At 41.9% G+C, this 57,671-nt stretch carries 50 protein-coding genes and 1 pseudogene (2 of these 51 running past the window's edge); 2 read left to right on the top strand and 49 right to left on the bottom strand.

The annotated features are described in order from the left end of the window. The 34 genes from GKZ87_02345 to GKZ87_02180 all read right to left on the bottom strand — a co-directional run. Positions 1–1,490, bottom strand: the 5' portion of a protein-coding gene (locus tag GKZ87_02345) for a GHKL domain-containing protein (protein ID QSI27861.1). 7 nt of this gene lie to the left of the window's left edge; the window shows 1,490 of its 1,497 coding nt (coding positions 1–1,490); its start codon is at positions 1,488–1,490; its stop codon lies beyond the left edge, outside the window. 376 nt (positions 1,491–1,866) lie between these two features. Then, positions 1,867–2,568 (bottom strand): response regulator, encoded by a 702-nt coding sequence (locus GKZ87_02340; protein ID QSI24420.1) that lies wholly within the window; start codon positions 2,566–2,568, stop codon positions 1,867–1,869. A gap of 167 nt (positions 2,569–2,735) precedes the next feature. Beyond that, the gene (locus GKZ87_02335; GenBank protein QSI24419.1) at positions 2,736–3,833 is read right to left on the bottom strand and encodes a CDP-glycerol--glycerophosphate glycerophosphotransferase; all 1,098 of its coding nucleotides are present in this window, start codon (positions 3,831–3,833) and stop codon (positions 2,736–2,738) included. After that, positions 3,823–5,016 carry a CDP-glycerol glycerophosphotransferase family protein gene (locus tag GKZ87_02330; GenBank protein QSI27860.1) on the bottom strand — a complete coding sequence of 398 codons (1,194 nt, stop codon included), beginning with the start codon at positions 5,014–5,016 and terminating at the stop codon, positions 3,823–3,825. The genes GKZ87_02335 and GKZ87_02330 overlap by 11 nt, the downstream gene beginning before the upstream one ends. 41 nt (positions 5,017–5,057) lie before the next feature. Then, entirely contained in the window at positions 5,058–7,325 is a 2,268-nt protein-coding gene (locus GKZ87_02325; GenBank protein ID QSI24418.1) for a glycosyltransferase, read from the bottom strand. Positions 7,326–7,343: 18 nt separating this feature from the next. Next, on the bottom strand, positions 7,344–7,742 hold the full coding sequence (gene tagD / locus GKZ87_02320; protein ID QSI27859.1) for a glycerol-3-phosphate cytidylyltransferase: 399 nt from the start codon (positions 7,740–7,742) through the stop codon (positions 7,344–7,346). A 25-nt stretch (positions 7,743–7,767) separates the two neighbouring features. Further along, positions 7,768–8,604: an ATP-binding cassette domain-containing protein gene (locus tag GKZ87_02315; protein QSI24417.1), complete on the bottom strand. Its 837-nt coding sequence runs from the start codon at positions 8,602–8,604 to the stop codon at positions 7,768–7,770. 11 nt (positions 8,605–8,615) lie between these two features. Then, complete coding sequence (locus GKZ87_02310) at positions 8,616–9,422, bottom strand: ABC transporter permease (GenBank protein QSI24416.1); 807 nt, start codon at positions 9,420–9,422, stop codon at positions 8,616–8,618. Positions 9,423–9,745: 323 nt separating this feature from the next. Next, positions 9,746–10,555 carry a PIG-L family deacetylase gene (locus GKZ87_02305; GenBank protein QSI24415.1) on the bottom strand — a complete coding sequence of 270 codons (810 nt, stop codon included), beginning with the start codon at positions 10,553–10,555 and terminating at the stop codon, positions 9,746–9,748. 94 nt (positions 10,556–10,649) lie between these two features. Continuing rightward, positions 10,650–11,678 carry an NAD(P)H-dependent glycerol-3-phosphate dehydrogenase gene (locus tag GKZ87_02300; protein QSI24414.1) on the bottom strand — a complete coding sequence of 343 codons (1,029 nt, stop codon included), beginning with the start codon at positions 11,676–11,678 and terminating at the stop codon, positions 10,650–10,652. A 77-nt stretch (positions 11,679–11,755) separates the two neighbouring features. Then, positions 11,756–13,615, bottom strand: coding sequence for a 1,4-alpha-glucan branching protein GlgB (gene glgB, locus GKZ87_02295; GenBank protein ID QSI24413.1), 1,860 nt, complete (start codon positions 13,613–13,615; stop codon positions 11,756–11,758). Between the two features lie 401 nt (positions 13,616–14,016). Next, entirely contained in the window at positions 14,017–15,711 is a 1,695-nt protein-coding gene (locus GKZ87_02290) for a phospho-sugar mutase (GenBank protein ID QSI24412.1), read from the bottom strand. A 461-nt stretch (positions 15,712–16,172) separates the two neighbouring features. Continuing rightward, positions 16,173–16,931: a glucosamine-6-phosphate deaminase gene (gene nagB / locus GKZ87_02285; GenBank protein QSI24411.1), complete on the bottom strand. Its 759-nt coding sequence runs from the start codon at positions 16,929–16,931 to the stop codon at positions 16,173–16,175. Between the two features lie 650 nt (positions 16,932–17,581). After that, entirely contained in the window at positions 17,582–17,848 is a 267-nt protein-coding gene (locus GKZ87_02280; GenBank protein QSI24410.1) for a phosphocarrier protein HPr, read from the bottom strand. A gap of 115 nt (positions 17,849–17,963) precedes the next feature. Next, a complete protein-coding gene (locus GKZ87_02275; protein QSI24409.1) occupies positions 17,964–18,425 on the bottom strand; it encodes a DUF523 domain-containing protein in 462 nt (153 codons plus the stop codon). Between the two features lie 642 nt (positions 18,426–19,067). Beyond that, the gene (locus tag GKZ87_02270; protein ID QSI24408.1) at positions 19,068–19,478 is read right to left on the bottom strand and encodes a gamma-glutamylcyclotransferase; all 411 of its coding nucleotides are present in this window, start codon (positions 19,476–19,478) and stop codon (positions 19,068–19,070) included. A gap of 1 nt (position 19,479) precedes the next feature. Next, positions 19,480–20,121 (bottom strand): pyroglutamyl-peptidase I, encoded by a 642-nt coding sequence (gene pcp, locus GKZ87_02265; protein QSI24407.1) that lies wholly within the window; start codon positions 20,119–20,121, stop codon positions 19,480–19,482. 15 nt (positions 20,122–20,136) lie between these two features. Continuing rightward, complete coding sequence (locus GKZ87_02260; protein QSI24406.1) at positions 20,137–21,072, bottom strand: DUF979 family protein; 936 nt, start codon at positions 21,070–21,072, stop codon at positions 20,137–20,139. Next, positions 21,065–21,742: a DUF969 family protein gene (locus GKZ87_02255; protein QSI24405.1), complete on the bottom strand. Its 678-nt coding sequence runs from the start codon at positions 21,740–21,742 to the stop codon at positions 21,065–21,067. The genes GKZ87_02260 and GKZ87_02255 overlap by 8 nt, the downstream gene beginning before the upstream one ends. 148 nt (positions 21,743–21,890) lie before the next feature. Then, complete coding sequence (gene yaaA / locus GKZ87_02250; GenBank protein QSI24404.1) at positions 21,891–22,637, bottom strand: peroxide stress protein YaaA; 747 nt, start codon at positions 22,635–22,637, stop codon at positions 21,891–21,893. Positions 22,638–23,152: 515 nt separating this feature from the next. Next, entirely contained in the window at positions 23,153–24,340 is a 1,188-nt protein-coding gene (locus GKZ87_02245; protein ID QSI24403.1) for an AI-2E family transporter, read from the bottom strand. 15 nt (positions 24,341–24,355) lie between these two features. Next, positions 24,356–26,332 (bottom strand): excinuclease ABC subunit UvrB, encoded by a 1,977-nt coding sequence (gene uvrB, locus GKZ87_02240; protein ID QSI24402.1) that lies wholly within the window; start codon positions 26,330–26,332, stop codon positions 24,356–24,358. After that, entirely contained in the window at positions 26,322–27,803 is a 1,482-nt protein-coding gene (locus GKZ87_02235; protein ID QSI24401.1) for a PDZ domain-containing protein, read from the bottom strand. Before GKZ87_02235 ends, uvrB begins: the two co-directional genes overlap by 11 nt. 361 nt (positions 27,804–28,164) lie before the next feature. Beyond that, positions 28,165–29,067: an FtsX-like permease family protein gene (locus tag GKZ87_02230; protein ID QSI24400.1), complete on the bottom strand. Its 903-nt coding sequence runs from the start codon at positions 29,065–29,067 to the stop codon at positions 28,165–28,167. Then, positions 29,060–29,749, bottom strand: coding sequence for a cell division ATP-binding protein FtsE (ftsE, locus tag GKZ87_02225; protein QSI24399.1), 690 nt, complete (start codon positions 29,747–29,749; stop codon positions 29,060–29,062). Before ftsE (GKZ87_02225) ends, GKZ87_02230 begins: the two co-directional genes overlap by 8 nt. A gap of 65 nt (positions 29,750–29,814) precedes the next feature. After that, positions 29,815–31,215 (bottom strand): peptidoglycan DD-metalloendopeptidase family protein, encoded by a 1,401-nt coding sequence (locus GKZ87_02220; GenBank protein ID QSI24398.1) that lies wholly within the window; start codon positions 31,213–31,215, stop codon positions 29,815–29,817. Continuing rightward, entirely contained in the window at positions 31,212–32,108 is an 897-nt protein-coding gene (locus tag GKZ87_02215) for an FtsX-like permease family protein (GenBank protein QSI24397.1), read from the bottom strand. The genes GKZ87_02220 and GKZ87_02215 overlap by 4 nt, the downstream gene beginning before the upstream one ends. Further along, positions 32,101–32,790, bottom strand: a complete 690-nt coding sequence (gene ftsE, locus GKZ87_02210) for a cell division ATP-binding protein FtsE (protein QSI24396.1) — start codon at positions 32,788–32,790, stop codon at positions 32,101–32,103. The genes GKZ87_02215 and ftsE (GKZ87_02210) overlap by 8 nt, the downstream gene beginning before the upstream one ends. 247 nt (positions 32,791–33,037) lie before the next feature. Beyond that, the gene (locus tag GKZ87_02205; GenBank protein ID QSI24395.1) at positions 33,038–33,904 is read right to left on the bottom strand and encodes a DUF2179 domain-containing protein; all 867 of its coding nucleotides are present in this window, start codon (positions 33,902–33,904) and stop codon (positions 33,038–33,040) included. Between the two features lie 161 nt (positions 33,905–34,065). Beyond that, entirely contained in the window at positions 34,066–34,977 is a 912-nt protein-coding gene (locus GKZ87_02200; GenBank protein QSI24394.1) for a haloacid dehalogenase-like hydrolase, read from the bottom strand. Beyond that, complete coding sequence (locus tag GKZ87_02195) at positions 34,974–35,291, bottom strand: PTS lactose/cellobiose transporter subunit IIA (protein QSI24393.1); 318 nt, start codon at positions 35,289–35,291, stop codon at positions 34,974–34,976. The genes GKZ87_02200 and GKZ87_02195 overlap by 4 nt, the downstream gene beginning before the upstream one ends. Further along, positions 35,284–36,582, bottom strand: coding sequence for a PTS sugar transporter subunit IIC (locus tag GKZ87_02190; GenBank protein QSI24392.1), 1,299 nt, complete (start codon positions 36,580–36,582; stop codon positions 35,284–35,286). The genes GKZ87_02195 and GKZ87_02190 overlap by 8 nt, the downstream gene beginning before the upstream one ends. Continuing rightward, positions 36,575–36,883, bottom strand: coding sequence for a PTS sugar transporter subunit IIB (locus tag GKZ87_02185; GenBank protein QSI24391.1), 309 nt, complete (start codon positions 36,881–36,883; stop codon positions 36,575–36,577). The genes GKZ87_02190 and GKZ87_02185 overlap by 8 nt, the downstream gene beginning before the upstream one ends. A 12-nt stretch (positions 36,884–36,895) precedes the next feature. Next, positions 36,896–37,513 carry a membrane protein gene (locus GKZ87_02180; GenBank protein QSI24390.1) on the bottom strand — a complete coding sequence of 206 codons (618 nt, stop codon included), beginning with the start codon at positions 37,511–37,513 and terminating at the stop codon, positions 36,896–36,898. A 216-nt stretch (positions 37,514–37,729) separates the two neighbouring features. Here GKZ87_02180 and GKZ87_02175 point away from each other — a divergent pair, with 216 nt between their 5' ends. Beyond that, a complete protein-coding gene (locus tag GKZ87_02175; GenBank protein QSI24389.1) occupies positions 37,730–39,634 on the top strand; it encodes a PRD domain-containing protein in 1,905 nt (634 codons plus the stop codon). A 310-nt stretch (positions 39,635–39,944) separates the two neighbouring features. On the opposite strand, the gene prfB is transcribed toward GKZ87_02175, so the two are convergent. Together prfB and secA are read right to left on the bottom strand one after the other, a co-directional pair. After that, a protein-coding gene (gene prfB, locus GKZ87_02170) for a peptide chain release factor 2 (protein ID QSI24388.1) occupies positions 39,945–41,043 on the bottom strand; the annotation gives its coding sequence in 2 pieces (ribosomal slippage) (positions 39,945–40,970 and positions 40,972–41,043; 1,098 coding nt in all). Between the two features lies 1 nt (position 41,044). Further along, a complete protein-coding gene (gene secA, locus GKZ87_02165; protein QSI24387.1) occupies positions 41,045–43,393 on the bottom strand; it encodes a preprotein translocase subunit SecA in 2,349 nt (782 codons plus the stop codon). A 517-nt stretch (positions 43,394–43,910) separates the two neighbouring features. On the opposite strand from secA, the pseudogene GKZ87_02160 reads away from it, so the two are divergent. Beyond that, a pseudogene (locus GKZ87_02160) lies at positions 43,911–45,642 on the top strand (IS1634 family transposase). A 263-nt stretch (positions 45,643–45,905) separates the two neighbouring features. Here the strand turns inward: GKZ87_02160 and GKZ87_02155 are convergent. The 13 genes from GKZ87_02155 to GKZ87_02095 form a co-directional block, all read right to left on the bottom strand. Next, the gene (locus GKZ87_02155) at positions 45,906–46,706 is read right to left on the bottom strand and encodes a collagen-like protein (protein QSI24386.1); all 801 of its coding nucleotides are present in this window, start codon (positions 46,704–46,706) and stop codon (positions 45,906–45,908) included. A 165-nt stretch (positions 46,707–46,871) separates the two neighbouring features. Next, entirely contained in the window at positions 46,872–47,069 is a 198-nt protein-coding gene (locus GKZ87_02150) for a cold shock domain-containing protein (protein ID QSI24385.1), read from the bottom strand. Positions 47,070–47,421: 352 nt separating this feature from the next. Next, positions 47,422–47,619, bottom strand: a complete 198-nt coding sequence (locus tag GKZ87_02145) for a cold-shock protein (protein QSI24384.1) — start codon at positions 47,617–47,619, stop codon at positions 47,422–47,424. A 27-nt stretch (positions 47,620–47,646) separates the two neighbouring features. Then, on the bottom strand, positions 47,647–48,315 hold the full coding sequence (locus GKZ87_02140) for a ComF family protein (protein QSI24383.1): 669 nt from the start codon (positions 48,313–48,315) through the stop codon (positions 47,647–47,649). Position 48,316: 1 nt separating this feature from the next. Continuing rightward, positions 48,317–49,465, bottom strand: a complete 1,149-nt coding sequence (locus GKZ87_02135; protein ID QSI24382.1) for a DEAD/DEAH box helicase — start codon at positions 49,463–49,465, stop codon at positions 48,317–48,319. A gap of 84 nt (positions 49,466–49,549) precedes the next feature. Beyond that, positions 49,550–50,560, bottom strand: coding sequence for a UDP-glucose 4-epimerase GalE (gene galE, locus GKZ87_02130; protein ID QSI24381.1), 1,011 nt, complete (start codon positions 50,558–50,560; stop codon positions 49,550–49,552). 297 nt (positions 50,561–50,857) lie between these two features. Then, positions 50,858–51,856, bottom strand: coding sequence for an SIS domain-containing protein (locus GKZ87_02125; protein ID QSI24380.1), 999 nt, complete (start codon positions 51,854–51,856; stop codon positions 50,858–50,860). A 35-nt stretch (positions 51,857–51,891) separates the two neighbouring features. Further along, the gene (locus GKZ87_02120; GenBank protein ID QSI27858.1) at positions 51,892–52,725 is read right to left on the bottom strand and encodes a PTS mannose transporter subunit IID; all 834 of its coding nucleotides are present in this window, start codon (positions 52,723–52,725) and stop codon (positions 51,892–51,894) included. Then, positions 52,712–53,485 carry a PTS sugar transporter gene (locus GKZ87_02115; GenBank protein ID QSI24379.1) on the bottom strand — a complete coding sequence of 258 codons (774 nt, stop codon included), beginning with the start codon at positions 53,483–53,485 and terminating at the stop codon, positions 52,712–52,714. Before GKZ87_02115 ends, GKZ87_02120 begins: the two co-directional genes overlap by 14 nt. A gap of 92 nt (positions 53,486–53,577) precedes the next feature. Further along, a complete protein-coding gene (locus tag GKZ87_02110; GenBank protein QSI24378.1) occupies positions 53,578–54,054 on the bottom strand; it encodes a PTS mannose/fructose/sorbose transporter subunit IIB in 477 nt (158 codons plus the stop codon). Between the two features lie 16 nt (positions 54,055–54,070). After that, a complete protein-coding gene (locus tag GKZ87_02105) occupies positions 54,071–54,490 on the bottom strand; it encodes a PTS fructose transporter subunit IIA (protein QSI24377.1) in 420 nt (139 codons plus the stop codon). Positions 54,491–54,503: 13 nt separating this feature from the next. Then, positions 54,504–55,325 (bottom strand): TIM barrel protein, encoded by an 822-nt coding sequence (locus GKZ87_02100; GenBank protein QSI27857.1) that lies wholly within the window; start codon positions 55,323–55,325, stop codon positions 54,504–54,506. Next, positions 55,315–57,671: the 3' portion of a PRD domain-containing protein gene (locus tag GKZ87_02095; protein ID QSI24376.1), read on the bottom strand. 400 nt of this gene lie beyond the right edge of the window; only the last 2,357 of its 2,757 coding nucleotides appear in the window; its start codon lies off the right edge, out of view; its stop codon occupies positions 55,315–55,317. Before GKZ87_02095 ends, GKZ87_02100 begins: the two co-directional genes overlap by 11 nt.

Genomic DNA, 57,671 nt, shown 5'->3' with positions numbered 1-57,671 from the left:
GTCGAGGATAACGGAAGTTGCACTTCTATACAAAAGTATGCATCCTTTTCCTCAATCCGTAAGCTTCCATGATGCAGCTGCATGATTTTCTCCGTGCTTTTCAAGCCAATTCGATTGCTTTCAACCTTTTCCTCATTTTTACGTATACGATTTTTTATGCAAAGATGGTATGTAGCATTGTCGTGATATCCCTGTATTTCAATCGTACTGCTGCGATCTGCATATTTATGGAGATTAGAGAATAAATTATCCATTGCTCTTTGAAGCATTTCCATATTATATGCAGCCTTGCTGTTTGCTAAAGCTTCAAGCTGCAAATGGATAGACAAACCATCCTGCTGCATAAATTCAACATTTTCACGTACATAATCTAACCAGCGTTCAATCGGCTGCTCTTCCAGTTCTAGTGAATCCTCCTTTTCGTATACAAGAAAGTATTCAAACAGCTTATCAGACAGGCTGCGAATTTGTTCCACCTTCTGTAAGGACCGATCCAGATATTCCCGTTTCTGCTCAGCTGTGCCTTCACGATAGCGAATGAGCTCAAGATAACCTAACAGAGAAGTTAAAGGGGTACGTAAATCATGAGAAAGGGATGTAACCAGCTCCTGATTTGCCTGCCGTGCTTTTTTCTCATTTTGCATATTTTCATAATACGTGCTCTGCATGCAGCGAAGCTCGTCACTCAATTCACCGATTTCATCAATTCCCTTATAACGGAAGGTATGATTCCAATCACCCTGTGAAAGTATTGACGCATCCTCCTGAATCAAAAGTATTGCCTCAATTTTCCGCTTGATAAATAATTGAACCAGTATTAGGTAATAGGAGAAGGAAAATAAAAGGATAGCGATTATATAAAGCTGCATGTAATATATAAAAGGAAAGTAGCTGATGGAAAACATTGCATACTTGCTATTGCATTCCATTACATAATAAAAATCAAATGGACGTCTCACGATAAGGGAATTATAAATACCGTACATAAAGTCATCATATACACCATTATATGAAACATATACGTGAGCATTATTAGCAGAATCAGATAATGATAAAATTGAATGATTTGGCATAGCTGCTTCAAAGATTTTCTCTATTTTCTTACCATCCTTTTTTATATCCAAATTGCGTATTTGCTCTTGTATCTGCTCAGCATAAGAATCCATATCTTCAATCATATTTTCACGAAAAATTGACATATCTTTGAGAAATTCTAAAGGTGAATAGCGATTTATATACAGAAAAACAAATAAACTGGCTGTCGCTGTCAGGGCAACAATATTCACGATAAGCAGTTCTGAAGATAAATGATTAAGCTTAAAAAATCGTCTGTTTTGTAAGAAATGATTAGCTATTTTAAATATTATACGATTTTTTTTCACATACCTGTAAAAGAGGATACTCACCAGGCAGATAAACAATGAAAAAATAATACACACCAAGCTATAGTAATCAAGATACGTATACAATTTCGGAAAGCATACAATCATAATGCTGCCCTTATCATAATAATATTTTAGTTTTTTCTCATAAGTCCAACCGTCTTTATATACTAAAAAGCCCTTTGATACAAATAAATACTTTATATAATTTGATGATGTTTCAGCTATTATTTCATAATCGTAATCTTTTAATTCTTCATCCAGCTTCTCTTGTAAATCGTTTATATTTTCATGCTGCATATGCTTTTCTTTCACAAGTGGGCGGATTCTGGCCTTTAGAGCCTTTACTGATTCCTGCTGTATATAATTCCTTTCAAACAAAAAGTCATACACCTTATAACGAAAGGCATATATGGTAAAAAAGCTAATCAGAAACACCGTCATCAATACATAAATTTGTAGAAACACCCTTTTTTTCTTTTTCTTAATCAAAACGATATCCCTTCCCCCATACCGTCCTGATATATACAGGATCCTGGGGATTCCTTTCAATTTTTTTTCTTAGATTTCGAATATGAACCATCAGGGTATTATTTGCACTTGTATAATACGGTTCTTTCCACACGGATACAAACAACTCCTCAGCAGAGAAGGTTTCGTGACGATGTGTAACAAGAAAATGTAGTAACCGATATTCCAGTTCTGTCAGCTGTACCTTTTTATCATCAACGCTGACCTCCTCGTTTCGTTCTTCTATGCGAAGTCGTCCAACCTGAATTACACGGCTTCTCTTTTCCAGCTCTGCTTCTTTTCCCTGATATATCATAAATCTTCGCAGCATCGCTTTGACTCTTACAAGGAGTTCCGAATAGGAAAACGGTTTTGCCAGATAATCATCAGCCCCTTTAGAAAACCCCTGTGCTTTATCTTTTTGCGTTCCCTTTGCAGTCAAAAACAAAATAGGTGCATTACTACACTTGCGTATCTGCTCACATACCTCATATCCATCCATATAAGGCATCATGATATCCAAAATATACAGGTCAATTGACTCATCGATTAGCTGCAGTGCCTCTTTTCCATTCCTTGCCTCAACGACAGCATATCCCTCCTGTATTAAAAGTGTACGAACAATTTCACGTATTTCATAATCATCATCAGCAATCAGTATGCGAGATTGTTCCATTATATAACACCTCATTTCACTATAAGTATACATAATAAGCATAAAGAAACAACATTTTCTTAAGAATTCTTTAGGTTCATAAGCTCTACTATTCTTCTATTTCACCTTTTCATTTTTGGTTCTACGTGATTGCAGACATTTTCTATCATACAAAAAACAGCAGAGTGTTATTCTGCTGTCTTCTCAATGAGCTGTGCAATACGCTTTGCATTGTTTCCATCACAGGAATGAAAATAAGTATCGCGAAAGGCGTCCAGGCGGCTGTCACGTTTTCTATCCTGCTTGCGCATACTCGAAATTAAAGCTGAAACATCCTGGCATATATCTCCAGGCATATGGTCATACGCTACATTCAAACCAATGGTTTGTGTATAATCCGCAAGATCTGGTACATAGAAAATCATTTTCCTTCCAACTATGGAATAATCAAAAATAACCGAAGAATAGTCGGAAATAAGACAATCAGATACACAGAGTAGTGCATTCAGATTTTCTTTATTCATATTAAGGATCCGTGGATGTTCTCCCATCTTTACATCTCCCAAAAGAGGATGCATTTTATACATGATAACACTGTTTTCAGGAAGCTTTGCAAGGATATGTTCCAATGGCAGTGTTTCATAATGAAAACCACCGATTATATTGCCACGAAAGGTAGGAGCGTATAGGTAAATATAAGAATCCTTCAAGATGGGATATCGTTGTATCAGAGCGTTTTGAAGCTGTGCTACGCGTTCCTGTATACATAATGCGTCTGTGCGCGGCAGCCCACATGCAATAACCTGCTCAGGCTTAACTCCAAAAGCCTCTGAAAAAGCCGGTTTCCATGCATCGGAACAGCTAATTACATAATCATAATTTTGAATACGGTATTCCCGCTTGATTTGATTTCCAAATTTTTTCACTGCGCCACACGCATGCCATATCTGAATAACACGGACATCGTTACGTTTAAATTTTGAAATTACATAATTATTATCATTGATGATGATAACATGGGAGGTACATACCTCATACAGCTGGATGAAGCAATTCAGTAAATATTTGAATTTTCCCATAAGTGTCTTTTCAAATTTAACAAGATTAAAGTGTAAATCGAGCTCATCATTTTTTCTTAATTCATTTACAATTTTTTTAAAATCACCGCTTAAAGTATCCATCGTCAGGGAAATAAAAGTTATTTTATTCTTACGAACAGGAAGCAGACATAGCAAGGGTCTGCAAATTCCAAGCAGAATATTCAATATCAGTTTCTCAATTCCCATGGCTGTTCTCCGCAAATACGATATCACATACCTTTTCTGAACAATTACCGCTTTGGGCATGATTAAAGCGTCTATTGAATTCATTTAATCTTTCAAAATCATAGCAGTGTGTCTGTACAGCCTGCAGCAGGTCTTCTTCCGTCTCAAAGATATCTCCTGGAAGATCCTTATAAATATCAAGATAAAATCCACGCAATTCCTCTTTATATTCATCCAGATCATACATATAGAAATAAATAGGACGATTCAGTATTGCATAATCAAAAAATACACTGGAGTAATCTGTTATGAGCTGGTCTGCAATAACATATAAATCATTGATATCTTCCTTTGCATCAATAGAATACAGGAAGCCTTCAAGCATAGGATCATTCTCAAATTTATTGATAATCAGGTAATGCGGTTTAAAAAGCAATATGGAATCATCGCCTAGGATTTCCTTCCATTTCCTGAAATCAGCTTGTAAGTCGAAGGTATATCCGCTTGTAACGAAAGAATTATCGCGCCACGTTGGAGCATATAAGACGATATTTTTATCCAGTGGAAGCTGCATCCTCTGTTTGATTTCCTTGATCTGTTCCTCCGTAATGTTGGTAAGCATATCATTTCGCGGATATCCGGTTTCAATCAGCCGCTTACGATCTATTTGAAAAGCACTCTGAAAAACCTCCGTACAAAAGGAGTTGGGAGAAATCATATAGTTATATTTAGATACATCATTATCATAGGTACTGCGCATTTCATCAGCAGTCATTCCACTGCGATAGAAGGTTGTTCCTTCCGGTACAATGATATCATGAGCAAGACGCTTTAACGGTGTTCCATGCCATGTCTGCAAATAAATCTGATTATCCTTTTTTAAAACATATTTTGGAAGCTTGCAGTTTACGATCCAGTATTTACTTCTGGCAAGATAAAAGAAATAAGGAATACTGAAATATTCAATTACCCTTGCACCCTTAATCTGTTTTCCCTTATGGTGTTTAATTGCCCATATGAATTGATAATCCTTGTATTTCTCATCCTGTATCATATACTGGTGTATTGCTTTTGGATTATCAGAATAACCACGTCCATGAAATGAAATAAACAATACGGTTTTGGGATTACAGGGTATCAGCCGATATACCAGACGGTATGCAAGACGAATTCCCTTTCCCAATATTTTTTTTATAAATTTAATCATCGCACAGCATCTCCTTTTATTGAAAAAAGATTAGCGAACTAATCTTTTTTATCCGGTTTCGGCTGAAAGAACACACGTTCTACAATTCGCTTTGATGCATTACCATCGTCCAGACTGCAGAAGCGTTCGTAAAATTCATCATATCTTTGGGCATATTTCTCATTTATTTCTTCAATATGCTGAATTGCATCACAAACTTCCTCTGTAGTAAACAGCAGCGGCCCGGGAACCTCTTTTTCAATATCTATATAGAATCCCCGCAGCATATTCTTATATTTATCCAAATCATAGGTATAAAACAGAATAGGACGCCGCAGATTTGCAAAATCGAAGAATACACTGGAATAATCCGTAATACAAATATCGGAAATCAGATAAATTTCTGATACATCATCATATTTACTTACATTATATGTGAATCCTTCCAAACCTGTTGTATCCAGATGGTCTGCTATATAGTAATGCGTACGCAGCAATACCACGTAATCATCACCAAGATGTTCCTTTAAATAACGAAGATTCAGCTTTAAATCGAATTTATATTGACCACTGCCATAATGCTCATCATCACGCCAGGTAGGTGCATAGAGAATTGTTTTTTTGTCTTGTGGAATACCAAGTTTCTTTTTTAATTCAATAGCACGCTCATCACGATCCGGAGCTGACAGGATATCATTTCGGGGATACCCTTCCTCCAGCATCTCATTTTCAAACATAAAGCAGCTTTTAAAGGTCTCAGTAGAAAAATGATTGGCACTTACAAGATAATCCCATTCTGCCCTTTGGCGGTAGAAATTAGGCTTATATTTTGGATTGGCACTCATAACCTCTTCCTGATCAAACACAAGCCGTTTTAATGGTGTTCCGTGCCATGTTTCCAGAAACACCTGTTCCTCACGTTTCCGAAACCACATTGGCTGATGTACATTGTAAACCAGATACTTGGCCTTTGCCAGATAATATGCATATTTCAATGAGAACCGTTTTACAACAGTTCCGCCATAAGGAAGATCTGATGATTTTTTTCCATCATTTAACGCCCACACAAATTCAAATTGTCCAGGATAATGCTTTCCAAGGTATTCATAAATATATTTAGGGCTGTCTGCATAATTTTTACCAAAGAAAGTCTCGAACATAACAAGATTTTCCTGTACAGGCTCTTTTAAATATTTACGCAGATACATGGTTTTATATAGAACATTTTTATTTTTAAAAACTCGTTTCGCTTTACGCAATGCAAAGTGATTGCGTACGATACTCTGAAGCTTGTCCATATCGTCTTTACGTATTGCATCTACCAGTTTTCTGGAATAGCGTTTCAGATCCTGTACGACCTCGTCACGGCAACCGCAGATAACTTCACGCATTGCTTTGTAATACTCGTTTCGCCAGATAGGGTCTTCACTTCTGCGGACATGCTTAACAAAAGAGCGTGTATAATATCGTATGATTTTACGGTCCAATATCGTACGTATATGGGATTCTTCTGGTACCAGTGCAATTGCCTCTTTATATGCCTGCAGCTTTTCATAAAATTTATTGTCATCGCTTTCCTGTGAAATAGATGGGCGATTGATAGGATCATTATGCTTACGCTTTACATACACTGCTCTTGGTGCACGAGCAAAGTGCTTTGCCTCATGCAATGCTTTTACAAGAAACAACAGGTCGGAATTAAATTTTAGATGCTCAGGATACCAGATATCATGCTGTAGTAAAAAATCTCTTCGATAAATGATATTCAACGCAGTTGTTGTGGAAATTCCCTTACGATTCCACATTAGAAAGTACAGAGCCTTTTCCTTTTCCGGATCATGCTCCTTTGCTCCCCGCTCCTTGCTATAATTCTCCCAATTCGCCAGTCTGGCCATTTCCTTTTCCGCAAGATCTGCTTCTTTATCTTCAATCTGACTAAGATAATTGCTACGCTTGAACCAGGTATGATCGATTACCCCATATGCAATATCTACATCTGCATTCCCCATGGCATCCATATATTCTGCAAATGTATCACGTAATACATAATCATCACTGTCAAGAAAGTAAACATACGGACTTTGTGCAGCGCGCAATCCCATGTTTCTCGCAGCAGCAACGCCGTCCTGATGTTCTTCCAATTCCAGAATCGTCATATCCAGGAGCGTTCCATAGGTAGTCGTGATATCACTGATATCCTCTTTCACATGGGATAAAACCAGTATTACCTCAAAATCCTTCCATGTACTTTTTGTCAGACTTTTCAAGCAGTCTTCCAGATAGCTGCCATATGCATGAAAAGGTATGATTACACTAAGCTTTTTCATTCTTTACACCCTTTCATTCTATTTTTTCTTACTGCTGAGTTCTTCTTTCAACTGTGTGGTGCTGATTCCCTCAGTTCTTGGTAAATATACAACATCACAGTATTCCTTGAGGAAATCGAATTTACCTTCCCAGTCATCCCCCATTACAAAAACATCGACATCATATTTTTGTACATCCTTAACCTTCTGATCCCAGCTGTCTTCAGGTATAACTTCATCGACATAACGAATTGCTCGTACGATTTCCATACGATCCTTATCACTGATTTGACATTTCTTATTCTTTTCAACCCAATTAAAACGGTCTGTACTAACTGCAACAATCAGATAATCTCCCTGCTCCTTAGCACGTCTTAAAAGGTTCAAATGACCAACGTGAAACAAATCAAATGTTCCATATGTAATAACCTTTCTCATTTTCTTTTCTTCCATGATAGTTTCCTCACTTTCCTCTGTGGAATATAGATTTTTTCTTTTCTTCCTTTATAATTCGCTCTTTAAATTTTGCATCCCGCTGTTTTTTCTTTTCTTTTTCTGTCAGATTATTGTAGCTGTCAACATATTCAGAGTAGTGGTCACATACCGTATCAATATCACCGATTTCCACTAATTTTCCACCCTCAATCCACATACCGGTTTTACAGAATGCACGTACCTGCGGCAATGCATGTGAGATAAAAAAGATGGTTTTTCCTTCTTCATCGCGAAGCTTCTGCATACGATTCATGCATTTCTGTGCAAATCCCTTATCACCTACAGACAAAGCCTCATCGACAATAAAAATATCCGGATTTAGGGAGAGTGATATTGAAAATCCCAAACGGGATTTCATTCCACTTGAATATTTTTTTACCGGCTGATACAGAAAGTCTCCAAGCTCTGCGAATTCTATAACACCACGTTTAATCTCTTCAATCTGTTTTTTCTTAAGGCCCAGTAATGCACCCTTCAGATCGATATTCTCTTCTCCGGTCAGCTGCATATTCAACCCGGTATTGATGGCAATCAATGCCTGTTCTCCATTGACTATCATATTTCCGCTGTCTTTGTCAGAAATCCCGGACAATATCAAAGATAAGGTTGACTTACCACTCCCGTTAGTACCTAAAATACCAACGCAATCACCCTTTTCGATTTTAAAATTTATATCCTTTAAAGCAAAAAAACGTTCATCTGTTTTCTTTTTGCCTTTTTTACCTTTTGTTTTCAATCGATATATCTTTGATACATTTTCCATGACTACAGCATAGCCGCTGTATTCTTCTCTTGTTTTCGCCATTGGAAAACCTCCTAAATCATATCAATAAACTTTGTTTTAAATTTGTACATCAGATAGCAGCCAAGCACAAACATTCCAATAACAACACACCAGAAATATATGGTCATTGCAGGATGTGCAAAAATTGTTTTATGAAAAAACACAGAATCCCGATACCCCTGTACAACATAATACACCGGGTTTAATTTCATAATGAAATTTAGAATAGGGAACTGATCATATTTTGCCGGCCATAATACAGGTGATAAATATAATATCATACGCATAATAGATGTTATCAGCTTTTTTACATCACGCCATAGCATGGTCAGTACAGATGTGATAAGTGCTAGTGATTCCACCATCAGTATGGCACATATCGCATAATATAAAAGTCCAAACCAGTAAACATTGGGATGATACCCATACAGCATGAGAACGACAAAGCCAATTATCAACATACAGAAATGGTTAAATAATTCCTTTGCGATCACCGTCATCGGTAGTATACTGACAGGAAATTTCATTTTTGTAATAACATTTGTTTTAGAGAAAATAGCGCTGCACCCCTGAACAATACACGGCTGGATAAACCACCATGCACAAAATCCTACAACTACCCATGGAAGATAAGGTATTCCCTGTTGATGACCACGCCCGATACCGATACCAAATACCAGGAAATAGGTCATTACCTGGATGGCAGGGGAAGCAAAGTTCCAGAACAAACCAAATTTAGAATCCCGCATATCCGCAAGCAGCTCATATTTTGCAATGCAATATATACGGTATAAATTGGATATGTTCTCTTTAACAACGTATCTGATACTTTTGAACATAGGTAAACTCCTTTGACATCCAATCTCAGAATGCTTTTTACATTTTATAAATATAAATCGTGTATACATATATCTACACGCCAGCCCTATTATACAACAAATGCGTGCAGTTAACTAGATTATTTTAAAATTTCATGAAATTATCATTTTTCACGACAGGATTTTTATAGAAAATACTACAGTAAAATTATAATAATAAGTTTATATCAGATAAGCTTCTATTTCACATCTGCATATAAAAAAAACAGAAAAGATTTCTAACTGACCGACCTATTTCTAATTTACTGTCAGTTGAATAATCCTTCTGTTTCATTTTACTTTTATCAATTACCGAAGTACCAGTCCTTGTAAGGAATAAACTTCTCATATGGAACCATATGATCAAAGATACGATGTGCGTAGCCCTGTGACATATACACCATGCTCATCAATTGTTCCTTTGCCTGTGCATCCTCATAATTCAAGGCTCCCGGTATTTTATGATTTAATAAATAATTGGTTTTATAATATTTACCAAAGTATTCCAGCTTATCTGTCAATCCTAATTTCACACATTCATTGGTAACCATCATGCTTGTGAATTTATGCTGAATGTGGCCATATTCCCCGTCTGGATTATGCGTTGTAATAGTACTCCACGGTTTAAAATTCAATATGTAATCAATATCATTTCGAATTGAATTTTTGACTTTTTTCCAATTGTTTTTTACACGCTTTGTCTTATCCGGATATTTCAGCATAATGCCATAATTACCGGTAAGCTCCATCGCCTTATCAAACTCTTTCTTTCGAACCTTATTTCCCCCGTTTGTCAGGCAAATAATAAGATACTTTTCCTTCATGATATGGTTCCCTGCCCATAATGTTTCATCATCAGGATGTGCGATAATCATCACATGCTGAATATTTTCAGCCTTTTCCTTGTCAATTCTGAAGGAAGCAACTCCCATTTTTTTCGTTACGTTTTTCACATTCACGGTATTGGAATTCTGATAATTGATATCTTTAAAATCTTCATCAGCCTCTGTATATCTCTGTGTCAGCCGAAAGGTTGCGGCATTAGTTATTGCCAGCAGCAATATTACTATCACACCTATTTTAATATGAATTTTGCGTCTGTTCTGTTTCCTCATCTTCATCACCTGATTTCATTCTAACATAAAAAAAAGTCTACACATCTTAATATATCTTAAGTTATGTAGACTTATACTTAATAAATATTTTTTATTAAAAATTTATCTCTGATTTTAAATCCCGCAGCATCAGATCCTTGGCCGAATCCCTTGGATTTTTATTCTCAAAGAGAACCTGATAGATCTCGTTGACGATTGGCATTTCAATGCCCAGACGCTTCGCATTTTCATGCACAGCCTTTGCCGTTCTGACACCTTCCACAGTTTTCGTGTTATTGTCCCAGAAGTATTGCGCACTGTTATGCTTTCCGATTTCATATCCTGCCTGGAAGTTTCTGGAATGCTTACTTGTGCAGGTAACAATCAAATCACCGATGCCGGTCAATCCCATAAAGGTTTCTTTTTTACCGCCCAGAGCAACACCATACCGTGTCATCTCCATTAAACCACGGGTAATCAGAGCCGCCCTTGTATTGTCACCATAGCCCAGACCATACAAAACCCCGCTTGCCAGTGCAATAGCATTCTTCACAGCTACGCCAATTTCACTTCCGGTTTCATCCGTCCCGGTGTAGATTCTCAGATAATCATTGGAAAACAGCTTCTGAATTTTCTGTGCATCCGCTTCATTCTGAGATACCGCGCAAATCGTTGTCAGCATACGGATGACAACCTCCTCCGCATGGCTAGGCCCAATCAGAGAAACTACACTGCTGAGATGCTCAGCGCTTATATTACGGCGGATGACATCAGACATACGTTCAAAGGTATTTGGATGAAATCCTTTTGATGTATTTACTACAACCACCTTATGATCCAGCAATGCGTCAATTTCCTTACAGACACTTTCCACTGCAATCGTCGGTATACTCAATACGATAACATCTGCATCCTTTACAACCCGGATGTCGGTAGTCGCCTTTAAAGACGGATTCAACTCCACTCCTTCAAAGTACTTTGCATTCTGATGATGTTCATTGATATCCTGAATTTCACTTTCACAATTACCATATATCATAACATCTTCATTATTATCACAAAGAACCTGGGCCAGACCGGTTCCCCAGCTTCCACTGCCTACTACTACTGCTTTCACATTATTCCCTGCCTTTCGTAAGATCAACGCTTACCTTGATAACCATTATACACATTTCCAAGCGCACCGACAACTGTTTTCACTTTTCCAGTCATCATAAGTGGTTATTTTACAGCTTTTTTAACAGGTTTCTTGCGTTTTTTCAGCTCCAGCAGCACACCGCCGAAGGCCGGCACATCCACATCGATCGTATACGGCAGCTTATTGTATTCCTCTGCCACAGCCTTAACCTTTGCCAGCTCCTTGATTTCTCCGCCCCAGATATCCTGCTCTGTATTCAGCACCTCATGGTAGACACCCTTTTCCGGAACACCAAAGCTATGCTGCTTATACGTATTTGGTGAGAAATTCAGTATTACAATATAATAGCTGGAATCATTCTTTCGAATATAACTAAACAGATTCTCATCCGCATTATCCGCATCGATCCACTGGAAGGAATCCCAATGATACTCTGTTTCGTACAATGCCGGTGTTTTGCAATACAGCTCACCCAGCTTCGCAAAATATTTATGGAAAGCATCATGCATCGGATATTTCAACAGATCCCAGTCGCATTGCTTCTCCTCATCCCATTCACGGAAATGTGCAAGCTCGTTTCCCATGAAGTTCAGCTTTTTACCAGGATGTGTGAACATATACAAATACAGGGTACGCAGCTGTGCAAACTTCTCCTCATAGCTTCCCCAGATTTTATCGACAATCGTTTTCTTCCCGTGAACAACCTCATCATGAGAAAATTCCACAAGGAAGCGCTCGGAATAGAAATAGGCCATAGAGAAGGTTATATTGTTATGATGCCATTTTCGATAGATCGGATCCTTTTCCAAGTATTTCAGTGTATCATTCATCCAGCCCAGATCCCATTTATAATCAAAGCCCAGGCCGCCATCCAATGTTGATTTTGTCACATTTGCGAAATCGCTGGAATCCTCCGCAATCAGCATAACACCCTGATAAGCCTCGGATAAATGATAATTCATACGCTTGATAAAATGCAGGGCACCTTCATTCTCTCCCAGATCCTTATTTCCATGCCAGTGTATGATATTGCTGATGGCATCCATACGCAATCCATCCACATGATATTTATCAATCCAGAAGGACGCCGCAGACATCAGGAAGCTGCGCACCTCTTCTCTCCACAAATTGAAATTTGCTGTTCCCCACTGGGAATCCGCATCACATGCCTTTTCATACTCATACAGCGATGTTCCGTCAAAATAGGATAAGGAGAAATCATCCCGTACAAAATGTACCGGTACAAAATCCATAATGACACCAATATTTGCACGATGGCAGGCATTGATCAGATACATTAAATCCTGCACACTGCCATAGCGGCTGGTAGCACTGAAGTATCCGCTGCACTGATATCCCCAGGAGCCGTCAAACGGATATTCATTCAGCGGCATCAGTTCAATATGCGTAAAGTTATTTTCTTTTACATAAGCAATGAGTTCCTTCGCAATAGCCTTATAATTCACCCATTCCTGATCCTCATCCTTTTTCCATGAGCCCAGATGCATCTCATAGATATTAACCGGCTTGTCAAAATTTTTCGTACGCTGTGCCAGCCATTTGTCATCGCTCCATTTCTTATATTCCAGATTGGTAACGATGCTTGCTGTATTGGGACGCAGCTCGGAATAAAACGCATAGGGATCCATTTTATCAACGATGCGTCCGGTTGCCTGGGTAACGCGGTATTTATACATATCGCCTTCCTTAGCCTCTGCAATAAACAAAGACCATATGCCCTTGTCATCCTTGCGGCGCATCTGATGTCCCTTGCAGCTCCAGTCATCAAAGGAGCCGATGACCTGAATACTTTGTGCATGCGGTGCATATACGGTGAAACGAACACCCTTCTTCCCCCGTTCCTCACACAGATGTGCACCAAACAGCTCATAGGCATCCAATGCACTTCCTTTATAATAGCGATCAATGATTTTGTTTTTCATGAGTAGCCCTCCAGTCTTGTAACTACTTATATTTTACTCTATTTCAACGCTAAAACCTATAGGTTTTGCCATCTTTTTCACATTTTTGTAATGGGTTACATTCTTTTATTCCCCATTTGTATTCTAATTACGGATACAGCATCGCAAATAGTAAACAGGCTTTGAAACTCAAAGTTTTTTCACACCTTGCTTGACAGGGACGCGTGCGTAGTGTATGCTGTATATGAAGATAGTTAGTTTAATCTAACAAATAAGGAGGGATTCCTATGCTGCTGTCTTTACTAACCTTAACCCTTGTAACGATTGTGCTGCTGAGTGCCCGTAACCTTCTGCTGCACAGGTATCGCTGAACCATATAAAATACAGCAAGTGGTGAGCTCATGATCGAACTCACCACTTTTTTATTTAATCATTTCAGCCATTGCCTTCTGGTATGCCAGTGTTTTTTCATGGGCATTTTCCAGAGATGTACCCTTTATACAATAATAGAACTTGCATTTTGGCTCTGTACCACTCGGACGAATTGCAATCCAGCTTCCATCTGCCAGATAATATTTCAGAACGTCGGATTTTGTAAATCCGCACAGCTCCTCTTCTTTTCCGTTTTCAATGATCTTGCTTTCCTTATAGTCCTCAAAACGCGTAACTGCCACATCATTGATTGCCTCAACAGATGTTTTTCTTAGCGTTGCCAGAATTTCCTGAATGCGCTGTGCACCAGCCTGTCCTTCCAGCTTTAATGAGGTCTGACTTTCTTCATAGTAACCAAGCTCTGCATACAGATCATACAGAACATCCACCAGTGTCTTTCCCTGTGCCTTGTAGAAGCATGCAGCCTCAGCCAGCATCAGACAAGCCTGCGGTGCATCCTTATCGCGTACAAACGGTTTAATCAGGGAACCATAGCTTTCCTCATATCCGAACACATACTGCTTTTCATTCGTTTTTTCATATTTCGCGACCTTTTCACCGATAAATTTGAAGCCGGTCAGCGTTTTTTCCGTTGCAACACCATATTTTGTAGCAATTTTTTCTCCCAGATCACTGGTTACCACGGTATTGAACATAACCGGATTGTTTGGCATACGATCCTTTGCCTGCAGCTGTGAGAAGATATACTCTATCAAAACAGCACCGCTCTGGTTTCCTGTCAGCAGCTTGTATTCCCCATCATGCTTGACACCAACGCCCATACGGTCAGCATCCGGATCACAGACAAGAATTATGTCTGCATCTTCACGCTTCGCATATTCAATCGCAAGCTCATAGCTTCCTGCTTCTTCCGGATTCGGTGTCGGTGTATTTGAGAAATCAGGATCCGGTGAGCATTGCTCCTCAACTGCAACAAAATGATAACCGGCACGCGTATATACTTCCTTGACCGGAATGTTTGCCGTACCATGCTCCGGTGTAAAGATAATTTTCACATCATCCTTATTGATATCCGGATTCAGCTGAATACTCAATACATTTTCATAGTATTCCTCATCCACATCCTTGCCGATAACGGTAATCAGCTTTTCCTGTTCAGCAGTAGGCTCTGCCTTAATCGCAAGCTCGTCCTCAACTGCATTTACGCGGTCGATTACCTGCTGTGCAAGTGCAGGGACAAGCTGACAGCCCAATTCATCATACAGCTTATAGCCGTTGTATTCCTTTGGATTGTGAGAAGCGGTTACCATAATACCGCCAAAGCAGTGAAAATGACGGACAGCGAAGCTCAGCTCCGGTGTTGGACGCAGACTTTCAAATACATAGGAGGCAATGTTATAGGTTGCCAGAACCTTGGCAGAATCCATCGCAAACTCCTTTGACATGTGACGGTTGTCATAGCCAATGGCAACCCCGCGCTTCATCGCATCTTCCCCGTTTGCGCAGATATATTCTGCAAAGCCGACATTCGCCTTGCGGATCGTATGCAGATTGATGCGGTTTGTTCCAGGCCCCAAAAGACCTCTCATCCCCGCTGTACCAAATTCGATGGTTGTATAAAACGCATCGTTGATCTGACCCTCATCCATTTGTTCCAGCACTTCTTTATAAGAAGGATCCAGATTGGGATGGTTCAGCCATTTTTCATAAATATCTTTCACCATAAACTATCTTCCTTTCTGTTGATTGCTGGTTTTATTATATCATAGATTTAGCGATTTTTCTGTAAAAGTTTAGCGAATGTAAGCGATTACCGCAATTTATATAGGTAAAATAAAAAATACGCTCTGCTGTTTAAGGAATTGTTTTATTTTTTTATATATTTTTCATGCAAATTAAGAAAAAACAGCCAAACCCGTACCTTTCCCACACAAATCATAAGCTAAGTCAGCTGTGCAATCCTGAAGTATGCAATCCAACCAATCTCATTCTATATCTATGGTATACAGTACCATATGCGTATAAAAAACATAAAGCACACCATTCATCCTCATGGCGTGCTTTGCGACTGGTATATCTTTCAAAGGGGAGACATTTTTCAGGTATTATTTCTTAAAGCCTGTTCATAAGAGCTACTCCTTCACAATCGTTATCTCTGTTTGCTTCTTCTAATTTTTAAATTCACCTATTGGTACTGCTCCAGTACCTTTGAATCACATAATGATGCTGCGTCCTCATCGATAATGAAGATACAGTTTGGATGCATACGACAGAAGGAAACCGGCCATTTCGGATTGATCATTTCCTCATGGAAGGTTTTCCTGATTAGCTCAGCCTTATGCTTTCCGCTGGCAACGACAAGGAACGTTTTGCACCTCATGATATCCTCCATGCCAATGGAACAGGCTCTTTTTGGAACCCTTGTAATATCTCCGTCAAAGAATCTCGCATTTGCCTTTCTGGTGGATTCCTCCAGGTCAACCGCATGTGTTCTTGGATATAGAGTCTCTCCCGGTTCATTGAAGGCCACATGACCATCATCCCCGATACCGGTAATTGCCAGATCAAGACCTCCCATTGCAAATATTTGCTCGCTGTATGCTTTGCACATGGTATCTACATCCTCAGCCAGTCCATCCGGATAATGAACATTTTTCGGATCAACATTCACATACTTCAGAAAATGCTTCTGCATGAAATATGCATAGCTGTTCTCATCCTGTGGCCCGATTCCCACATATTCATCCATATCAAATGTTATCAGCTTGCTGAAATCCACTTCATGCCGCTGATACATCTGCACAAGAACCTCATACATACCAATGGGAGAACCGCCTGCAGGCAGACAGAAGATGGTATCCGGTTTTTTGCGTATCTGCTCTGCAACAATTTCCGCAGTCTTTCTGCTAAGCGCATCATAATCCTTTACCACAAATAGCTTCATATTACATCCTCTCCTTCTTATCTTTACAGCTACATCATAAAACACAATATTGTCATTGTCAATAATTTTGATTATAATTTTATTGTTTATGATAATTTTATTGTTGATATATGAGATTAAAGAGATAATTTAGAATATAAATCCAGTAAATTTTTATAAAAAAACTTCCACGCTTTATCGCTTTGAAGGCAGTGTGATACCAAAAATGTGATACATATATATAAAGCAGATTAGAACACTGAAAACAAAAAAAGCGCCCTGCTTCCTTTCAGTTACTAAACAAACCTTCAGATACAGCGTCTCAATCGACACGTCATCTCTATAGATTTTCTAACTGTATGTTTGCCATCCTATGGATATGTAAGAACACCGTCATAGCTTTCCTTTTTTAACTGCAAATAATATATACAACTTTACTATCCCTGTAGATATGCACGAGCATCGCCTCATTTTTCTTCCTTTTAATCGCAAATAAAAAACGATCATTTTCGAATACAGTGATACGAACAGGTACAGTATGTTACTTTGCATACCAGTTATTTTATCTTCATAAACAAAAACATCCTTCTGTACCCAAAATAACCAAAGAAAAAAGCTTCCTCTACAGTCTTATCAGCAGAACCATAGTCGGAAGCTTTTCTTAAATTAAATTACCCGATAATTTTCTGAGCGCGCAATACTTCTTCGATTGCAGCGATTGCAGCATCTTCATCGTCACCGTTGCAGGAAATTGTAATTTCAGACTGCGTAGGGATACCCAGTGACATAACACCCATAATGGATTTCATGTTTACTTCACGGCCCTTGAAAGACACGTTAACTTCACATTTGAATTTGCTTGCAGCGTTTACAGCAACAGTAGCTGGACGTGCGTGTAATCCAACTGGGTCAATAACAGATACAGTGATTTGTTTCATTTTATATTCCTCCTATTAAACAACTTTTTTACATATCCTATTTTAAACCATTTTGATACCACTTACAATCTTTAATTCGTTTTTTTTCGAGAAAAATTGCTTTTCCTACGGGTTTTCATCGCAATTCTCCGCCTTTTGATGAATGCTGCTTCACTTCTTCCAGAAATTCCCCGCAGCTCATAACCGGGATTCCCTCTTGCTTCAGAAGACGCACAAAGATTCCATCTCCTTCTATCAGTTTTTTCTGAAAGCTGCCATCATATATACTGCCCTTTCCACAACTTGGACTGCGCGGTTGCAGGATAACCAGATCCGGCTGGAAAGCCTTCACCTTCGACAGGGCAAGCCTTGCCCCCTTTTCAAATTGTGCTGTGACATCCACACCATCCGTATTCATGACCTGTGATCCTGTGATTTCAGCACATGCTCTGGGAATCGGCAGACCACCCAGAACCTCAGGACACAGCATAAGCACCTCATGCTCCTTTACATATTCCAGCAATTCCTGTGATGCATTATTCCCTCCGCTATATTTGCAATTTATGCCCATAAGACAGCTGCTTACTACAAGCTTCATTTCATCATTCTCCCTCTGCTTCTTTACTTTCTAGCCAACCTTTCCAATTATTCAACTCCTATGTATTTTACCATATATCCGCTATAACCGCACCTTTAATAAATCGAACTGCTGTAATCAAACCATATACTGTTGAAAGACTCAGCGACAGCTATAGCTCAGATTTATTTCAGTATAGTTAAACGACTTATATATTCATATAACTGTCAAATATTCACAGCTTGAAAAACATAGAATTACCATATAAAGATTTCATACATCCTGTAAGCCACTGCATATCTGCAGGAAAGCTAAATAGTAGCATACGAACATGACTGCCGATTCCTTCTCGGCAATATACATTGTATCTATCCCTTTACAGAATAGCATTCAACTCTCATGGAAATCATATGAATAACTAACCTATAGAAAAACGTGCACACCATCCCGGGTTCTTCTCTCTCATCTCGGGGTATATGGGAAGCATGAAATACAAATAGTTAATGTTCATCCATCCTTTTGTATCTCATGTTCCTTCCTTATACCTTAAAGTAAGAACCCTTCCTCGTCCTGCACGTTTTTTATAACCTTTCCATATCAGCATCCCTGTATTTTATATAAGAAATAATTATCAAATATGCATACCATATTTCCTATGGGGCCTTATTTCCTATTTGCATTGCAATAGGCAGTAAAATCATGCTCCTGAATGATGCTGTCCAGTAGCTCTCGGTTTCCCGGCTTTTCCACATGATACCAGTAAACCGGCAGTGTATCCAGGAGTCTGCCCTGCTCATCCAGTATACGGGTGAATATTTTCTCATATTCATTTTCCGAACTCCCAGGAACATATTCCTCCAATACGTCAATAGCGCAGGCTACAGCTTCATCCACCTCATAGATTTCTCCAAGAATTCTGGAATTCCCCGGAAGCAGAGCCGGATATGCGCGTTCCTTTAAAGCATACAGCTCTCCTATCACATAGCCATAGCCTATAAACTGACTCTTTCCCTTCAAATAAAGCTCATAATTATACAATCCCCTTCGCAGGGAGCCATATACGAACAGTTTCATCCTAACAGATGGTGCCTCCTATCGTTTTGACATCCGATTCATTATGAATCATCGCGGATATCGCACAGGTCAACCCCTTTACGATAACATCCAGCGCCATGCTTGGCTGTCCCGGCTTATCTACTACCTGCTGCGGCAAATACGGAATGTGGATAAATCCGCTTTTCTTTCCGGCAAATTCCTTTTCAATCATATACCGTACTCCATATAGTACATGATTGCATACAAAGGTTCCCGCACTGTTTGATACAGAGGCAGGTATCTCGTTTTTACGAATCTCATTGACCATTGCCTTGATTGGCAGATTGGAGAAATACGCTGCATCGCCATCCGCAAACACAGGCTCATCAATCGGCTGATTGCCCTCATTGTCTTTTATACGGCAGTCGTCCATATTGATACCGACACGCTCCACTGTAAGATCACTGCGGCCACCTGCCTGTCCGATGGATAAAATCATATCCGGATCATGCTTCTGAATAGCTTCATGAATCACCTGTAAAGACTTATGCACAACGGTAGGTATTTCTAGCTTGATAATCTCTGCGCCCTCTATCGTATCCGGCAGCAGCTTCACAGACTCAATGGCAGGATTTATCGGTTCTCCGCCAAATGGATCAAATCCGGTTACTAATATTTTCATAAACAGCTTCCTTTCCTAAAACGCCAGTACAAGCATCAACATGATGTGTACGACAATCATTGCGAATGCCATCGGTGCCTGCGCCTTGATGACAGTCCATTTATTGCTGGTTTCCAAAACAGCCGTTGGCACGATATTGAAGTTGGCAGCCATTGGCGTTAATAGGGTACCGCAAAATCCGCAGGTCATACCCAATGCACCGACAACAACCGGATTACCACCCTGTGCAATGACAAAGGGAATACCGATACCCAGAGTAATAACAGAGAATGCCGCAAAAGCATTTCCCATAATCATTGTAAAGATCACCATACCCAGACAGTAGATAATAACACCAACCAGGATATTTCCACTCGGTACCACACTGGATATCATACTGGAAATCACATCCCCGACACCGGCTTCCGTGAACAGGGTTCCCAATGCTCCCAACAGCTGCGGAAGCAGACAGGATGCACCAACCTGCATCAGCTGCTTTGTCGTATTCTCCCGTGTTTCATTTACCTTTGGACGGCAGATGATAATAGCTAAAACAAAGGAAATCAGACAGGCGATTCCCACCATGACAGCCCCATCCAATGCAGCACCGTCAACTCTGACAAAGGACATCACCAGTGCCATCAGGCCGACCGTCACAGCAGGAAGGAAAATCCAGCTTTTAATACGTCTGCTTTCTTTTTCCTTTTCCTCCACACTAACCTCCTTAAAGGTTCCAATCCGCACCTGTCCGCTTACCGTCAGAATACCCATCACAACCAGAATACCTCCGGTGATTGTACTTGGAATCCATTTTCCGAGCATGAAGATCACACCGACGAGAACCCAGAACAATGCAGTTCCGTATTTCGCCTTATCATTTTTACGAAAAGCACGCCAGCCTGCATCCAGACATACCAGCCCGCACAACGCATAAAATATTTCCGGGGCGATATTGGTTAGAAAATCAGTCACGACGAACACCTGCCTTTTTCACCTTACGGTCGAACAAGAACACCTGTACAAAGGTAAAGATAACCGTAATCAGCATCACCGGAAGGCTTGCCAGTGCAATACTGGACAGGGTGACCTCCTTATACATGGACAAGGTTCCCTGAATCAAAACGACACCGCTTGCCGCAGCAAAGCAGTTTTGCGCAAAGAAGTTTCCAAAGTTCTCCACAGCCGCAGCATGACCCTTCAGCTCATCTATCTCCTGTTCACTCAATTCACCGTGTTTGCTTACCTTTGCGGCAGCTTCGGACATTGGCAGAATCAGTGGACGGACAAACTGCACATGTCCTCCGATTCGCACATTGAATGCACTGGCAGCCGTACGCACCACCATATAAATGGCCAGCACCTTACCGGCAGATGCATTTCTTATTTTTCCTATGAGATATGCCGCACGTTCCTTCAGCCCGTACCGCTCGATAATGGCGATAACCGGGAAGATAATGAGAAAGATCGACATCAGACGATTGCTAACAAAGGATTCTCCCAGAATGGAAAGAATATGTGGTATATCCATTCCTGCAACAATTCCTGTTACCAGACCAGCCAGCAGAACAGTTGCCAGTACATCGAACTTTAATGCAAAGCCAAGAACGATGATTGCTATTCCTATCAGTTTTAAGTATTCCATAATATACTCCTCTCTATCATGTGGATTTTATCATTAACGACAAAGAGACGCAATCATTTTCTTACAATTTTTTATTCAAAATTTTCATATTTTACCTGAAAAAGAGAGGCATACTTCCAGATTTTATTGAAAACCACCAGTTTTTACCTTATTTCTTTTTCACAAACACCAGTTCATCAATACTGGAAAGCCCCTTTTGATACACGTAGCCGTCCGCATGAAAGCAGGTGAGCTGCTCAACGGTATGTATCTGACGGGTTATGATCCAGTTTGCCATGCAGCCTCTGGCCATTTTCACCTGTGTGGATTCCGTTTTCAGCCTGCCTTCTTTTTCTATGTAAAAGGTTACTGTGTAACAGCTCCCCTGTGGAAGATAAGGAAGCACCGCCTTCGCATATTCCTTGCTGGCAAGATTGATAATACAGGGGGAGTTTCCCTCTTCCTTCAACAGATACTGTGCCAGACGGTTTCCCCAGTAGGAATACAGATCCTTTTTCCCTGCAATAGGCAGACGTGTCTGCATTTCCAAACGATACGGCTGTATGGCATCCATTGGCTGAAGTACACCATACATACCGGAAAGAATACGCAGGCATTCCTGCGCATATGTAATATCCTTTTCAGAAAAATCCTGGGGGTGCATATGCTTGAATTGCAGACCGTTATATGTAAACAAAGCCGGCGTACCTTCCATGGAAAAGGACAGCTGAGCATACCGCTGTTTTGTTTCCTCCGCAAGCTTTTCATTGATTTTCATCAGCCTGCGTAGTTCCTCAGCTGTGAGCTGTTTTAGTGCTTCACAGATTATTGCACTGTCTTTGATAAAGTGTGGAATCTGAAGCGGTGTTCTCTCCACAGGCTTCATTTGCTTTGTCGGTGATAAAATTACTTTCATAAAATACCTCACTTTTTTTCCTATTATACCAGAATGTTTCTGATTCGTCATAAACTTGCTCCATCCTGCTTATGATTACCCATTAGCGGTGTTTTGACTGCTTACACATACAGCTTTTTAATACCCGGTTGGATTTTCTGACACAACAAATAAAATACATTTTCTTATACAAGAAAATAGAAACCAGTAGCCCCATCGAAAGGGAATCCTCACCAGGAAACTGTAACTGTCTTTGGTGTACCTACCACACTTTATCTGTGTGACCAATACGATAAACCAGCCTGTCTTACGTTTTCCCACATAAAAAGGAATTGTCTTTTGTATCAAATTCCTACAAACTTTCAGGTATGACAAAAAAAGAGACCTCTAAATCCATTGATAGTTATCCAATAGATTTTGAAATCTCTAATTTTTCTACATCCATAGTTAAGTAAGAACCTTGTCGATTGGCAGATACGGCTTTTTAAAAATCAACAGCCTGTATCATATGCATATGTATACAACACTATTATCTACTATGCTGTATGCTTTTGAGCATTTCTTTCATCCTCAACAGGAGCTGCCTCAGCCACTTTTCTGCCCTCCTGCTTCATGCGTACTCTGCGGTTCATTTCCTCACGCAGCAGGGAGTATATCACAGAAAATGTCGGAAGTCCCAGCAGCATACCGGCAAAGCCGAACAAACCACCGCCGACCGTGATTGCAAACAGAACCCATAAACCGGAAAGTCCGACACTGGTTCCCACCACGCGCGGATAGATCAGATTAGATTCAAACTGCTGCAGGCAGATACCGAAAATCACAAAAAACACACCCTGCAGCGGATTGACGAAGGCTACCAGCAATGCACATAACACTACACCGAAGATTGCTCCGAAAATCGGTATGATATTCGTACAGCCGATGATAACCCCCAGAATCGGCGCATAGGGAAAGCCTAATATCAGACAGCCGATATAACATAAAACACCGATAATAACAGCTTCTACAAGCTGTCCGGTAATAAAGGCTGAAAAGGTCGTATTAGTCAGCCGGGCCACACGCAATACATTATGATTGACCCGCTGAGAGGTGAACGCATACAGGAAGCGATGGGACTGCTCCAGAAGCTTATCCTTCGATACCGTCAGATAAACGGCAATAACCAGTGCCATAAATACATTGGCAAGACTACTCGCAAAACCGCTTGCCATCGTAAGCAGATGTGGTATCCCGTTTTTCAGTAAGTTCACCAGCGTATCCTGCAGCTGGGCAGAATAGGTATCCACCTGCCTGAGAACCTCATCCGGAATCTGCTGTTTCTCAATCATTGCGGTAATCGTCTTTTGCGCGTCCTCAATATAGCCGGGCAGAGAATTTGCCAGGGAAGCGATACTGTCAATCACCTGCGGCATAACAATGCGGATGATAAAGGCAAGAATACCGAAAATAATCAAAAAGGAACAGACAGCGGCAAGCACTTTTTTCCATCGTCCCAAGCTGTCCGGAAGCTTCTTCAAAAAGAACTTCATCGGTATATTAAACACAAAGGCCATCATAATGCCATAAATAAACGGCCGCAGCATACCAATCACCATGGTTATGGTATCAAACACCTCATTCAGATGCAGCATTACCCAGATCAATATTATCGTATACGTAATCAGAAACAATACATGCTTTAATGTCAGCCGGTTGATTTTTTTGTTTTTCTCAGTAAACATAGAAGCCCCCTTTCCTTATGAATTTCTCAGCTCCAGAAGTATATCACGAAGCTCCGCCGCACGCTCAAAGTCGAGCACCTTTGCGGCCTCCCGCATTTCCTTTTCCAGATTTGCCAGCAGCTTTTCCTTATCCTTTTTGCTGACCTTGGCTTTTTTACCTATGTATTTCGCCGTCATTTCCTGTGTTTCCTTACTGCGGACAACCTCATGAATCGGCTTCATAATCGTTTTCGGCGTAATGCCATGTTCTTTATTATAGGCAATCTGTATTTCCCTACGTCGTGCAGTTTCATCGAGTGCCTTCTGCATGGAATCCGTTACTTTATCCGCATACATGATAACCTGTCCATGCGCATTACGAGCTGCACGTCCGATAATCTGAATCAGAGAGCGTTCACTTCGCAAAAAGCCCTCCTTATCGGCATCCAGAATGGTAATTAAAGATACCTCCGGTATATCCAATCCCTCACGCAGCAGGTTAATACCGATCAGTACATCATATTTTCCTTTTCGTAAATCCCGTATGATTTCCGTACGCTCAATCGTCTTTACCTCATGATGCAGCCAGGCAACCTTGAAATCCATCCCCTTCAGATAGCTGGTCAAATCCTCTGCCATGCGCACAGTCAGGGTTGTAATCAGCGTACGCTCATTCTTTTCAATGCGGGTACGGATTTCATCCACCAGATCGTCAATCTGTCCTTGTGTCGGTCGCACGGTAACCACTGGATCCAGCAGACCCGTCGGACGGATGATCTGTTCAATAATTTCTCCCTTGGTCTGTTCCAGCTCATAATTTCCCGGTGTTGCCGATACGAATATCGCCTGATTGATCATTTTCTCAAATTCCTCAAAGCGCATTGGACGATTATCCAATGCGGAAGGCAGACGGAAGCCGTAATTGACCAGTGTTTCCTTGCGGGCACGATCTCCGTTGTACATCCCGCGGATCTGCGGCAGGGAGACATGAGACTCATCGACTACCAGCAGGAAATCATCCGGAAAATAATCAAACAGGGTATATGGACGCTCTCCCGGCTTTCGCCCATCAATATGACGGGAATAGTTTTCGATACCGGGACAAACTCCAAACTCCCGCAATGCTTCAATATCATAGCGCGCACGCTGTTCTAATCTCTGTTTTTCCAGCAGCTTTCCCTCATTTTCCAGAACCTGCAGACGATCTGCCAGCTCTTCCTCAATCGTATTTGCGGCACGGTTGATAATTTCCTGCTTCGTCGCATAGCCGCTTGCCGGATACACCACATATACCGTATAGGCATTGAGTACCTTCCCTGTCAGCGGATCCACTTCACAGATTCTCTCTATTTCATCATCGAACATTTCAATGCGCAGGATAAAGGAATCCGTATGTCCCGGAGCAACCTCTATCACATCACCGCGTACGCGGAAGGTTCCACGTAAGAGATCCATATCATTTCTCGTATACTGTCTGGCTACCAGCTTTCCCATCAGCTCCTTACGGTCAATGATATCACCAACCCGTATGGAAAAGAACATCTCCCGGTACTGTTCCGGATTGCTGGCACCATAAATACATGCTACGGATGCAATGATAATGGTATCTCTTCTTTCCAGTATGGAATTGACAGCCGCCATGCGCAGCATATCCAGCTCGATATTGGTCGTCGCATTTTTGTCGATATAGGTATCAGAGCTTGGAATATAAGCCTCCGGCTGATAATAATCAAAGTTGGAAACAAAATACTCCACCCGGTTGTTTGGAAAAAATTCCTTAAACTCGGAATACAGCTGTCCTGCCAGTGTCTTATTATGCGCGAATACTAGTGTCGGTTTATTAACCTGTGCAATCACATTGGATATGGTAAAGGTCTTACCTGTACCGGTTGCCCCCAGCAAAACCTGTTGCTTCTTTCCTTCCTTGATGCCGTTCACAAGCTCTCTGATTGCTTTTGGCTGATCTCCCTGCGGCTGATAATCCGATACGAGATCAAATAATTTAGTTTCCATTTGTCAGTTCCACCGCTTTCTTCATTTGCGTATCCTGCTGTGCTTCCTCGCTATGCCACTTCAATGCGCAGCTTGACAGCAGGGATGTCAGGGTATCCGCGTCAATATTCCCGGTGACCTCCATCCCTTTATCCTTCTGATACTGCTTCAAAGCCTCACTGGATGCATAGGAGAAATATTCATCCGTACGATCAACTGCATAGCCGAGGAACTTCAAATAAACCTGAGCACTCTTAGCTGCTGTCGATACCGTATCCGGCTTATATACTTCTTTTTTCAGAATGGGAGCACTTGTATAAAATGCTTCATCCAGCTTTACCTCCACATCCGGCGTGATACCCTTTTCATTTATTTTTTCCCCGTTTGGCGTAATCCATTCCGCCGTTGTGTATTTAAACATCGTTCCATCCTTAAAGGTAAGCGGTACCTGTACCGTTCCCTTGCCATATGTTTTTTCTCCGACAACTGTTGCCCCCAGATGCTCCTTCAAAGCAGCTGTCAGCACCTCTGCCGCACTTGCTGTATCTCCATTCACAATAATGACAATTTTTTTATAGGTGAACTGCTCATATCCGCTGATGGTTTTATAATCTTCCTTACTGCCATCCTTGCTTTCCTCACGAAAAATCACGGTATCCTTCGGAAGCAAATAGCTGGCGATTTCCTGTGCTGATTTTAAGTATCCTCCGGTATTGTTACGAAGATCCAGAATCAGATTTTCACAGCCGTCCTTCTTCAGGCTTTGCAGATGACTTTTTACTTCATCTCCGCTTGTTTCCGCAAAGGTATCCAGCTCCAGTATTCCCGTTTTGCCATGAACACTGCTGTATACAGAATCCTGTACGGTTGCCTTTTTCACCTTGATTTTTTTATGCTTGTTTTCCCGTATGATTTCTAATGTGATTTCATCACTCTTGGAATTGGTAATCAGCGCCTTTACATCACTTGCCGTCATTTTTTTACAAACGGTGTTGTCGATTGCATAAATCTGATCTCCCATCAAAAATCCTGCCGCTTCCGCAGGGGAGTTTTTCAGCACCTCATCAATGATGAAGGTGGAGTCATCCACACTGTAAAACTGAATACCGATACCGACAAAGCTGCCTTCCATGGAGCCGGTAAAGCTTTGTGTCTGTTCATTATCCAGATAGCTCGTATGAATATCTCCTCCGGCTTCCACCAAACCGCTGATTGCGCCATCCATCAGCTTCTGCTTCAGATTTTTCTGATCCTTGCCGAAATAAAATTTTTCACTCATCAGCGTGTAAATCTCCTCCAGCTTCTGAAATTCATCACTGGAGGCTGCCGAAGTCTGATGCAGCGTAGAGTTTAAAAAGAATCCTCCAAAAAAGCATACAATGCATATGGCGATAACTCCAGCCCTTCTTTGTCTGCGTCTTTTCTCTGCCTGTATTTCATCCGGCCATTTATGTCTGACCAGTTTATATCTCACTACTTTTTTTTCTGCCATACAAAACACCTCATTGTCCTTTACAGATTTACGACTATAATCATATCACATTTTATGTAGGATGATAACTATTTCGATGAAAGAAGGCTGCCTGATATAAAATGCAGCGCCTTATCCTTTCCTTATCATGGCTGTGTGAAAGATATTCGCATGACTTATTTTTCTTCCTTCTGTAATGGTTTTGCGAAAGTAAAAAAGCATTTCCATCGTCAACAGGGAAAATACGGATGCAATCTATTACGGAAACAGTCTATAACAGAAAAAAGACTGTTGCGGTACACCTTTGCATCTACGCTTTCATTTGCTCAGCGTTTCTGCAGCAGGCTGCCACATTACAGTCTCTTACATTTTCATTATATCATCAGCGCTTCCAGCGCAAATATTTTGTTGTGGAGAAAAAGCTTCCGATAAGACCGACAGCCATACCGCCCAGCAACAGTATTCCACAGATTTGCAGGGTAAACGGCATGATTGGCTGAAGTGCAAACAGACTGGTGACAATCTGTCCGTTTAACAGATCATACAGATACTGATAACCAAAATAGGTGAATATACATGGAAGTATTGCGCCCATCAGACCAATCAGCATTCCTTCAATCATAAACGGCACCTTGATATACCAGTTTGCGGCGCCCACATTGCGCATGATGGATATCTCCGTATTTCTCGCATAAATCGTCAGCTTTATCGAGTTGGAAATCAAAAACAGAGCAAGCAGTGATAATAGTCCAACGAAGATAAGCCCTCCGGAACGGATCGTATTCAATACGGATATCATCTGGGAAACACTGCTTCCGCCATAAACAGACTGCTTTACAAAGGAAAGCTGTTCAATCTGCGAATTGATGGCTTTAATCTGATTCGCATCCTTAACGGATACAAAGAATGCATTGCACAGCGGATTGTCCTTCCCGCGGTACATCTCAAATTCCTTTCCCTTTTCCTTGATCATGAGCTCCAGCTCATTATCCTTATCGGAAAAGGTGACCCTTCGCACACCGTTTACTTTTTCCAAGCCAGCTCTTGCCTCATCGATTTTCTTCTGTGTTTTCACATCTGCTTTCAATACTACATGAATCTGTAAATCATTTTCTATGGAATTGGTAAACAGGGAGACATTTCCGGCAATCATCAGAAAAGCAGAAAAGAGAATCAATGTGATGGTTACTGCACTGGATGCGGAAAGTGACATAGCAATGTGGCGAAAAATACTTAAAAAGGCAGTTTTAACGAACTTGGGGAACGCCTTGAAGAACTTAATCATGCTGCAGGTAGCCCCCCTTCATAATATCCGCAACCACATATCCCTCCTCCAGACAGATGGTGCGTTTTTTAAAGCGGTCAACGATTGTCGAGTCGTGTGTTACCATGACTACCGTCGTTTTTTCTACTTCATTGATTTTTTCCAGCAGTTCCATGATCTCCGCTGATTTTTCCGGGTCCAGATTTCCGGTTGGCTCATCCGCAATCAGCACCTTAGGATGATTGGCGATGGCGCGGCCAATGGTTGCACGCTGCTGTTGCCCTCCGGAAAGCTCATTAGGAAAGGCTTTTGCCTTATCCTCCAGAGATACCAGCTCCAGCACCTCACGCACACGGCGGCGGATATCCACTTTTTTCATTCCGATAACTTCAAGAGCGAATGCGATATTTTCAAAAATTGTAAGTCTTGGTAGAAGACGGTAGTCCTGAAATACAACGCCAATATTTCTGCGGTACACAGGAACACGGGAATGCTTCAGCTTCCCAACATTGACGTTTTCCACCATGACAGTTCCGCTATTTGGAATTTCCTCCCCATCCAGCAGCTTAATCAGTGTGGATTTCCCGGAACCGGTAGGGCCGATGATATATACAAACTCTCCATCATCAATGGCAAGGTTGATATCCCGCAGGGCATGCACACCATTTTTATATTCCTTAGATACGTTTTCCATTACGATCATAACATCACTCCTGACTTTTCGTAAATTTACGCCTCGTATGAGCAGCTCATCCTGAACAGGTAAGCTTACCCGAAGATATTTTCCGGCTTTTCACGGCATGGAGCACCGCTTGCACCGCAGGTTCTGCTTAATGCGCCATTTCCCCAGCCGCAGCCCCATGCAAAGTCGGCAGAGGAGCGAAACTGAGATATAGCAGAGGAAATACTCATATTTCCAAGATTGATTACTTCGATATGACAGTGCGGCCCGGATGTATTCCCGCTGTTTCCGGTCAGTCCCAGAAGCTGTCCCTTTTTCACCTGGGTACCGGCAGATACCGCAAAGCCCTCATTTGACATATGGAAGAAGCTGATAGCATAGGTAGTTCCTCCAGCCTGCGTCAGCATATGGATGCTGTTTCCGCCACCAGCCGGATAACCGCTCCAGTTTCCCAGATAGCCTCCGTTTGTTGGTACCGGATTATTGGCATACAAAATGATTCCGTCCGCAGGTGCTACGATTTGCGTACCAATGGGAGCCGCCATATCCAAACCGAGGTGAACACCGCCGCCAGGATAATACCAGGTACCGGCAGACACACTGCCTCCGCGAACCGGCATCATCAGCGCCCCATTGCCGCTGAAATCCAGTTTTCCCGCAACCGAGGTATTGATATTGATCATATTGTTCTGAATGCTTTCAATATTCACCTGTGTGGAACGCATTTTTTCATTCAGCTCAGCCTCCTGCTTGCGATATTCCTTCAACAGCTCCTTTTTCTGCTTCTGTACATTTTCTGTTTCTTTTTTATCCTTTTCATTTTCTGCCTTTTTCGCTTCAATATCAGCTTTCAGACGGTTCTTTTCACTTTTCTGATGATCTAGCTCCGCCTTATCCTTCTGCAGCTTCTTGATTTCTATCTGATCGCTGTCAGTAATCCTTTGAAGTCCATCCACCTTGCGAATCATATCGACGAGATCCTTAGACCCCATGATAACCTCCACATCGACGTTGGTGCCTGTTACGGCCTGCTCATCCAGCATGCGGTCGGTGATAATTTTATTACGCTGATCGATGTCCTTCTGTTTCTTTTTGATTTCTCCATTCAGCTTAACAATCTGTCCTTCTATGGTACGGATATTTGCTTCATTGATTTTGATTTTTTTATCCAGCTGATCAATAACAGACTGCAGCTGCTTCATAACTGATGTGATTTCTTCGATATTGCTTTGAATAGAAGCAATCTTCTTATTCAGAGAGGATACCTCTCCTTCCAGCGAGCTGCTAAGTCCCGCATAATATTCCTTAAAGGCCGCACACTGCTGTGCAGCCGCCTCTGTTTCCTGTGCAACACTGCATTTATTCAGCCAGGCTTCCTCATTGCCTTCGAAGTTAGCCGTATACAGCACGGAATTGTGCTGAGGCGGCATAAGAAACAGCAATGCCGCAGCCATACAGGTCATAATACCTAATTTTTTATATTTCATCGTCGCCACCTCAAATATTTTGTCGCCGCAAGAAAGCTTCCGATAATGCCGACAGCCGCTCCGCTCAGCAACAGAATTCCCGCTATCTGCAGGGTAAACGGATACGGCTTCTGCATAACAAACATGCTGCTCATAAACTGACCGCCAAAGAAGTCATACAGGAAGCCATAACCGAAAACTGTAAGAATCACAGGAAGCAATGCCCCTATGATACCGATCAGCATGCCTTCAAACATAAACGGAGTTTTGATATACCAGTTACCCGCTCCTACATTTCGCATGATGGATATTTCTGTCTGTCTTGTATAAATCGTCATTTTGATGGTATTTGTAATAAGGAATACCGCAAGCACTCCCAAAGCCAGAACAAAGACGGCGCCGCCATAGCGTATCGTCTCAAAGGTATCGATCATGTCCTTTATGCTTTCCCCGCCGTATTGCGCTTTTTCAATTCCATCCATATTGTTTAATGTCTTTGTGATACTGGGAATATCCGATGCCTTTTCCACTTCCACAATGAATACATTCGGCATGGGATTGCGGTCTTTGTAGCGTTCAAATACGGAGCCGCTTTCCTCTATCAGAATGTTTAATTCTTCCTCTTTGCTGGAAAATTCCACCGATTTCACTCCGGTGATTCCCTTAATCAGTGTTTCCATACGCTGGATTTCGTTCTCCTTCTGCAGAGAATCAATCGACGCATGAATTTTCAGATTTGTTTCCACATTGTTCGCAAAGCTGTTCATATTGGCCGCAAGCACAAGAAACAATGTCATGAGTGTCAGCGTTACCGCAACAGCGGATGCACTGGACAATGTCATCGCCATATGACGGGCAAGATTGCGCAATGCCGTCATAAAGTGCTTGGGGAGACTTTGTATAAAACTAATCATGATGTATGTATCCGCCTTTCGCGATATCCGCAACGATAAAGCCGTCTTCCAGCGCTATCGTGCGTTTTTTATATGCATTGACCAGTGTGGAGTCATGTGTAACCATAACGATGGTCGTTCCCTCCACCTTGTTGATCTTATCCAGCAGTTCTATGATTTCAATGGATTTTTCAGGATCCAGATTTCCGGTCGGCTCATCCGCAATCAGTACCTTTGGATGATTGGCGATTGCCCGGGCGATGGTTGCTCTTTGCTGCTGACCACCGGATAACTGATCCGGAAAGGATTTTGCCTTATCCTGCAGTGATACAAGCTCTAAAATCTCACGCACGCGCCGTCGTATCGTTACCTTGTCCAATGCCAATACCTCCAAAGCAAAGGCGATATTTTCAAACACCGTCATTTTGGGAAGCAGACGGAAATCCTGGAAAACCACACCGATATTGCGGCGGTAAAAAGGAACACGCGAATGACGCAGCTTTCCGACATTTGTTTCCGCTACATACACCTCTCCCTGATCCGGCAGCTCCTCTCCATCCAGCAGTTTAATCAATGTGGACTTTCCACATCCGGTTGGCCCGATAATATAAACAAATTCACCTTCATCTATTTCAAGATTGATATCACGCAGTGCGTGAACCCCATTCCTATATGATTTGGATACATCTTTTAAGAGGATCATTTCATCACTCCTTTGGCTAACATTATAACATAAATCGACAGGGTTGACAGTGCCTGTCGTATGTAAAATTCTTACAATTTCAAAACGCGGTCATAAAAGCTATAATATATAGAAAACATTACCATTGGGTATGTATGATTTCCGATTTTTCTATGTATGCTCCATGCCTGCACAGAAGCTGATTCCGTATTGAACAATGACGTTTGAAAACAAAAAAAGGACGTATCCCGTCCGAATAATCATAGTTTTACAGCTGTTCCTGATACGTAAAGCCCTCTCCCTGTACCTCATTGACATCACTAACGATGACAAAGGCTTCTGGATCGACCTCCGCAATGATGTGATTCAGCTCTGAAAACTGCTTTTTGACAACCACCATCATGATGACCGGCTTACTTGTTCTCGTATAGCCGCCCTCCGCATGTAATATGGTTGCGCCGCGATTGATATTCTGATAGATCACCTGCATCATTTCCTCAAATTTATCAGAAATGATCATAACATTTTTCGCCTCATGTGATCCCATGGTAATAACCTTGTCAATCAGCTGACCGCATACCCAAACGGAGACAAGCCCGATCATTGCGGCTTCTACGCCATAGACACTTGCCCCTAACAGAACAGTGGCCCCGTCGATGCACATTACCAGGGTAGGCAGTGCAATCTTCGTATATTTGTTAATGATCAGCGGTGGAATATCCATACCTCCCGTACTTCCTCCCACACGGTACACCAGACCGATTCCGATTCCTGTACAGACCCCTGCGTAGATGGAGGCGAGCAGCGGATTGCTTGTCACCTGAACATCCGGCCACAGCATCCCCAATCCGGAGATAAACAGTGGATATACAACGGTGGAAACGATGGTTTTTAATGCAAAGCGTTTTCCAAGAAATATAGCGCCCAATAGATACAGACCAATGGTGAGTCCGTTGATGACCAGACGCGGGGACAGGTTGAAAATCGGCTGCAGGGCAACGGCGATACCTGCGACCCCTCCGGATAATATATCCAGGGGAAGAATAAAGAAGGTTACCCCTGCCGCAATGATGAGATTCCCCATGATGATACTGATGATTTCAATCAGCTGGTCTTTTCTGTTGTGATTCTGCATATACACTACCTCGTTTCCTTTGCCATCCGCAATTATAGCACATGTAAGAAATGTAATCCAAGAAATTTTCTGTCTGTTTTTTTCATGGAAATGAAAACCATCGGCATTCTTTAAAGGCTCCGGTAACAGGCTTTAAACGATTACCAATGGTTTATCTTTTATCAGCGGTTAATGGAGCGTGCCATTCTGATATAGGTATGACGCTTGCCGCGTATTGCGATACTGTAGGTCATAAGATTTTCCGGATCCATACCGCCGATTGCCGCATCACCGATATGATGCAGGTCAGTGCCTGCCATCTTGCACATCAAAGCAATCTGTTCTATTGTGGCGGCGGAAGCTCCCTCCTGTGATGTGCCGATAGCGGTCAGTGTCAGCTTTCCAAGACTGTGCACATAAGCGATCATTTCACTAATAAATTCAAATGTGATGCCCGGCACAGTTCCTGGAGCAGGAAGCAAAATCACATCAGCCCCTGCAGAAATAAATGCATGAATCTGTTCTTTATTGATGATATTGCAGCCGGCCTCTGTTTTGGAACCTGCCGCATGCATTTTCCCTGCCATTAGGATCAAATCATCACCCACAACTGCACGCATTTCCTGTAATGCCTTTATAATTGCCGTATTGTCCACGCCGGTTCCCGGATTTCCCGTCAACACGATGTAATCAAAGCCAAGCTTCTTTACCTTTTCTGCATTTTCCACAGTAGCCATACGGCCTGCAGGTAAAGCAGAGCGTTCACTCAGCAGCGAAGAATTTCCTACTGGCTCCAGATTCACGCCGATGAATCTGCCGGTATATGCGCTCAGTTTACGTATTACCTCCTCTGCCTCACATTCGATGCCTGGAATTTGCGGAGCATTGCAATCAAATGCATTTAACAGCAGCATATCCGCTCCGAACGCACAGGCGATTTCTGCATCACTCAATGGCTCCAGAAGCTGTGTCTGTTGAAACAGAGAAAGCTCCTGTATCAGAAGTCTTCCTTCACTTGCTTCTATCGCGGCAAGTCGTTCCTCCTTATTCATTTTCTTTAAATCCGATGTATCGCAGTCCAACAGCCGTTTCATAAATCACACAACTCCTTTCTCAACAATATCTGCTCCTCAACAATATCCTTTGCAAGAATCGTCGTCATCACATGGTCCTGTGCATGTACCATCATAAAATTGATAGTCACATCGCAGGTACCCGAGCATTCTCTGCTCAACAGCTCGTATTGTACCTTATGTGCTTCCTTTATTTTCTCATCACACTGCTTGATTTTATTCTCAGCCGAAGCAAAATCTTTTTTTCTGGCATCCGCCAGTGCCTCAAATGCCATACTCTTTGCATCACCGGCAAGTGATATAAGTTGAAATGCCAGTTCAGTAGCCTTATCCATTTTCCTCTTCCCCCTCCTTCAGCAGTAATTGTTTTTCATAAACCTTCATAAATGGATACCAGATGCATCCGTCAACAGCCATCAGGGCAAGAACCAGAAGCCCTGCTCTTATATCCATCGTTGATAAAATGGCTGCAAACGGGGCAGGCGCAGTCCAGGGTGCATTGATATAAGCAGGCGCTACGAGCCCAACGGCTGTAGCTATCCATGCAACTGCAGTATTGATCATCGGTACAAGCGTGAAGGGTATAATCAAAATTGGATTCAGAAAGATAGGAAGACCGAAAATCAGTGGTTCGTTGATATTGAAAATACTCGGTATGATAGCAATTTTTCCAAGCTCCTTCATTTGCTTAGACTTGCTCCTCAGCAACAGAAAGCACAGAATAAGCGTTGCTCCGGCACCTCCGATACCAATATAGAAATTAAAGAAGGGATCGGTATAAATATTGGTGGCTGCCATGCCCTTTGTAATTAGCTCTGCATTTGCTGTTGTATTCATCAATGAAATTGGATTGATAATAGCTCCAACCACAGTTGTTGGATGGACGCCAAAGCCAAATAGGAAGGACTCCAGTCCGATCAACAGAGTCATCATGTAAATATTATCGACACCAGCCTTCACATTTGCAAACATAGAAAAGAAAACATCAGGTATCAGCTTACCAGTTGTAAACTGGCATAGTAAGGAAGCACCGTACATTATGATGATGGCAATCGCAAACGGAAACAGAGAGGAGAAGGAATCTGCAACCACAGGAGGCACTCCCTTTGGCATACGGATCGTCCAGCCCCGATTTTCCACAAAGCGCATAATTTCCACAGAAATCAGTGCGACAAAGACAGCAAGCAGAATTCCCTGACTCTCCATGGCAGCTGTCAGAATGTTGCCATCCTTTACCGGTGTGATAATCATGATGTAAATACATACTGTTGGAAGTACATAGCTCAGCGGCTGTTTGCCATACGATTTCGTCAATGAATATGCCGCTGCGATACAGATAAACAGTGACATGATTCCCATAGAAGCATGAAACGGAGCCATAATGTAGTCAGCATTTGCTTCAGCAAAATTCAGCCATGCCATGAGAAAGGAATCCAGAAAGCCGATTCCCGTACTGATATCTGCACTAAATGGAGGTGCAGCAACAACCAGGAACAGACTGCCGATGATGGTAAAAGGGATTGCCGATACAATACCGTCACGAACCGCAAGAAAATGACGCTGCCTGCCGAAGAAGCCTGCAATCGGCATCAATCTGGCTTCCAGCTTATTGAGCAGCTCAGCCATGATGCAGCTCTCCTCTCACCATTTTCATGATACTATCCCCGTTACAGGTTCCATAAGCAAAGGAATCCAATACCATGACACGCACTCCCAGAGGCGTACAATATTCCTCAACCATTTCTTTCTGATACCGTACCTGGGGAGCCAGCAGCACCAGATCGTACTTTCCCGCGATTTCCTTGACATCCTGAGATGACCGTGCTTCAATTACCCAGTCCTGTTCCTCTTTTGTTAAATGTTCTTTCATTGCATTAACAACAATGCTTGTGGATGCTCCCATACCACATACAAGTAAGATATTCATACGTTTTTCCTCCTATAATAAAGTTAATTTCTTAAAAAGCTTTTTTGCCTTTGTATTCGACAAATGAATCAGGGGCCCGTACAGGAAGGTCGCAGCCACTGTTCCATATCCAATAGGGCCTTTGCATAGCAGAGCAATCAATAGACCGCTGCATTCACACAGCAGCATAGCATTAGCAATGTTGAGGGAATACCGTTTCCTAATACTCAGCATAAAGTAATCGATAGCTGTCGGCAGCCAACCTGCACAAAGATAGGTACCACAGCCAATAGCAATCAGTAGCATACCGATTGCATATGTCACTTCCGAAGAGATTACAGGTGTTAAGGGGATATGACACAGCATAAGGTTAAATCCGTCTACCAGAAAGCCAAGACCAAGCGAGGTTAGAAAGGTTTCAAAACGTATACGCTCCTTACACAGGATACCTCCTGCTATGATTTGACAAATGGATATCAGATTCATCCAGGTTCCGATGCTGCATCCATACAGCTTATTTAACCCGACACTGACTGCATCCCATGAACTGACGCCGATATTCGCATAGATGGTCACGGATATACCAAAAGAAAACAGAATCAGCCCGGATATGTAAAAGCATAGCCGAATACAGGTGTTCTTTCTTTTCATACCAAATCTCCTTGACGTTTTTTGTACGGCCGGTACACCTTAGTTATATCAGTTTCTGGAAAATTGTAAACACTAGCATGTTCCGCATTCCTGTGGACAGAAATAAATCCAGAATATTTCCTTATCGCTATGGACATTTCTGATATCGCGGCAATTAAGTATCGCAGCAGATATCGTGAAAGTTATGATATAATCAAAGTATAGGAGCGTGGAAATATGACTGATCTGGCCTTTCAAATCATTAGTGAGCTCATGAACCATACGGATGCTGTCAGCAGTGAGCAGCTGGCTATGCATTGCGGCGTGTCTTCAAAATCCATTCGCCGCTGTATTTCTGCCCTGAAGCAGAATAGCAGACATTATGGGTTTGACATCCATACCCGGCCAGGCTTTGGTTCTTCACTGATTATTTGTGATCAAATAATATTCAGACAGTATCTGATGACACTGCAAAACCGTCAGATACCGGATACACCGGATAAAAGAAAAGTCTATATTCTGCAGCATCTGCTTTATCAGGATGATTATGTGAAGCTGTATGAGCTGGCAGAGGAGCTCTATATCTCTTTATCGCAGCTAAATACAGACCTTAAAGAGATTAAAAGGCTGCTTTCCGTCTATCAGCTCAGCATCATTTCCAAAGCAAATCTCGGTATACGAATCGAAGGTGATGAAAGAGACAAACGGCAATGCATGGCACAGTACTGCTTTCACGATCAATCCGCAAGCTTTTCGATGTTTGCGAATCAGCTCAGTAACGCCGGAACATTAAATCACATCATCGAGCAGGCTGTCACACCTGTATTACTACAGGAAAACATGCATGTATCCGATGTCGGTGCTCAAAGTCTGGCAATCCATCTTCTCATTGCTTCTGAACGTATTAAAAACGATAACATCATAACGATGAGCCCTGCCTCTCAGGCTGCCTTGGTACAGAAGGCAGAGTACCGCGTTGCTGCACAGATGGCAATGCAGGCAGGTGTTGTTTTTCAAACCACCTTTCCGCAGGCTGAAATCTGTTATCTGACACAGCATATATTGGGGAAACAGCATTTCGAGCCTACAGAGAATGACGGAGGAGAATCGCAAAACGATCCCGAAATTCTACTCCTCGTCAATAAAATGCTGCGTGCTATTTTTGATCACACAAAACTCGATTTTTTCTATGATCGTGATTTAAAGAAAAATCTGATGCTTCATATGATCCCCTTTGTCAATCGTCTGAAAAGTGGACTGAGTATTCATAATCCTATTCTTGATGATGTTAAAAAGAAATACAGCTTTGCATTTGAGCTTGCGGCAATCGGACTTGCTGCTGTAGGCGCTAACCTTCACGTATCCATATCAGAGGATGAAATCAGCTATTTTGCCTTACACCTCATTCTTGCACTGGAACGCCGGCAGGAGAGCAGTCCTGTTCATATACTCATTATCTGCAGTACCGGACGTGCTACCTCCCAGCTACTCGCTTATCAGATTAAAAAGAAATTTGCAGCCTGTATCAATACGATTAAAATCATTGAATATTATAAGCTGGATTCTATTGAGCTGGATACCTATGATTATGCTTTTTCAACAGTTCCGATTCATAAACAGCTTCCAATTCCCGTGCTTCAAATCAGTAATCTCCTGGATATTCAGGATTTTGAGCTAATCGAGCAAACCCTTTATAAGAAAAAGCAGCGATTTGATATACGAAGTATCGTAAAGCCAAATCTTTTTTATACCGATGTTGCAGGTACAAGCCGCGATGAAATCCTGTGTACGATGGTGCAGCTTATTCAGAAGGACATCCAGCTTCCTGATGATTTTCTAAGGCTGATACAGGAGCGTGAATCCTATGCTGCAACGGATTTAGTAAACGGCGTTGCAATTCCACACCCAAATAAACCAGTATCCTCGCAAAGCTTTGTATCGATCGGTGTATTGAAGCATGCTGTGCTCTGGGAAAGTAAGCAGGTTCAAATCATTTTCCTTATTTCCGTAGCGCCTGCGCAGGAGGAGACGATATCGTATTTCTTTGAACTGCTTTCCACATTTATAACGCAGGATAAGAAAATCCGCCAGTTTCTGAAGAAGCCGGAATATGAATATATGCTTGAGCTGCTGCATAAATAAGAAGAGAATTGCCGGCCTACAATAAGTTTCTTCAGACGTATGAACAAGTAAAAAGCTGATTCCGGATGCGAAAACCACGGAATCAGTTTTTTATATTGAATTAGAAAATTAGTTTATTATTTGAGAGCTATAGCAAATTTTAATAACCGCTTCTATATCTTTATCCTTTCATTTATCATAATTTAAGATTTCAATAACTACATCAAACTCTATATTATGTATCCTCGGTTCATAAGATTTATTGGTCAATAAAAAAGGTATCCGGAAGATGTATCACACATCTTTTTAGATACCTTAATTGATAAATTAATCAAATCTGTGTTTTTAAATATGCAAAGATAAACGCATCCAGATCGCCATCCATGACCCCTTGTACATCACTGGTTTCACAACTGGTTCGATGATCCTTCACCATGGAATATGGATGGAATACATAGGAACGTATTTGTGAACCCCATTCATTGGCCTTCTGTTCCCCCTTGATTTCTGCCAGCTTGGCTTCCTGTTCTTCAATCATCTTCTGATACAACCGGCTTTTCAAAACACGCAGTGCTTCTTCGCGGTTTTCATGCTGGCTTCGTCCATTTTGGCAGGTCGCCACCAATCCAGTTGGCTTATGCACCATGCGGACTGCGGAATCTGTCTTATTGATATGCTGACCACCGGCTCCACTGGCGCGCTTGGTCTCCACAATTAAATCCTCAGGCTTGATTTCGATTTCAATTTCATCATTGAACTGCGGCATAACATCCAGCGAAGCAAATGAGGTGTGTCTTCTTCCACCGGAATCAAACGGTGAAATGCGCACCAGACGGTGAACGCCCTTTTCCGCCTTCAGATATCCGTAGGCCATATCGCCTTCCACAAGGAAGGTCACAGATTTAATACCTGCCTCTTCTCCAGGTAGATAATCCAGCACACTCACCTTGAAGCCCTTCTTCTCAGCCCAGCGGGAATACATACGATACAGCATATCAGCCCAGTCACAGGACTCCGTACCACCGGCTCCAGGATGCAGCTCTAAGATCGCACTGGAATGATCATATTCATGAGAGAGAAGAATTTTGATTTCAAAATCATCAAAGTTCTTTTCCATCTCCATATACTCTGCTTCAAACAGCTCAAAAATTTCATCATCATAATCTTCCTTTAAAAGATCATGTGTTTCTTCCAGCCCTTCCAGCGCACTGTTCAGCTTTTCATAGCTTTCCACAATGTCTTTAATGCCGTTGAGCTGCCGGATCAGCGTCTGGGCATGCTGCGGGTCACTCCAGAAATCATCCTGCAGCGTCATGCTCGTCAGCTCCTGAATCTTATGCTTTTTTTCAGCTAAGTCAAAGTGACTCACCAAGCTGTGCAAGCTTCGCCTGATGAGTGTTCACCCCCTGTTTAATTTCGTATAGTTCCATATTAGTTTTCCACTTTTCTTTCTACCTGTACCTTCAAAGCGAAGAATACTACTTCACGTGCAATACGTGCCTGCATTTCCTCAAACATCTCATATCCCTCCTGGATATATGCCTGCAGAGGATTGTTTTGCGCATAGGAACGCAAATGAATACCGTTTCTCAGCTTATCCATGATATCGATATGCTCAATCCAGTTACGATCCATGTTACGCAGTACGATGGTTTTTTCAAACTGCTTAAATTCATCACGGATATCCTTGATTTTATCATCATATAAGGTGAAGATTTTTTCTGCACAGTATTTTGTTACAGCATCCTTTTCCTTGCCCTGGATTTCCTCCAGCTTCAGATTGTCCTTTTCTTCCAAACCGAGCAGCTCCAGCCCCTGCAGAACTCCTGCATAATCCACGCTTTCATCATGACGGGTATGATCCACATTGGCATCTACCACACTGTCAATAACACGATCAATCATATCGCGTACGATTCCGTGCACATCATCATTTTCCAGAACGAAGTTTCGCTGTTCATACATGATTTCACGCTGCTTACGCAATACATCGTCATAATCCAGCAGCTGCTTACGAACATCATAGTTATAGCCCTCAACACGCTTTTGTGCTTGGGATATGGATTTTGTAACCATTTTGGATTCAATCTGTGCATCGCCCATAGATTCAAACAGCTTTTCAAATTTATCGCCGCCGAATCGAATCATCAGCTCATCCTTTAAGGATACATAAAAGCGTGAAAATCCAGGATCTCCCTGACGGCCGCTTCGTCCACGCAGCTGATTGTCAATACGTCTGGATTCATGGCGCTCACTGCCAAGAACAACCAGACCGCCAAGCGCACGGGATTCATCAGTTAGCTTGATATCGGTACCACGGCCTGCCATATTGGTTGCGATGGTCACAGATTTAGGTCGCCCTGCCTTTGCGATAATTTCCGCTTCTCGCGCATGGTTTTTCGCATTCAGAACTTCATGAGGAATCCGTTCCTTTTTCAGCAATTCATGAACTAGCTCACTGGTTTCTACGGAAATCGTACCAACCAGTACCGGCTGTCCTTTTTCATACAGCTCTTTTACTTCTCTTACCAGTGCGGCAAATTTCAGTCTTGGATTGGCGAAGATTGCATCCGGATAATCAATACGCTGTACTGGCTTGTTTGTAGGAATTTCAATTACTCGCATATTATAAATATCCAGGAACTCCTCTTCCTCAGTTTTTGCCGTACCGGTCATACCGGCCAGCTTGTCATACAGACGGAAGAAGTTCTGATAGGTAATGGTCGCAAGGGTACTTGTTTCCTCTTTGATGGATACACCTTCCTTGGCTTCGATTGCCTGATGCAGACCATCGGAATATGCACGTCCTGGCATTGTACGTCCGGTAAACTGGTCAACGATGACGATTTCATCATCCTGAACCACGTATTCTACCTCATTTTTCATGATATAGTTTGCTTTTAATGCCTGTGTGATATGGTGAACGAGCTGTGTATGATCGACATCGTACAGATTTTTAATTTTGAAATAACGCTCTGCGACGCTTACACCCTTTTCACTCAGCATGATCTGGCGTGTTTTTTCATCAATTTCATAATCATCGCCCTTTAAGCGCTTTGCGAAAGCATCTGCCTGCAGATACAGATTCGCCGTTTTCTTCGCACCACCGGAAATGATGAGCGGTGTTCTGGATTCATCAACCAGAATGGAATCGACCTCATCGACGATTGCGACATGCAAGCCGCGCAGTACACGATCCTTCACATCGGTTACCATGTTATCACGCAGATAATCAAAGCCTAATTCAGAGTTTGTTGTATAGGTAATGTCACAGTTAAATGCTTCACGCTTCTGTGCAGGCGTCAATGGACGTGAGTTCACACCAACAGTTAAGCCGAGGAACCGATAAATCTGTCCCATCCATTCCGCATCACGGCCTGCCAGATAGTCATTGACAGTAACAACATGCACACCTTTGCCGCTTAAAGCATTCAGATAAACACACATGGTGGAGGTCAGCGTCTTACCTTCACCGGTTTTCATTTCGGCGATATCGCCCTGATGCATTGCGACCGCACCCATAATCTGTACCTTATACGGATACTCGCCAATCGTACGGCGTGCAGCCTCACGCGCAGTGGCAAAGGCCTCAACCAGTAAATCATCAAGGGATTCCCCTTCTTCACATCTATGTTTGTATTCCTGTGTTTTCTCTCTCAATGCATCATCACTTAACGCTTCCATATCATTGGCCAGTGCCATGACCTTGTCAGCAGTCTTTTCCAGATTATGCAATGTCTTTTTTTCACCGTTTAATAAACGTTCGATAAAATTAGCCATTTAAGACCCTCCATACTTCTTTATAAGTTTATATCGCCTGTTTTAAAAACTTCATATAGCCTTATCTATTGTAACACAAAGTGTGTTTCAATAACACAGAATACAGGCAATTTCAGAAGAATTTACATTTTGTTTCTTTTTTCCATAACATTTGTGTGAACAACCTGTCCGCGTATTCGTTTACGTAAGCCGTCGGATATAGTTTTATGTATCATTATTATAATAGAAGAGCATTTTGTTTCAATAGAAACCAAGAAAATCAAGCTGGAAAAGGGACATTCTCAAGCATGTCTGGATTTTGTCCCCTTTCGCTTATTTATTTTGTAATGATTTCAGCCTTGCATGTAGATATAAATGTCGGATCACTGTTGTTTGGTCCCCGTGTTTAGAAGTTAGCACCATGAAATTAAGTGATGAGTTTAATCTACTAGCTGATGAAAGTCCCTGTTTTAGCGGACTTTTTTTCTTTGAAATAATTTGATAAAAAAGTTTTTCTATGTTATAATAATGGTGTTACATAGTGCTATACACTTTGGAGGTTCCTATGGCTTATTTCCTTAAAAATCTCATCTGAAGAAAGGTCTCTATCTTCAGATCTATGAAAGTTTCTATGACCACTCTAAAAGAATACCTCTCACAAATCTTTCAGATCTCTAGGTTACGTCCATGATCTCATTGATTCCGGTATCGCTGATCCTATCTCCTTTTTCTCTCAGGAAGTCAAAAACTCAACGATGAGCTCAAAAGCAGGAAAGAACTTGAAAAAATCAGGCTTATCGAGGAATCCCCTGTCCGTTACCTCGGCTATTTCCCTATCAAAAATATTCTTGATGGTCTCAGGGTATCTGAACATATCAACCTGCTCCAGTATAATCGTGATTTCAGATTCTCCATCAGCGATATCATGGAGTGCCTCATCTATGCAAGATGTGTGAAGCCATGCTCCAAATACAAGACCTTTCATGAGGTGATCCCTTATCTTTATGGGGACATGACAGGTTTCAGCTATGACCAGCTGCTGACTGCACTTGGGATCATGGGTGACGAATATGAGAAGATCGTTGAGATCTTCACCAGCAGAGTTTCTGAACGTTATGGCATATCTACCTCGAAGACTTATTTTGACTGCACCAATTTCTACTTTGAAATTGATAGAGAAAGCGACATTCAGAAAAGGGTCCCTCTAAAGAGAACCGTACTGATCCTATCATTGGTCTGGGCCTGCTTCTTGATACCAATCAGCTTCCTATCGCAATGAAACTTTATCCCGGCAATCAGTCCGAGAAGCCAGTATTAAGAAATATGATCGGGGCATTGAAGCAACAGAACAATATATCAGGAAAAACCGTTCAGGTGGCTGACAAAGGATTGAACTGCGCTGCCAATATCTATGCAGCCAGAAAACAGGGATGGCTATATTTTTCGAAATCTGTAAAGTCGCTGAGTGACAGGGAACAGCAGTGGGTGCTGAATGAAAACAATCAGTTCACATGCGTGTATGATGAAAACAAAGAGCTGAAATATAAATATCTGAGCATTATCGATGAATTCAAATATGAATTCCAGGACGAGGATAAGAAGAAAAAAGATTCACGGTAAAAGAAAACGCATTCTGACATTTAATCCCTCCTTATGTGAAAAGCAACAATATGAACTGAAAAAGATGTATGAGAAAGCAAAGAAATTAAAAGCGTGTCAGGCAAAGAAAAGCGAGTATGGTGAATCATCGAGATATATGACATTCTCATCATCAGACAAGGATGGGAATGCCACAGATGAAAAGGTGATCGTCCAACTGAATGAGAAAAATATAAAAAGACTGTCAATTGGCCGGATATAATATGCTGGTAACATCTGAGCTGGCAATGGATGATGAGGAAATCTATAATGTATATCATAATCTATGGCGGATAGAAGAGTCCTTTAAAATCATGAAATCCGAGCTGGATGCCCGTCCGGTTTTCTGCCGCAGCGAAAGCACGATCAAGGGGCATTTCCTGATCTGCTATCTGGCAGTGCTGCTGAGCAGAATCCTTGAGTTTAAAGTGCTGGGGAATAAGGTCTGCACTTCCAGACTCTATGAATTCATGCGAACTTATACAGTTCTGAGAGAGGAGAACAGCAGATACATCAATATTACTCCATCCTCACCGACCATCACAACACTGTCGGAACACTTCAATCTGCCGATACGGAACTTCTATTTATCACCACAACAAATAAAAATGATGCTTGATCAAGTGATTTAGCACCATTTTTTTCATTTTGCTTCTAAAGTCAGGTTCAATAACACAGAATACAGGCAATTTCAGAAGAATTTACATTTTGTTTCTTTTTTCCATAACATTTGTGTGAACAACCTGTCCGCGTATTCGTTTACGTAAGCCGTCGGATATAGTTTTATGTATCATTATTATAATAGAAGAGCATTTTGTTTCAATAGAAACCAAGAAAATCAAGCTGGAAAAGGGACATTCTCAAGCATGTCTGGATTTTGTCCCCTTTCGCTTATTTATTTTGTAATGATTTCAGCCTTGCATGTAGATATAAATGTCGGATCACTGTTGTTTGGTCCCACCAGTACCACCATTCCAAATTCATTCCTGATTACAGTACCTTTTCCTACTGTCTGACCACCGGCGTTAATGTCTACACCTGTGGTACCTGTTGGAAGATATGAACGGATAGCACTTTCACATGCAGCTCCACAGCCGGTTGGAGCTGGTACAGGTGCAGGAAGGTACGTAATAACTTCGTTGTATACTGCACTTGTAATACGCACAGATGCAATGCGACAAATTGATACAGCCTCTTGCGGTACACCCTGTGCATTCGTGAGCTGTAGCAGGCCATAATCGGGGGATGATAATAGAGAACCGGCACGACCACTGGCATTATTGCCACTTTCCATTGCAACAATGATTGTGTCGCTTGGATATAGCTGAATGATCTGTAACAATATATTGACCATTTGTTGAACACATGAGCAGTCAACACCATTGCCTCCAGGGCCTGTTGGACCCGTTGCTCCTGTGTTTCCTGTATTGCCTGTTGCTCCAGTCACTCCTGTTGGTCCAGTGTTTCCTATGCCTGTTGGACCTGTTGCTCCTGTACTTCCTGTATTGCCTGTTGCTCCGGTTGCTCCTGTCGGCCCGGTGCTTCCTATGCCCGTTGGACCTGTTGCTCCCGTGCTTCCGGTATTGCCTGTTGCTCCCGTAGCACCTCGAAAGCCTCTGGGGCCACGTGGCCCCTCGCAACAGCAATCACAGCTGCAATCAAAGCAGCCACAACATTCATTTTCATCATAGTACATACTTCTCACCTCTTTTCATAACCACTGTAAAATTCTATGGTCATTCCAGAGTATGTTAAACATATATCCTCGGTAGCTGTCATCTCCCTATTATGTCGTATTCTCTTTCATAAAAAAATAACCATGACAGCCTTTTTTCATTAGGGTCACGGTTATTCTGTTTTTTTACGCCTTAACGATGTTATGAGCCTGCAGGCCGCGGTCAGTTTCAACTACATCAAATTCAACCTCTGCATCAGCATCAATTGTTTTGAAACCTTCCATCATTAATTGTGAATAGTGGAAGAATACATCTTTTCCATCTTCTAAAGTGATGAATCCGTATCCTTTTTCCTGGTTAAACATTTTTACTTTTCCTCGCATTGCTTCAAATCCTATACCTTTCTATGCTTATCGCTGCATACCACCATTATAGACATTTTACAAGTGAAAATCAATTAAAAAATTGTGAACTTTTTGAAAAAATTATCATGGTTTTGTAATATGTTTCTTATTTTTAAACAAATTTTCATATTTGTGTAAAAATTACATATAAACAGAAATATTTTTCATTATTAGAACGTATATTGAAAGATGTTATATAGGTGAAGCGATATAAAATTTCCAGGTTCCCAGCATATCCATATCCATTCATCTTTTGTATCGCATCTTCCATTTTTACTTATCGTTATAAAGGAAAAGTCGGGAAATTACAATAGCATTCCCGACCGTCCAATTATGCTTTTTCTACATTTCTGGCTTGCAGACCCTTATCAGAATCCACCGCATCAAAGGTCACTTCCTGACCCTCCTCCAGTGATTTATACCCTTCCTGTTGAATATGAGAATAATGTACGAAAATATCCTTTCCATCTTCTCCGTTAATAAATCCATAACCCTTTTCAGCATTAAACCATTTTACTTTGCCTTTCATTTCTGACTTCACCTTCCTGTATCTATGTCAAAGTATAGAGAACATCCCCTTTCTTTTCAAATCTTTTTTATCGCAGGATTCGACAAAGCGGGGATTCGCACAAAGCGTAAGTGCCTCTATCTTATATGTATGCTCCTTCAGTAAATCATATGCACAACGAATCGTATTCCCACTTGTAACAACATCATCAACAAGCAGTAATTTTGTTTTCGGCAGTTCCACATTTGGTTTCTTTTTTATTACCTGGGAAATACTTCTGCGATTTGCGAAGCTCTGCAGGGATTGTTTGTGATTACAGGTTTTATAAAATGGTTCTATTGTATGTAATTGGCAGTCATGCAGCATTTCCTTTACTGGCAAAAAACCTCTCTCTGCAGTTTTCTCATTACTAGATGGCAGTAAAACGACAGTATAATGTCGAAATTTATCGTTTATTTTTTTCATGATATCATGAAAAAACACATCACGAAGCGCAGTATCCAGTCCTTCCTTATACTGAAAAATCATATTTTCCAGAAAGTCATTATATACATATGCTATGTGCAGGGGAAGGTCTCCCAGCTTAACTGTTTTATTCAAAGCCTCCAGCTGAGCATGACATGCTCCGCACAGCAGAGAATCCTGTCTGATAAATTCAAACAATGTCTGTTTCTTCGTTATATCCTCCATACATAGACGACACCATTGCTCTTTCATACTAGTGCCTCCCATTCATAAGCTGTAGCGCACGGATACAGCGTTCTATATCTCTGGTTTTTTTCGTACATAAAAACAGTCCCCTTCCTGTAGGCATTTCTATGTTTCTTCCCACACGACCGATCATTTGTATAAGACTGGCCTCATTAAAAACGGGATGATCTGCCTGATAAATGACAACATGTATCCCCTTGATTGTAATTCCTCTCTCTAAGACGGTTGTGGCAATCAGACATTCATAATGATGCGCATGAAATTTTTTGAGAACAGCTTCCTTATCCACGGTTTTAGATGTAAAGGATGTGCAGCGAAACAGTATTCGCAGCCAGTGACTCATTTTTTCTGCTAGTGCAATGGTGGGGACAAACACCAGTGTCTGTGCATGCTCTTTATGCTGCTCTTTCAAAAACCGGATCAGAAATAGCAGCTGCATAGAAGGCAGAGCTGTACGTACCTTGGGCACAATGAGGGGATAGCCGTGCGGCCTTTGAAACAACTCCACCATCTGAAGATTCCCTTTTTTTACTTCCGAAAGCATTTCCTCATCCGGAGTTGCGGTGAGATATAGACGGTTACCGATACAGGCATGCGTGGCAATATGTTTTAACACGTCGTTACCACGGTATGGGAAAGCATCCACCTCATCCATGATAAGCAAATCAAATGCGGCATGATAGCGGTATAATTGATGCATGGTACAGATAATCAAATCACCTTCAGTGACATCTGTATAGCCCTCACAAACCGCAATGACCTTCAAACCGGAAAAGGCAGTTTGCATACGGTCACGAATTTCCAGTACGACCTGGCGGCGGCTGATAGCAAATCCGACTTTACAGCCTTTGCGAAGAGATTGCCAAATTGCCTCCATCACCAGCTCTGTCTTACCTGCCCCACAGGCTGCATAGACAAGGACGTCCTGTCCACGCGCAAGATATTGTACAATTTGTGAAGCACACTGCTTCTGGGCAGGCGTTAACGGATAGTTCAGCTGATAGTCCGCATGAATCACTTTTCTATCTATCGGTTTCTGCTTTGGAAGCTCTCCTACCGCGATTCTTCCAAACATGATACACTTACGGCAGTACCAGCCTTTCATATCTTTGTAAAAATAACGTTCCTCCGTATTTCCGCAACGCAGGCATTGCATAAAATCACCTCCATAGTTATATACGTAGGAAGGAAGGAAAAGTCCTAAAAAAAGCAGAATTTTTACACTCTGCTTTTCATCATCCTATTTTGATTCTTTTTCAACCTGAAGGAAATGCCATGCGTCTGCACACATTTCTTCCAGCCCCTTCTCTGCTTTCCAGCCCAGTTCTTTCAATGCTTTATCGGTACTAGCATAGCATTGTGCAATATCACCCGGACGTCTTGGATCAATCTGATACGGTACCTCCAGATTGTTCACCTTTGCAAACGTGTTAACAACGTCCAGCACGCTGTATCCGATTCCTGTTCCCAGATTATAGGCATCAACACCGATTGGCTCCATAACCTTATTAACTGCATTGACATGACCTTTCGCAAGATCGACAACATGAATATAATCTCGTACGCCGGTACCATCTGGAGTATCATAATCATTTCCATATACATGGAGATACGGCAGTTCCTTATTCGCAACCTTAACGATATATGGCATCAGATTATTCGGAATATCATTCGGACTTTCTCCAAGCAATCCGCTCTTATGTGCTCCAATCGGATTGAAATAACGCAGCAGAGCAATATTCCATTCATGATCAGAAATGTAAAGATCCTTTAATATCTGTTCAATCATAAGCTTGGTTGTTCCATAAGGATTTGTCGTAGGTCCCAGAGGGAAATCTTCGAAAATCGGTACGCTTGCCGGATTTCCATAAACCGTAGCACTAGATGAAAAAACAAGTCGCTTGCAATTATGCTTTGCCATCACTTTACATAGTGCCAGCAAAGACATCAGATTGTTCTGATAATACATAATCGGCTTCTGTACAGATTCTCCGACTGCTTTATATCCAGCAAAATGAATTGCCGCATCTATCGTATGCTCATTAAAAATTTTCTCAAGAGCAGTTTCATCACAGCAATCTGCTTCATAAAATGCAACTGTTTTACCAGTAATACTTTTAATCTTATCAATAACATCGGCCTGTGAGTTGTACAGGTTATCAATAATCACTACTTCATTACCGGCTTCTATCAATTCGACGCACGTATGGCTGCCTATAAATCCGGTACCGCCAGTTACTAAGATTTTCATATGTGGTTCCTCCCTTAGCTTTTCACCGTTCCATTATAGCATAATCAAAAACATTTAACAAAAAACCGTGTAAAAATATCGTAAAATCAACCAATTTTCAAATAGATCCATCATCTTGAAATTACATAAAAAGCATACCTTCTGTATGTGACGTATGCTTTTAGCATTTCGTACTGTTAAATATCCACCAGATAATCTACAGGTTTTCTCATATGAAAAAGGCCGTGACGAAAGGGCTGTCCTAACGTACGACCTGCTTCTCTGACAGTTTGATGAACAATAAACTCTGAATTCCTTTTAATACTCCAGTCTTCTGTAATACCGTCTGATATCCATTGGATGTCTTGTTTCCCTCTCCATGTAAGCATCAATCCGATTATTTACCGCATGCATCACCAGATGGGAAATATGCTTTCTATACTTTTCACTGATACCCTTCAGCTCATAATCTTTCGTATCAATAATTGTGTAATTCTCACAGATTCTCGGCAAGAAATTAACCACACGCTCAGACAATGGCCGCTGCGCATCCTCTCCTACAAACACTGTAACCGGTGTCTCCTTTGTGACGATCTCAAACATGCCGTGAAAGAACTCTCCTGAAGTGATGGACTTCGTTTTGATCCATAACTGCTCCTCCCAATAGCACATTGCATAGGAATAGGTAGCTCCCCACTGATTACCGGCTCCCACAAAATAATGAATAGAATCATTCCAGTGCTTCTTCGCAAATTCCTGTCCGAAAGCATCCGCCTTTTTTTCAACCTCAATCAGTGCCTGTGCCAGATGCTTTTCATATTCCGCATACATTTCATCGCAATCGTCAAACTCCCCATGATTCTGCATGAAGCGATCTGCGACCATAAAGAACTTCAGCTGCTCATTGACAGGATAAGCAATTTCATAATCCACCAGCTTTGCCAGTTCTGTCGTATCAATATCGATAAATCCAATTACCTTAGCCCCGGCTGCCTGCATGCGCTTCACAGCCTCTACCACCTCCACCGTACTTCCCGTTACGGAGGATGTAATCACAACAGTTCCCTTGCCAACACGTTTATTACCTGTCGTATTGTACTCAGACGCATTTTCTGCCCAAGTCTCAATTTCTGACATCTCTTTCATATGAACAGCGGCCTGCATACCGCTCGCCCAGGTTCCCCCGATCCCTAGCCAGCAAATATTGCGATAGCCTTCTGCACATATTTCATCCACGATTTTGTTGATATCCTTACGGATCGCCAACGCTCCATTAACACTGCTGCGTACCCAATCTTCATTAAACTTCAATAACATGTTCATGTCCTCCTCTTTTCTGTTTGTTATTTATCTTACCCGGCAAGAACACCGAAATAAGCTCCTATGATTCCAAGAACCATCGTTCCCAGAATAAGAATGATCGGATTGACCTTTTTCTTCAAAAGCCAGTAATACATCCATGTACCGCCCAGTCCAATCAAACCGGGCATAATGCCATCCAGAATGGACTGCAGTGTGGTAACCTCTTCTCCAACCTTGCTCAGCTCCACATTCAGTGTTGTCCAAACCATATCCTTTGACATACAGCCGATAACCATAACACCAAGGATACTGGCTGCCGCAAGCAGCTTATCCATCATGCCATTCGCCTGCATCCTCTGCAAATATTTGAAGCCGATGTTATATCCAAAATGTGCACCAAAATAGCGAACGATAAATGCCGGAATGTTATACATCAGAAAGTATACGATCGGTCCAAACATATTCCCATTCTGTGCCAGAGAAATACCAATTCCAACAGCGATAACACGCAGACAGCCGACAAACACAGAATCACCAATTCCGCTCAAGGGGCCCATTAGTGCCGTTTTGATGCTGGAAATCGCTTCTCCATCTACCTCACCGCGCGCCTTCATTTCCTCCATGGATGCTACAATACCGCCAACAAACGGAGCAAGCTGCGGTGTGATATTAAAGAACTCCACATGACGGGTTAACGCATCCTTATAGCCTGTTTCATCCTCGGCATAAACCTTTTTCAAAATCTTATTCATCATCATGGCAAAGGCTATGTGCATCTGACGCTCATAGTTCCAGGAGAACTCCATTCCCAAAGAGCCCTGGTTGAATGCCATCCATGTAATATCCGCTTTCTGTATTTTCTTATCCGATTTAGAAGTCATCATCATCGCTCACCATCGCATTGGCATCACCAGCCGCAGCCCCTTTCAAATTCATAAAATCAAATTTTACAACGATCAGAATAACCCCCAATATCGCTACGCCGAGAACTGGCACACTCATATATGCGGCAAGTGCGAATCCCAGAAAGTAGTAAGGTACATTCTGTTTGTTTACCGTCATACGCATCAGCATAGCAAATCCCAGAGCCGGAAGCAGGCCTGCTGCTGCAGCCATTCCATTTGTCACATAGTCAGGAATCGCATTGATCATATTTCCGACCGCTTCACTTCCCAGATAGAACGCGAAGAATACAAGCAGAAATCTACGAACAATGGTAATCATACCAATCAGCCAGTGTGTCGCTACCACACCGCCGTAATTCCCTTCCACTGCATAACGGTCTGTAAAACGTAAAATCACAGAATTGAATACATTGCAGAAGTTACCGATTGCCTGTGAAACAAGAGCGATTGGCATTGCCAGTGTAACTGCGGTTTCAATCCCCTTCCCCATGGAAATTGCAAATGCTGTCGCCAGAACACCTCCCACTATCGTATCCGGTGGAACATAGGCTCCAATACTGACAGCCCCCATAAAGAATAACTCCAGACTTGCACCGATAAGCAGCCCCTGGTGAAGATCCCCCAGAACCAGACCGACCAGCGGTGCAAGAATAATTGGCCGATTGATATACAGGGATCCCAGCTGATCGCCAAAGACACCCAGACTTGCTATCAATCCGATTAAACATGCTTGTACCATGATTTCCTCCTCCTTCGCATTTTCATGCCTTTATCAGGAATATACTTCCTATTGTACTTTGACCCGCTGCATAGAACGGGGAGCGAACTGTTTTAACGATGCAATACGTGCTCCAGTTCTACCGCAGTTTCTGCAGGCAGCTGCTGAATGAAAACCGAAACTCCGCGGTCCTGTAATTCCTTTAATTCTGCTTCATCCTCATCGTTAATGAAGATTGCCTTGCTGATCTGCCGATAGCCCTCCCGGCGAATCGTCCCGCCAAGATTGATGCTTTTCACAGAGGAACAGCCTGCACTCAGGATATTGGCATCATGTATCGTTTTAACTACAACAAGCAGACGGTATTTATCCGTAACACCACTGTTGATAGCCTTAATAGAGTCCTCCAGGCTTTTGATAACGAGCTTAACACCGGACGGCTTAGCAAGCTTCATTGTTGTTTTGAATACCTCATCATGCACAACCGCATCATTGGCAATCAGAATACAATCGGCATTTAGCTCATTGGTCCAGGAAAACGCAACCTGGCCGTGAAGCAAACGGTGATCCACTCTGCATAACTTTATCATAATCATATTCTCCTTTTTAAAATTCATCCTCTTCCGATAAACATTCCTGTACCTTTTCATTGCAGTATACAATACCGCATTTTGCCTCATTGTCTAAGCGGTGTATCAGCTGCTTGGCAGGCTCATTGGAAAACAGAAACAGATTCATCAGCATTGGTAAATTCATCCCTGTCATCAAATGGAAATCCTTTCTTCCGATATACTTCATCAGCTCGTTGTTGACACTGCCGCCAAACAGATCCGTACAGGCGATAATTTCAGCATTTACCGGTATGCTTTTCAAGGTTTCAGCGATTAGACATCCAACCTCCTGCCCCTCCTTTACATAGGCGGTAATGATATGCACATTCTTTTTTTCTCCCAAAATAATCCGTATGGAATCATAAATTCCCTGAGAAAATGTTCCGTGACTTGCGAGTATATAATGTCGTTCCATAAGCTCCCTCCTTTCATAAACCAAAGCTTTTCAGTGTCTTCTGTTCCGCAGTCCACGGTTCTTCATAATAGCGCTGGGTTGCTGTTTCCAAAGAGAGATATCCAGGATACCCATAACGCTCCAGTATCTGTAAATCCTGCTTCAAATCACGCTTGCCATCCCCCCATGCCAGATGACCTGTCGGATTTCCATCTACGAAATGAATATGCACGATATCGTTACCAAATGCTTCAAAATAATCCTGCGGTGTGAGCCCTGCACGCGCCATGGCCCCAAAGTCTATGCAGACCTTCAAGCAGGTACTCCCCACATCCTTTCGATACCGCTTGATATCCGCTATCGTATTAACAAGACGTGATTCATTTGGCTGCAGTGCTTCCAAAGCAAGTGTTACATTCCGTGACTGAGCATAGGCAGCGATATTCCTCATCATATCCACAGAACGCTCCCACGCTGCTTCTATTGGTTCACTGTAATAATCCCATCCGCTTGTCACAAGAACCTGCCGGCATCCAATTTCACAGGCGATATCAATCATCTGCCTGTAATAGCTGAATACCTCCTGTCTGCGCATGTCTCCTTTAACCGCGATGTTGTTTGGCTTCGGGTTCGTCTGTTCCGGACAGATGCCTACGATCTTTACCTGATAGTCCTTGGAAAGTCTTTTCAGCTTCTCCACCGGTTCATGCCGCATGGTATCAACATAATAATGCATTGGCCCTGTCCAGATTTCTGCATAGTGAATGCCCTGTGCGTGGATAGAACGGAAGAAATCTTCCAGCTCATAAAAGCGATAATGGCAGTTCATTGCACAAAGCCTGTCCTTAAAATTCATCATCCCCGCCTCCCTTTTGCAAATCATTTTCTATATACTCAAAGAGATAGGCGATTTCCGATATCGGAAGTCTAACATGATAATGCTGCAGCATAATTTCAAAGCTTCGATTCACATCATCGATAAAATCTCTATGCTTTTCCTGAAAACCGGAGAGATCCTTGTATTTCTCAAAAGCTGTTTTCGTGACAAGGCGTTCAATCAGGAAGCAGATATGCATATAGATGCCGACAATGGTTTTACTCTGAAACTTTTTTCCCATTGTCTGCTGCAATGCACTGACAGCATCACTGACATAATCCAGCAGCTTATCAGCATTGAGTATTGTGATATTTTCCATTACCGACTGCATGGAGAAATTCTTCAGCAGACGCTGGTCAAACTGTTCGATTTCCTCATTGCTCAGATATGGACAAAATACCTGATTCAGTTGTTCGATGTTTTCAAAATTCATAATTTCCTCCAATGTCACACTGTTTACCTTTTTAAGCTTTAAGGAATACGGCTTGATCATCAGCACGACATCGTATTTTCGAAACAAAATATCATCTGTTCTGTTTTTCATCAGTTCATCAAATTCATATGCAATCATTTTCAGATCAATCGGCCGTGGCAAACTGTCCTTAAACAGACGGCAGAGCTTTTCCGATATCAGCATCCCTGCATCATTGGTGAATACAATGGCCTTTTCCTTTTTTGCTTCGGAAAGCACCTTGTAACGGCACTGATTTTCATTACATGCAAGCTCCAGCAGCTCCTCCAGCTCATAGTGCTGCTGTATTTTCATACCGATATTCAAGGCAAGTGAGGTTGAGATATTATTGATAACTCCAACATTGACACTATCCGCAATGACCTCACCGATCCCTTCCAGCGATCCCATATCCACCAGGAGAATAATATTTTTCAAATGCGGATTTTCTTCTATAAAATCATTCAGCTTACCGCTGATTTCCTGTACCGGAGTATTAAGCGGCATATCGATTGCTTCAAAGGTATAGGAATTCAAAAGAGAGTTTGCGGCATCCGCAATCGAGCTAGCCGTTGAATAGCCGTGACTCAGAATAATTCCGACAGTATCCTGTGAGCGGATATCACGATTATAGAAGTTGATATTCAGCATGAGGAAAATCCGGTTCATTTCGGAAAGCTGCATATTGATATTGGCATGCAGCTGTCTGGCAATAGTCTCTGTCAGAATATATTCATTGCTCATACAGCCCGCCATTTTCTTTAAACATTGCTGGATATCCTTTTGATGATCCTGTTCCCATTCATACAGGGAGGATGTGTTTTTCTGTGCGGATACCAGCATTCTTGCCAGCACATAGGCACAGTTGATTGGAAGATTGATATTTTTAATCACCTTTACACTGTTCAGGACTTCGATTACAATTTTCTCCATGGCTTCCAGACGCCCGTCATAATAGGTTTCCTGAAATACAAGAATGTCATAATAGTATCGCAGCGCCCTTTGTCCCTGTTCAAGAAAACCGTTGAACGACTGTGTTCCTGCAATATAATCGTCAAATGCCTGTAATAGCTGTTCCCACATGACGAGAATCTTACTTCCTGCTTCATTTTTTTCCACCGTATCAATGCGGACAAGTGAATCACGGTCTCTGCTGTTTTTATCCACTGTTAAATGATCCAGTAAATGCACCGGAAGATGATATAAATAAATATCCATCCGCTCCTTTGAGATGCAATCCGCAAATGCATTGGCGCAGATGGTACGGATACATTTGCGCAGCTCGTCAATATTGCTTTCAAATTGATAGCCCATTAGGAAATGCTGAAGGCGCTTGGATATATAAATACTGCGCTCCAGGCGAAGCTGCTCCTCCTGAAAGAATTTAATGACAAATTCCAGCCGTTCCTCCTCATTGCGTTTTTGAAAGGAAGGAATTGTACAGATTACAGGAATGCTCAGCAGCAGATTATGGCAGAATACGGTATGTGGATCCTCACTTGTGGAAAGAATAATCTGAACTTTGGCTTCAATTTGTGCCTGGTCATCATGGATACGCGTAAATTTGCTTCTCGCTAGGTAATCCGCCAGCTTTTCCTGGCATTCCTCACTCAGATTGCTGGCATTTTGTATACATAGGATGCCGCCGTCTGCTTCCTCAAGAAGTCCCTTTACCGCAGGATGTCCATCGACTGCTCCCATTCCGAATAATTCCTCCATCTGCCTGACCTTATCTTCATCCCGAAATGCCTTTTTCTTTACTAACGGGAGCTCCTTCTGTAATGATGTCATGCGATTAAGACAGAATTCATGTGTCAGGCGAACAAGGTAGGATTTTCCACAGCCCTTCTCTCCCTGCAAAATAACGGGCAGAC

The sequence above is a fragment of the Erysipelotrichaceae bacterium 66202529 genome (genome assembly GCA_017161075.1).
Classification (GTDB): Bacteria; Bacillota_I; Bacilli_A; order Erysipelotrichales; family Erysipelotrichaceae; genus Clostridium_AQ.
The sequence above is the reverse complement of the archived record's forward strand: the minus strand, read 5'-3'. Positions and strand labels throughout refer to the sequence as shown.

Bases quoted from the DNA above. Each gene is read 5' to 3' on its own strand.
- GKZ87_02335 (QSI24419.1), bottom strand. From the start codon at position 3,833: ATGGGAATTGAGAAACTGATATTGAATATTCTGCTTGGAATTTGCAGA.
- GKZ87_02120 (QSI27858.1), bottom strand. From the start codon at position 52,725: ATGATGACTTCTAAATCGGATAAGAAAATACAGAAAGCGGATATTACA.
- GKZ87_02105 (QSI24377.1), bottom strand. From the start codon at position 54,490: ATGGAACGACATTATATACTCGCAAGTCACGGAACATTTTCTCAGGGA.
- GKZ87_02310 (QSI24416.1), bottom strand. From the start codon at position 9,422: ATGTTCAAAAGTATCAGATACGTTGTTAAAGAGAACATATCCAATTTA.
- secA (QSI24387.1), bottom strand. From the start codon at position 43,393: ATGGCTAATTTTATCGAACGTTTATTAAACGGTGAAAAAAAGACATTG.
- GKZ87_02215 (QSI24397.1), bottom strand. From the start codon at position 32,108: ATGATTAGTTTTATACAAAGTCTCCCCAAGCACTTTATGACGGCATTG.
- GKZ87_02135 (QSI24382.1), bottom strand. From the start codon at position 49,465: ATGCAATGCCTGCGTTGCGGAAATACGGAGGAACGTTATTTTTACAAA.
- ftsE (QSI24399.1), bottom strand. From the start codon at position 29,749: ATGATCGTAATGGAAAACGTATCTAAGGAATATAAAAATGGTGTGCAT.
- GKZ87_02280 (QSI24410.1), bottom strand. From the start codon at position 17,848: ATGAAACAAATCACTGTATCTGTTATTGACCCAGTTGGATTACACGCA.
- GKZ87_02325 (QSI24418.1), bottom strand. From the start codon at position 7,325: ATGAAAAAGCTTAGTGTAATCATACCTTTTCATGCATATGGCAGCTAT.
- GKZ87_02190 (QSI24392.1), bottom strand. From the start codon at position 36,582: ATGGCTGAGCTGCTCAATAAGCTGGAAGCCAGATTGATGCCGATTGCA.
- GKZ87_02340 (QSI24420.1), bottom strand. From the start codon at position 2,568: ATGGAACAATCTCGCATACTGATTGCTGATGATGATTATGAAATACGT.
- GKZ87_02270 (QSI24408.1), bottom strand. From the start codon at position 19,478: ATGAAACTGTTCGTATATGGCTCCCTGCGAAGGGGATTGTATAATTAT.
- GKZ87_02245 (QSI24403.1), bottom strand. From the start codon at position 24,340: ATGTTTACTGAGAAAAACAAAAAAATCAACCGGCTGACATTAAAGCAT.
- GKZ87_02125 (QSI24380.1), bottom strand. From the start codon at position 51,856: ATGTTATTGAAGTTTAATGAAGATTGGGTACGCAGCAGTGTTAATGGA.
- galE (QSI24381.1), bottom strand. From the start codon at position 50,560: ATGAAAATCTTAGTAACTGGCGGTACCGGATTTATAGGCAGCCATACG.
- GKZ87_02150 (QSI24385.1), bottom strand. From the start codon at position 47,069: ATGCGAGGAAAAGTAAAAATGTTTAACCAGGAAAAAGGATACGGATTC.
- pcp (QSI24407.1), bottom strand. From the start codon at position 20,121: ATGAAAATATTAGTAACCGGATTTGATCCATTTGGCGGAGAACCGATA.
- glgB (QSI24413.1), bottom strand. From the start codon at position 13,615: ATGAAAAACAAAATCATTGATCGCTATTATAAAGGAAGTGCATTGGAT.
- GKZ87_02115 (QSI24379.1), bottom strand. From the start codon at position 53,485: ATGGTACAAGCATGTTTAATCGGATTGATAGCAAGTCTGGGTGTCTTT.
- GKZ87_02220 (QSI24398.1), bottom strand. From the start codon at position 31,215: ATGAAATATAAAAAATTAGGTATTATGACCTGTATGGCTGCGGCATTG.
- uvrB (QSI24402.1), bottom strand. From the start codon at position 26,332: ATGGAAACTAAATTATTTGATCTCGTATCGGATTATCAGCCGCAGGGA.
- nagB (QSI24411.1), bottom strand. From the start codon at position 16,931: ATGAAGCTATTTGTGGTAAAGGATTATGATGCGCTTAGCAGAAAGACT.
- GKZ87_02205 (QSI24395.1), bottom strand. From the start codon at position 33,904: ATGCAGAATCACAACAGAAAAGACCAGCTGATTGAAATCATCAGTATC.
- GKZ87_02140 (QSI24383.1), bottom strand. From the start codon at position 48,315: ATGAAAGAGCAATGGTGTCGTCTATGTATGGAGGATATAACGAAGAAA.
- GKZ87_02235 (QSI24401.1), bottom strand. From the start codon at position 27,803: ATGGCAGAAAAAAAAGTAGTGAGATATAAACTGGTCAGACATAAATGG.
- GKZ87_02230 (QSI24400.1), bottom strand. From the start codon at position 29,067: ATGATTAAGTTCTTCAAGGCGTTCCCCAAGTTCGTTAAAACTGCCTTT.
- GKZ87_02155 (QSI24386.1), bottom strand. From the start codon at position 46,706: ATGTACTATGATGAAAATGAATGTTGTGGCTGCTTTGATTGCAGCTGT.
- yaaA (QSI24404.1), bottom strand. From the start codon at position 22,637: ATGAAAGTAATTTTATCACCGACAAAGCAAATGAAGCCTGTGGAGAGA.
- GKZ87_02255 (QSI24405.1), bottom strand. From the start codon at position 21,742: ATGGAATACTTAAAACTGATAGGAATAGCAATCATCGTTCTTGGCTTT.
- GKZ87_02185 (QSI24391.1), bottom strand. From the start codon at position 36,883: ATGAATATCTTACTTGTATGTGGTATGGGAGCATCCACAAGCATTGTT.
- GKZ87_02145 (QSI24384.1), bottom strand. From the start codon at position 47,619: ATGAAAGGCAAAGTAAAATGGTTTAATGCTGAAAAGGGTTATGGATTT.
- ftsE (QSI24396.1), bottom strand. From the start codon at position 32,790: ATGATCCTCTTAAAAGATGTATCCAAATCATATAGGAATGGGGTTCAC.
- tagD (QSI27859.1), bottom strand. From the start codon at position 7,742: ATGAGAAAGGTTATTACATATGGAACATTTGATTTGTTTCACGTTGGT.
- GKZ87_02100 (QSI27857.1), bottom strand. From the start codon at position 55,325: ATGAATTTTAAGGACAGGCTTTGTGCAATGAACTGCCATTATCGCTTT.
- GKZ87_02315 (QSI24417.1), bottom strand. From the start codon at position 8,604: ATGGCGAAAACAAGAGAAGAATACAGCGGCTATGCTGTAGTCATGGAA.
- GKZ87_02275 (QSI24409.1), bottom strand. From the start codon at position 18,425: ATGAAGCTTGTAGTAAGCAGCTGTCTTATGGGCATAAATTGCAAATAT.
- GKZ87_02195 (QSI24393.1), bottom strand. From the start codon at position 35,291: ATGGATAAGGCTACTGAACTGGCATTTCAACTTATATCACTTGCCGGT.
- GKZ87_02290 (QSI24412.1), bottom strand. From the start codon at position 15,711: ATGGTGAAAGATATTTATGAAAAATGGCTGAACCATCCCAATCTGGAT.
- GKZ87_02180 (QSI24390.1), bottom strand. From the start codon at position 37,513: ATGAAAAGAAAGAACACCTGTATTCGGCTATGCTTTTACATATCCGGG.
- GKZ87_02110 (QSI24378.1), bottom strand. From the start codon at position 54,054: ATGATAAAGTTATGCAGAGTGGATCACCGTTTGCTTCACGGCCAGGTT.
- GKZ87_02305 (QSI24415.1), bottom strand. From the start codon at position 10,555: ATGAGGAAACAGAACAGACGCAAAATTCATATTAAAATAGGTGTGATA.
- GKZ87_02175 (QSI24389.1), top strand. From the start codon at position 37,730: ATGACTGATCTGGCCTTTCAAATCATTAGTGAGCTCATGAACCATACG.
- GKZ87_02200 (QSI24394.1), bottom strand. From the start codon at position 34,977: ATGAAACGGCTGTTGGACTGCGATACATCGGATTTAAAGAAAATGAAT.